Below are 52,076 nucleotides of genomic sequence, written 5' to 3'. Positions count from 1 at the left end.
CCTTCCGGGGGCCGTGCGGGCTCCGGGGGCTGGCGGGCGGCGGGAGGGTCACAGCTGCCCCCAGCGGCGGATCGCGGGGGCCACGCGCTGGACGGCCCGGGGACGCGCCGGCGAGGAACGCGGCGATGCCCCCTGGAGCGCGGTGCGCTCGGTGCGCGCGGAGCGGGGCAGCCGGGCACCGACGTCGGCCCGGTCCGGCTCCGGTTCGACGGCCTCCTCCATGACATCGAAGTCATTCTATTGACTACACTTGACCGTTCCAGTCAACTGGAGGTCCGATAGGTTGTCAACGACGACCTTTCAAGACCAAGCCAGGACAATGCTTCTGAGTTATGTTCAGTGACTCCGAAGTCGAGGATGAGTCAGACGGAGGAACCGCATGAGCGGTCTGCTGGACGGAAAGCAGCTGGTCGTCACCGGTGTGATCACCGAAAGCTCGATCGCCTACGCGGTGGCACGGCTCGCCCAGGAAGAGGGCGCCAAGATCGTCCTTACGGCCTACGGACGGCCGAGCCTGGTGGCCCGCCTCGCCCGGCGACTGCCGGAGGAGCCCCCCGTCGTGGAACTGGACGTCACGGACGAAGAGCAGCTCGCCACGCTCGCCGACCGGGTCGGCGAGCATCTGGACGGCCTCGACGGCGTACTGCACTCCGTGGCCAACGCCCCCGCCAACTGCCTGGACGGCGGCTTCCTGACCGCACCGTGGCGCGATGTGTCCGCCGCCCTGCACACCTCGACATACTCCCTGGTGGCGCTGACCATGGCCTGCCGCCCGCTGCTCCGCCCCGGATCCTCCGTCGTCGGCGTCGACTTCGACGCCTCCCGCGCCTGGCCCGGCTATGACTGGATGGGCGTCGCCAAGGCGGGACTTGAGGCCTGCTCCCGCTATCTTGCGCGCGACCTCGGCGGCCAGGGCATACGGGCCAACCTCGTCGCGGCCGGCCCCCTGCGCACCCTGGCCGCGCGCGGTATCGGCGGCGACGGCCCGTCCTTCGAGAAGAGCTGGGCGGCCCGCGCCCCCCTCGGCTGGGACCCGCAGGACGCCGAACCGGTCGCCCGCACATGTGTGGCGCTGCTGTCGGACTGGCTGCCCGCCACCACCGGCGAGATCGTGCACGCGGACGGCGGCCACCACATGATCGGCGACTGAGCCGCGATGACCGGGAGAGCGCCGGCGCCCACCACGCTGCGCTGCGGCCCGTACGCCATCGAGCGGCAGCGGATCGCCGCGTTCACCGCCGCGCTCGGCGACCTGCACCCCGCGTACACGGACCCGGCCGCCGCCCGCGCCCTCGGCCACCCGGACGTCATCGCCCCGCCCACCTACCTGGCCACCCTCGCCACCGAAGCCGAAGATCAACTTCTTCGTGTCCAGCCGGACTTCACCACCGCAGAGGGCACCGTGCACCGCGCACAGACGCTGTGCCACGCCCGCCCCGCACACGCCGGCGACACCCTGTACGCCACCGTCCGCCTCGCCGCGGCCACCACCCTTGCCGGCCGCCCTCTGTTCACGCTCGACTGCGAGTTCCGGGACGCGGACGGCGCCCGGGTGGCCACCACCACGTCCTCGCTGCTGTGCCCGGCCACCGCGCCGCCGGCCCGGCTGCCCGCTCGACCACACGGGATCGGAGCATCCATGACCGACACCATCGCCCCTCCGGTCGCCGCCGCCCGGCTCGTCGACGGCACCGCGCCCCCGCTCGGCGGCAGCGGCCGCCTCGACGGCCCGACACTCGGCCGCCGGATACGGACCACCGCACACGCCTTGCAACAGCTCGGCCTCCACGCAGGGGACCGGGTCCTGGTACAGGGTGACAACAGCGTCGACTACGTCGTCACACTGCTGGCCCTGATGCAGCTGGACACCTCACTCATCCCCCTCGACCACCGGCTCTCCGCCGCCGATGCCGCCGCGGCCGGCCACCAGGCCCACGCCCGCTGGCTGGTCACCGCCGCCGACCGGGCCACCGGTTTCCCCGGCATCCCCGACCGGCACGTCATCCACTACCCCCGGCCGGCCGCCGACGCCGCACCGCCACCGCCCGCCGACGTCGACCTGGCCCCCTGGTTCCGCCGCCCCGACGCCCTCGTCCTGTGGTCCTCGGGCACCACCGGGCGTCCGAAGGGGATCATCAAGCCCGGCCGGGCCGTGCTGGACAACTCGCTGCGCACCATCCAGGCCATGGGCTACCGCGAGGACGATGTGCTCGCGCCCCTGCTGCCCTTCTCGCACCAGTACGGGCTCTCCGTCATCCTGCTGTGGTGGCTGGCCCGTTGCACCCTGCTGGTCACTCCGTACCAGCGGCTCGACGCGGCCGCCGGCCAGGCCGCGGCCCATGGCGCCACCGCCGTGGACGCCGCCCCGTCCACCTATCACTCGCTCCTCGGCGTGGTGCGCCGCCGTCCGGAGGTGCGTGCCGGGCTCGCGGGCGTACGCCTGTGGGGCGTGGGCGGTGCACCGCTGCCCGCCCCGCTGGCCGAGTCCTTCCACACGACAATGGGCCGCCCACTCCTGGACGGCTACGGTCTGACGGAACTCGGCAATGTCGCACTGGCCACCCCCGACGCACCGCACGGCTGCGGGCGTCCGCTGCCCGGCGTACGGCTGCGCGTCATACGCCCCGACGGCACCGCGGCCGGCCCCGGTGAGCTCGGCGGCATCGAGGTGCGCTCCCCCGGGCTGATGGCCGGCTACCTCCAGGAGGACGGCTCGCTCACGCCGGTCGACCCGGACGCCTGGTATCCGACGGCCGACCTGGGCAGCATCGACGCCGAGGGCACCGTGCGGGTGGTGGGCCGCAATCAGGCCGTGCACCGGCTGGGCTTCACGCTCTACCCCGAGAGCCTGGAGCGCCGCGCCGAGGCCTGTGGCCGGCCGGTGAAGGTACTGGCGGTCGAGGACCAACGCCGTGGCAGTGCACTGCACTTCGTGGTCGCGGACCCCGAGGGCGCGGCCCCGCTCACCTGGCGCCGACGGCTCGCCGAGCACCTGGCGGAGTTTGAACAGCCCAACGCGGTCCATGTCGTCGACCACTTCCCGCTCACTGCCAACGGAAAGCCCGACATGCGTGCGCTGCGTGCGGAACTCGGGCTGGAGCTGGGAGGGGGTCCGGGGACCGGTGCCCCGTTCGGGGCCGGGCGGTAGAACTCCGGGTGTATCGGGGGTGGTTCAGGTCTGTGGATGGTGCGGCATCTCCGGGTGCTTCACGTCTGCGGATGTTTCACGTGGAACATGGCACCTTGTACGTCGTCCTCAACGTGCCTTCGCTACTCCGTGCTCGGCCTGCGCTTCTTCGCCGGCCTGTGCTTCGTCGTCGGCCTGCGCTCGGTCGTCGGCCTGCGCTTCTTCACCGGCCTGCGCTTCGTCATCTGTGGACCGGATCTCCCGGACTCCGGTGGATCTGATCCGCGTGCGTCCGGTGGATCGCGTCGCGTCGGCACGCTTCCGGTGGATCACCTGTGCGTGCTTCGTGCGGAGCGTCTCTGATGTTTCGTGCGGAGCATCTCTGCATGCTCCCGGTGGAATGCGTTGCGTCCGGCCTCGCGGGCGCGGAGCGGTCACCCGCCGTTTCGCCCTCTCTCCCGTCCGATGCCGGCTGGAACACAGCTGCCATCCGGTTCAGACGGCGGGAGCGGTCTGCGCATGACACCGGGCCGCCGGAATGGCCGCGGAGCCTGCGTCCGCCATGGCGCCGGTGTCCGCCGCGGTCCCGTCCGGCACAGTCCCGTCCGGCACGGTCCCGTCCTGGGCGGCGAGTTCGTCGGCCGCCAGCGGTTCGGTGCGGGAGCGAATGCGGCTGCGCAGGCCGGGCGAGGTGCCATGTGCCTCGGCGCTGATGCGCTGCTTGATCGTCGGCGGCAGCTCGGGCCGGGCGGACATCCGCCGGGCGGAGCCGGCTTGGCCGTACAGCGGTACGGCGCGCGGCGCGGGCACGGCCGGCGTACCCGTACCCGTACCCGTCCCTGGTCCGCGGTCCGGCGCGGCGCAACGCACCGTCTCCGGGGCCTCGGCGCCCGGGGCGTCGGTGCCCGCGTTCCCGTTGCCCAGGGTGCGCTCGTACAGTGCGGCGTCCCGGCGCGCGGCCGACGCCGCCGCGGAAACACCCAGTGATGCAAGCAGCTTGCCCAGCATCGCAAGGCACACCGCCCAGAACTTCATGACCTTGGTCGCAGCCATGGTCCCTCACTTTCGGTCGGGATCTCTCCCCGAGAGATCCGTTGCGTCCACTTCCGTTGTGCTTCCTCAGTTGCTTCGCTTCAGTTGCGCCGCTTTCGGTGCACCGCTCGGATGGCGTCGCTTCTGTTGCGTTTTCTTATGATGAGTACGCAATGGGAGGATTCATGGACCGACGCCCCCGGATCGGCGTTCTTCCGATGAACACCACCCGTACGCAGTAGCCACAGCCGTCAGGCACCGGGGCGCAGGAGGCCGTAGGCCCCGGTCAACCGATCGGTTGATGCGAAACGGCGGCCGACACGTGAAACACCTGCAACCGGCCGCAACCCGCCGCAATCGACTGTGGCTGTTTCACGTGAAACAGCCACAACCAGGCGCGCTCAACGGCCAGTTGATGTGCCCCTGGGCAATCGACTGTCCCGCTCAAGCCGGCGCCAGCTCCCCCGTGCGCGCCATCTCCGCCATCATGCGGACGGCCTCCGGCTCGGGGGTACCGGGCGGGATGATCAGCAGATCCCAGCGGCCATGGCCGGGGGAGACCAGACAGACGGTGTCCGGGCCGGGGCGGCCGGTGGTTCTGCGGAGGCGGACGACATGGCCCTCGACGAGGATCCGGGCGGGGAGGGCGCCCCACGCCGCGCCGTTCACGGTGGCGTGGCTGATCCGGGGCCAGTCGAAGGGCAATGCGGCCAGCAGCTCGGGGAGTTCGGCCAGCAGGTCGACCGTGTGGGGCCACCAGACTCCGTCTATGCACCGCACCGTATCCGTGTGCGGTGCGATGGCCAGGCGGGCGACGGGGGGCGGCGCGTGATGCCGGGAAGGGGCTGGGTGGGGAGGGTCCCCGGCGGTGGTCATGCGGCGCTCCCGAGGCGGCGGGCCGCCACCCGTGCAGGGTCGGGCCAGCGCACATCCCAGACCCAGCCGAGGCGTTCGAAGAGCCGGATGACGGCGGCGGACACATCGAGCTGACCGCGGTCGACGCCGTGCCGGGCGCAGGTCGGGTCGGCGTGGTGCAGGTTGTGCCAGCTCTCGCCGAACGACAGCACCGCCAGCGGCCACAGGTTGGTCGCCCGGTCGTGGCGCCGGGTGCGGAATGGCCGCTCACCGATGACATGGCAGAGCGAATTGACGCTCCAGGTGACATGGTGCAGCAGCGCGATCCGGATGAACCCCGCCCACAGCAAGGCGGTCAGCGCGGTGACCCAGGAGCCGCCGAGCGCCCAGCCCAGCGCGAACGGCAGGCCGAGCGTGAGCAGACACAGCACGGGGAATGCCCGGTCCACCGCGCGGATCCCGGGATCGGCAAGCAGATCGGGCGCAAAGCGGCGGTGCGAGGTGGGGTCGTTGCCGAACAGCCAGCCGATGTGCGAGTACATCAGTCCGCGCAGCTGACCGCGCAGGCTGGTGCCATAGCGATAGGGGGAGTGCGGATCGCCGGGGCGGTCGGTGTAGGCGTGGTGGCGACGATGGGTGGCGACCCAGTCGATGACATCGCCCTGGAAGCTGAGCGAGCCCGCGAGGGCGAGCGCGACGCGCAGTGCGGGGGTGGCGGTGTAGCTGCCGTGGGTGAGGCCGCGGTGGAAGCCGATGGTGACGCCGAGGCCACTGATGACATAGAAGACGGCCAGCAGGACGAGGTCGGTGAGGTGGACGACGCTGCCCCAGAGGAGGGGGATCGCGATGGCCAGGCCGACGAAAGGGGCGACGACGATGATGGCGGTCACCGTGACATACATCCGGCGGCCACTGCTCGGCGGGGGCTCGGGGCTGTCGGGGAAAGGCGAGGTGCCGTCGTAGTCCGGTGCCGGCGGAACGCCTCGGGCAGCGGACGTCACGGGTCGTCACCCGCCTTGCCCGGGGGCGGCGGTGGGGCGGCCACCGGCGGTTCGGGGTGGGCATCGTCGTGCGACTGCTTGCGCCTCCGCTGCCGCATCGACTGCTTCCAGTCCGCGTACCGGTGGGTGGCCATCCGTCCGGCTCCCTGGGCATTGACCCGGGCGATGAAGAGCGCCCCCAGCGCGACCAGCGCCAGCAGCACGACCACGGTCCACAGCGTCTGCATGGTGCTTCACCTCACCGAATACCTCGGTATCCCTCGGCATCCCTCGGTGTTCCGGTGTTTCCAAGGTACCCCGGGAGGCCCTGCTCATCCCGTTATGTTCCGTTATGAGCGAGGGGAGGCAAGGGCGGGGCCGAGAGCAGGAAAGAGGGCAAACTCTACAAAACTGTAGAGTTTGCCCCTCTTTCCTGCTGCCTCCTGCCCCGCCCCGCCGCAGCTTCCCGTCAGACGTTGACGCCGAAGTCTGCCGCGATGCCCGCCAGCCCGGATGCGTAGCCCTGGCCCACCGCGCGGAATTTCCACTCCGCACCGTGCCGGTACAGCTCGCCGAAGACCATCGCGGTCTCGGTCGAGGCGTCCTCGCTCAGGTCGTAGCGGGCCAGCTCCGCCCCGTCCGCCTGGTTGACGACGCGGATGAAGGCGTTGCGGACCTGGCCGAAGCTCTGCCCCCGGCTCTCCGCCTCATGGATGGAGACCGGGAAGACGATCTTTGCGATCTCGGCCGGCACTCCGGACAGCGTGACGTCGATGGACTCGTCGTCCCCCTCGCCCTCGCCGGTCAGGTTGTCGCCGGTGTGCTTCACCGAGCCGTCGGGGCTGGTGAGGTTGTTGTAGAAGACGAAGTGGGCGTCCGAGACGACCTTGCCCGACTCGGCGCACAGCAGCGCGCTCGCATCCAGGTCGTAGTCCGCGCCCGTCGTCGTCCGTACGTCCCAGCCGAGGCCGACCGTGACCGCGGTCAGTCCGGGTGCTTCCTTCGACAGCGAGACGTTGCCGCCCTTGGCCAGCGAGACTCCCATGGCTTCCCTCCAGGTGTTGCCTGCGTTTCCGGATGAGGCTAAAAATCTACAGGAGTGTAGAAATATGATGCGGGGATCTGCGGCATCCGGCTCCGGCCGAGCGGACCACCGGCCGGATCCGGCCACTCAGTAAGATGCCCCGACGTCCCGGCCGGCGGGACACCCGGCACGACGGGAGGCGACGGTATGGGCGGGACACCCTTCGGGAACTTCGGCGGCTCCGGACGGGAGCGCGCCCGCAGGCGGGGTCAGGGCCAGCTGGAGGCCCAGGTGCTGGCCGCGCTGCACCACTCCCCGGGCCCGGTCACCGCCGCCTGGGTGCAGCAACGGCTCGGCGGCGACCTCGCGTACACGACCGTGATGACGATCCTGTCCCGGCTGCACACCAAGCAGGCCGTCACCCGCGAGCGGTCCGGCCGTGCCTACGTCTGGACACCGGCCGCCGACGAGGCCGGGCTCGCCGCGCTGCGGATGCGCCGCGTCCTGGACGGCGAACCGGACCGGGACGCCGTGCTGACCAGCTTTGTCTCCGCGCTCTCCGCGCACGACGAGCAACTGCTGCGCACCCTCCTCGACCGCGCCGGGACCGACGGCCCCGGCACAACCGACGGCCCCGGCACAACCAACGGCCCCGGCACCGCCGGCGACCGCACCACCGCCGGCACCCCGGCCACCGCCCCGGAGCCCCACGCGGCCCCGGCCCCCGGCCGGCACCACCCCTCGGACAAAGCACACGGAGACTGACCGGTGGGCGTCTTCGTGTTCCTGCCGCTCGTCCTGCCGCTCACCGCACTGCCGATCGCCCGGCTCGCGGAGCAGCACCTCCATCCACGGGCCACCACCCGCCTGCTGACCCTGCTCGCCGCGGTCCTCGGCCTGTGCAGCACGCTCTGCCTGGGCCTGCTGGTGGTCGTCGGCACCGCCCAACTGCCCGGCAATCCGCTGCCCGACGGCTGGTCGGACCCGGAGGTACGGGCCGCGGTCCCGTTCGCCGAGGTCGCCGGCGTCGCCGCGATCCCGTTGCTGGCCGCCGCGCTCATCGTGTGCGGCGCCGCGCTGCGCCGGCACCGCCGCATCCGGGCCCGTGTCCACCGTGCGCTGGACGTGCTGCCGGCCGGCGCCGACCCCGCGGTGCTGCCGGACGACGATCCCTACGCCTACGCCGTGCCCGGCACCCCGGCCCGCCCCGGGCGCCCCGCCAGGCCCGGCCGGATCGTGGTCTCCCGCGGCATGCTGCGCAGCCTGGACCGCGACGAGCGGCGCGCGCTGTTCGCCCATGAGCGCGCGCATCTGCACTGCCGCCACCACCGCTACCTGCTCGCCGTACGCCTGGCCGGCTGCGTCAACCCGCTGCTGCTACCGCTGCGTTCCGCGGTCGCCTTCGCCACCGAGCGCTGGGCGGACGAGGAGGCGGCGCAGGTGGTCGGCGACCGGCGGCTGACCGCCCGTGCGGTGGGCAAGGCGGCGCTGCTCGCACGGCCCGTGCCGGAACCGGAGCTGTCGCACTTCGCGGCGCCCGAACCGGGGCCGGTGCCACGCCGGGTGGCGGCGCTGCTCGGGCCCGTGCCGCCGGCCGGTCACTGGCCGCCGGCGCTGACCCCGGCAGGCCTGGCGGCCCTGGTCGCCGCGGCGGGCACGGCCGCCTCCGCACTCTCCGCGCTCAACGCAGCGGTAGCGCTGTTCGTTGTTCTGAAGGCGGCAACGCCGCTCTAGGGGCACACTGACCCTTGACCCTCACCGGGCACACACGGCACACCGCACTGTGAGCCGCCCCATAGCCACCACCTTCTACAAGTCTGTAGAACTTCCCGCTAGAGTGGCGCGCACAGCGCAACACGCGCGGCCGGAGGGGGAGATGGCGACGAGGTGCGGACTCCTGTCCTGGGACTGCCCGCCTCCAGAGGCGGAGGTGCGATGGGTCTATCAGCCGGTGGAGGTCCAATACCCGGACGGCAGGTGGAAGTTGGGCCGGATCAACGCCTGGTGGACGGACGGTGCGGGCGAACTGTGGTGCCGGCTGCGCACCCTGCCCGGTGGCACGTGCCCGCAGTGGCTGCGCTACGACCCCGAGTCCATCCTGCTTCTGCCCAGCGCCGGCATCTGACCCGCCGCGTCCTGCCGGTGCCGCCGGCACGGCCGGCACGGCCGCCTGCCGCTGCCGCATCCTCCCCCGTAGAGCACCGCTCGCATCACCAGTCTCAGAAGGACCAGAAGGGCCATCGGCGTGCATGACAGGCAGACGCACCAGCAGACGGCCCGACGGGGCACCGACGACGCGCCCGGATCGTCCCGTACCGGCGGCGCCTCCCGCGCGTCCGGCACCCGGTCACGCCGCAAACCGTCCGGCGGCTCCCGCAGGTCCGGTGACGGCTCCCGTCAGGCGGGCGGTACGGGCAAGCTGCGGATGACCCGCCGTGGCCGCATCCTGGCCTGGACCGGCGGCACGCTCGGCGTGCTGCTGCTGGGCACGGCCGGCGTCGGGGCGTGGGTCTATCAGCACCTGGACAGCAATATCCACGGTGCGGACATCGGCGTGGACGGCGCCCGGCCGGTCAACCTCAGCCCCGGCTCCAAGAACATCCTGGTCGTCGGCTCCGACAGCCGCGCCGGCGCCAACGCCAAGTACGGCAAGGGCCTGACGACCATGCAGTCGGACACCCTGATGGTGGTGCACATCGCCGCCAACCGTAAGTGGGCCACCGCGCTGTCCTTCCCACGGGACTCCTGGGTGCAGATCCCCGCCTGCACCCGCGGCAACGGCTCACAGTCGTCCCCTCATCACTTCAAGATCAACGAGGCGTTCTCGATCGGCGGTGACACCGGCAACATCGCCAAGGCCGCGGCCTGCACCATCAAGACCGTCGAGAAGAACACCGGGCTGCGCATCGACCACTTCACCTCGGTCGACTTCCAGGGCTTCAAGGGCATGGTCAACGCGCTGGGCGGCATAGAGGTCTGCCCCAAGCACGCGATCCACGACAAGAAGTCCCACCTGGACATGGCCGCGGGCTGCCAGAACATCCAGGACGAGAAGGCGCTCGGCTACGTCCGCACCCGCTACAGCGTCGGCGACGGCTCCGACCTCGGCCGCATCGGCCGCCAGCAGGAGTTCATGAAGGCGCTGGCCGCCAAGGCACAGTCCAAGCTCACCAGCCCCGGCGAGCTCTACGACTTCCTCGACTCGGCCACCAAGTCCCTCACCACGGACAAGGACCTGGCGGGCCTCAAGCCGCTCTACGACCTGGCCGCGACCGTCAAGGACATCCCCGCCGACCGCCTCACCTTCCTCACCGTCCCCAACTACTACCGCGAGTCCGACGTCCCCACGGACAAGGCCAATGTGGTCTGGCAGTACCCGCAGGCCGGCCAGCTCTTCAGCGATCTCGCGCACGACCGTGAAACCGGCGCCGCCGGAAAGGCGAAACTCGCCGAGGCCGCGAAGCACCCGATGACCGCGCACTCCGTGCAGGTCCGTGTCCTCAACGGCACCGGCACCCCCGGCCGGGCCGCCTCCGCCGCCGAACAGCTGCGCAAGCTCGGCTTCACGGTCGTCGGCACCGGCAACGCCCCGGCGACGGACAAGACCACCGTCTCCTACCCGGCCGCGCTCAAGGCACAGAGCGAGGTACTCGCCGCCCGCCTCCCGGGCACCAAGGCCACGGAATCGGCCGGGGCGGCACCGGGCGCGGTGACGCTGACGATCGGGCCGGATTTCTCGGCGGACACGCCCTGAGCAGCAATGCCGGCGGGACCCGAGAGGCGTCGCTCCCATGGCTCCCGCCGGCATTTCCACGGCCCTCGTCCCCCACCGCCGGCGCGTCAGCGGAACGGGCCGCTAAGGCGTGCGGCCCGGGTGCCGGGAACGGTGTCGCATCACTGCTTCGGTGTTTCCGCAGCGTGCGGTGCAATACCGCCGTCTCCCGTTCCTGGACGTGTCCACATACGCCCGGGAGCAGGCGGCGCGCATGCATCGGCCGAGCCGTGCTCCCCCCTCCCAGCACAGCACGAAGGCAAGGCCACCGGCGGTGACCGCCTTGACCCGGGAGAGCACGTCCGCCGAGTCGGGTACGAAGTGGAGATGCGGCTGAAGGCCGTCATGGGTCGTCACCCATGGCCGGATCGTCGCCGCCACGAGCAGGTCGTTCACCGCTGCGCACTGCTCGGCGGAGTCCTGGGAGGAAAACACCCGGGCCAGTTGCTCCCGCCAGCATCGGAAGCCTTCCACATCGGCATCGGTGATCTCCGGGCGACGAATGCCGTGCGCCTTGAGAAGGTGGTGCAGGCTGGTCGCGCTCGTCTCCGGCAGATTGATCAAATCGGCCGACAGGACGGCCCCGAGACGCCCGTAATGACTTTGCTTCACATGACCTTCCCGGGTCTCACGGAACCCCACGGTCCGCAGTCTGGCGCTTTCCCCCCGGACTCACCTGGATCAGCTCGCAGTCGGAGCGGGCGACAAGCCATCCACGGGTGTGGCACCACAGGTACCGCACCATTCCCCCGGACGTGGCGTGTTCCGACACCGGCCGGCAAGAACCGGAGGAGAGGCCACATGCGGGACACCACCACGATGCACACTGCAGATCTGGGATTCGCGCCATGTCCGCCAGGGTGCGGTCATGGGTCACATACATTCAACCATTACTTCTGCGGCGTGCACCGGGTACCGCCGACGGGTATCGCCGACAGGTACCGCAGACCGCCGGCACGCTGACCGGTACGGCCGCCCGCCTCCAAGACCCCCCGCCGGCAGGACCCGGTGCGCCGAGGTCCCTCAGGCGCGCAGTCGTTCCACCGGCCGGGCCGTGTGCACCTCGATGTCGTGTGCGGCCCGCTGCAGCAGCTGATGGCTGAGGTCCGACATCGCCCGCGCCACCGCCAGCTCGTCCCCGATGGCCGGGACGTTCTCGTCGGCGGGGTTGCAGCGGGCCGCTCCCTGGCCCACCATCTGCCCGCCGTCCTTGCCCCGGAGCCTGGCCTCGGCCCGGACCTCGCTGTCGGTCTCGGTGATGCTGATCTCGGCGTTCCATGTCTTCGTGCCAGTCACCGGAAGCCTCCTCGTCCGCCCCATAAGCGGCACCTGAACCGCCCCCACAAAAATCCTCGCACCGGCATCCGCCGGCCGCACCTGGGGCCCACCGCACCTGGGTCCGGGGGTTTTCCCCATGGTGGGGCCGCGCCCGCCGCCCTAGCCTCGTCCGAGCGGGGAACGGCGCGGGGGCGCCCCCCGGCTCACCAACTGCCGAGCTGTACGGGGGAATTCATGCACCAGCGCGTCCGCTTTACCGGGGCCGTCGCACTGGCCGTCATCGGGGCATGCGGCATCAGCGCCTGCGGGCTGCTGCCGGGGAAGACCTTCAAGGACGATGCGGTGGTGACGAAGAAGATCACGGCCATCCGGCTGGAGGGCACCTCGGGCGGCCTCACGGTGCACGGCGGCAAGGGCGGCGGCGCGGTCTCGGTCCACCGCTCGGTGACGTACCACGGCAGCCGCCCGGAGGGGGCCACGCACCGGGTCGAGGACGGTGTGCTGGTGCTCACCGACTGTGGCGAGAAGTGCTCGGTGGACTACACGGTCGAGGTGCCGGCGGGCATCCCGGTGAGCGGCGAGACCTCGTCCGGGTCGGTGGCTCTGACCCGGGTGGGCCCGGTGAAGGTGACCACCAGCTCCGGGGACATCGACCTGGACGGCGTGGCCGGCACGGTCGACGCCCGGACCTCCGACGGCCGGATCACCGGACACGGCCTGTCGGGCCGGAGCGTCGCGGCGCAGACCTCCAACGGCGCGATCGATCTCACCCCGGCCCGCGCCCAGAACATCCGGGCGACGACGTCCAACGGCTCCATCACCCTGCAACTCCCGAAGGGCCCGTACCGGGTCTCCGCGGACACCGGCAACGGCGCCAAGCACATCGCCGTCCCCCAGGACCCGGCGGCACGCTTCCAGCTGGACCTGACCACCAGCAACGGGGACATCACCGCGAAACCCGCCTGATGCCGGGGCGTCGGGCGGGTTTCGGCAGGGCTGCGTGGGCGGCGCCCGCACGGGGCAGGGCGGAACGGCCTCAGCCGGGCGGTCTCAGCTCCCGGCCGGGCCCGGGAGCTGAGGCCGGGAGCTGAGGCCGGGCCGGCGGCGGCGCCGCCGCGTCAGTCCTCCCCCTCCAGCTCCCCTTCGGTCTCCAGGAACGCCTGCCGCAGCGCCGCCAGCGTCTCGGCGTCCGGCTTCTCCCACATGCCGCGGGATTCGGCCTCCAGGAGACGTTCGGCGATGCCGTGCAGGGCCCAGGGGTTGGCCTCCTGGAGGAAGTCGCGGTTCTCCGGGTCGAGCACGTAGGTCTGGGCGAGCTTGTCGTACATCCAGTCGGCGATCACGCCCGTGGTGGCGTCGTAGCCGAACAAGTAGTCCACGGTCGCGGCGAGTTCGAAGGCGCCCTTGTAGCCGTGGCGGCGCATCGCCTCGATCCAGCGGGGGTTGACCACCCGGGCACGGAAGACCCGGGAGGTCTCCTCGACGAGGGTGCGGGTGCGGACCGTCTCCGGGCGGGTCGAGTCGCCGATGTACGCCTCGGGTGCGTTGCCCCGGAGCGCCTTGACGGTGGCGACCATGCCGCCGTGGTACTGGAAGTAGTCGTCGGAGTCCGCGATGTCGTGCTCGCGGGTGTCGGTGTTCTTGGCGGCGACCGCGATGCGCCGGTAGGCGGTCTCCATCTCGTCCCGGGCCGGCCGGCCTTCGAGACCGCGGCCGTAGGCGTAGCCGCCCCAGACGGTGTAGACCTCGGCGAGGTCGGCATCGGTGCGCCAGTCGCGGGAGTCGATCAGCTGGAGCAGGCCCGCGCCGTACGTCCCCGGGCGGGAGCCGAAGATGCGGGTGGTGGCGCGGCGCTCGTCGCCGTGCTCGGCCAGGTCGGCCTGGGCGTGGGCACGGACGAAGTTGGACTCCGCGGGCTCGTCCAGCCCGGCGACCAGCCGTACGGCGTCGTCGAGCAGGCCGATGACGTGCGGGAAGGCGTCACGGAAGAAGCCGGAGATGCGCAGGGTCACATCGATACGGGGGCGGCCCAGCTCGGCGAGGGCGATCGGCTCCAGGCCGTTGACCCGGCGCGAGGCGTCATCCCATACGGGGCGGACACCCAGCAGGGCGAGGGCCTCGGCCACGTCGTCGCCGCTGGTGCGCATCGCGCTGGTGCCCCACAGGGACAGACCGACCGACTGCGGCCAGTCGCCGTTGTCGCCGCGGTAGCGCTCCAGGAGGGAGTCGGCGAGGGCCTGGCCGGTCTCCCAGGCGAGACGGGAGGGGACGGCCTTGGGGTCCACGGAGTAGAAGTTCCGGCCGGTCGGCAGGACGTTGACCAGGCCGCGCAGCGGGGAACCGGAGGGGCCGGCCGGGACGAAGCCGCCGTTCAGGGCGTGCACCGCGTGGTCGATCTCGTCGGTGGTGGCGGCCAGGCGCGGGACGACCTGGCGGGCGGCGAAGTCGAGGATGTCGGCGACCGCGGACGGGTGCCCCTCGGCGGCACCGGACACCGCCGCCGGGTCCCAGTCCGCGTCCTCCATCGCCTGGACCAGCGCGCGGGCGGTGGCCTCGGCCTCGTCGGCGGTCGTCCGGGTCGCGGCGGACTCGTCGAGGCCGAGCGCCTCGCGCAGTCCGGGCAGGGCGGACGTACCGCCCCAGATCTGGCGGGCGCGGAGGATGGACAGGACGAGGTTGACCCGGGCCGCACCGGCCGGGGCGCCGCCCAGGACGTGCAGTCCGTCGCGGATCTGGGCGTCCTTGACCTCGCACAGCCAGCCGTCGACGTGCAGCAGGAAGTCGTCGAAGCCCTCGTCGTCGGGGCGTTCGTCCATCCCCAGGTCGTGGTCGAGCTTGGCGGCCTGGATCAGCGTCCAGATCTGGGCGCGGATCGCGGGCAGCTTGGCCGGGTCCATGGCGGAGATGGCCGCGTACTCGTCAAGCAGCTGCTCCAGGCGCGCGATGTCGCCGTAGGACTCGGCGCGAGCCATCGGCGGGACGAGGTGGTCGACGAGGGTGGCGTGCACCCGGCGCTTGGCCTGGGTGCCCTCGCCGGGGTCGTTGACCAGGAAGGGGTAGACGAGCGGGAGGTCGCCGAGGGCGGCGTCCGGGCCGCAGGCCGCGGACAGGCCGGCGTTCTTGCCGGGCAGCCACTCCAGGTTGCCGTGCTTGCCGAGGTGGATCATGGCGTCGGCGCCGAAGCCGCCGTCGTCGGCCGGGGCCGCGATCCAGCGGTACGCCGCCAAGTAGTGGTGCGAGGGCGGCAGATCGGGGTCGTGGTAGATCGCGATCGGGTTCTCGCCGAAGCCGCGCGGCGGCTGGATGAGGATGAGCAGATTGCCGCGGCGCAGGGCGGCCAGCACGATGTCGCCCTCGGGGTTGCGGCTGCGGTCGACGAACATCTCGCCGGGCGGCGGCCCCCAGTGCTCCTCGACACCGTCGCGCAGCTCCTGCGGGAGGGTGGCGTACCAGCGCTTGTAGTCGGCGGCCGGGATACGGACCGGGTTGCGGGCGAGCTGCTCCTCGGTGAGCCACTCCTGGTCGTGGCCGCCGGCCTCGATGAGGGCGTAGATCAGCTCGTCGCCGTCGCCGGAGACGAGGCCGGGGACCTCTTCCGTACCGAAGTCGTAGCCGTCGGCCTGCAGGCGGCGCAGCAGGGCCACGGCGCTGGCCGGGGTGTCCAGGCCGACCGCGTTGCCGATCCGGGAGTGCTTGGTCGGGTACGCGGACAGCACCAGCGCCAGCTTCTTCCCGGCGGCCGGGATGTGGCGCAGCCGGGCGTGCCGGACGGCGATCCCGGCGACCCGGGCAGCCCGCTCGGGGTCGGCGACGTACACCGGAAGGCCGTCCTCGTCGACCTCCTTGAAGGAGAACGGAACGGTGATCAGCCGGCCGTCGAACTCGGGGACGGCGATCTGCGAGGCGGCGTCCAGCGGCGACAGGCCCTCGTCGTTCTCCTCCCAGGCGCTGCGCGGCCCGGTCAGGCACAGCGCCTGCAGGATCGGCACATCGAGGGCGGCCAGCGCGCCCGCGTCCCAGGACTCGTCGTCGCCGCCCGCGGAGGCCTCGGCGGGCTTGGTGCCGCCCGCGGCCAGGACCGTGGTGACCAGCGCGTCAGCGGCCCGCAGCTCCTCGATCAGCTCCGGCTCGGGGGCGCGGAGGGAGGCGACGAACAGGGGCCGGGCGCGGCCGCCCTGCGCCTCGATCTGCTCGCACAGGGTCCGTACGAAGCCGGTGTTGCCGCTCATGTGGTGGGCGCGGTAGTAGAGCACGGCGATCAGCGGGCCGGTCGCGTTGCGGCCTTCCCACTCCAGCGGGCCCCAGGACGGGGCGGGCGCCGGCGGCTCGAAGCCGTGGCCGGTCAGCAGCACGGTGTCACAGAGGAAGCGGGCGAGCTGGCCGAGGTTGGCGGGCCCGCCGTGCGCGAGGTAGGCGTGTGCCTCGGCCGCGATGCCGACCGGGACCGTGGACTGCTCCATGAGCTGGGCGTCGGGGGCCTGTTCACCGGTGAGCACCACGACCGGCCGGTGCTGGTCCTCGGCGAGCAGCACCTCCAGCCCGTCCTCCCAGGCGCGGATGCCGCCGAGGAGGCGTACGACGACGAGGTCGCAGCCCTCCAGCAGCGCGGGCAGCTCGGCGGCGTCGAGCCGGGCGGGGTTGGCGAGCCGGTACGGCACGGGACCCGTGGCCGCGCGGGCGCTGAGCAGGTCGGTGTCGGAGGTCGACAGCAGCAGAAGCATGCGAGCGCAGGCCTTCCTCGGGGTGTCCGCGCCCCGGGTGGTCGTATGGACGGCGGGAGTTCCTGGCTCGCCCGGCAGCTGCCGGGTTCACAGTGGCGGGACCGCGCCGGATTCTCACCGGGCTTCCTCCCCAGGGCCGTGCCGGCCCTGCGCCGTCGCTGGCGTCCGGCGGGTCAGCCGACCCACCGACCTGCATAGTAAGGGCTGTGGCCGGGCGAGGTAAGCGGGCCTGTGGACAGGCCGGAGCAGGGGCCGGGGCGCACCCCCGTGTACCCGGATCCGGGCCGGGGCGACGGCCGGATCCGCCCCTGATCGCCCGCCCACCGCCGTGGGTATGCTCGCGCCCATGCCGCCCTCCCCCCCGATACGGCCCCCAGGGGCCGAACCGCCCCTACGGGACCGCGGTGACGCCTGCCCGGGAGCGCTGCGGCTGCACCTCGCCGCCGACGGCCGCCTGGCCCGAGTGCGACTGCCCGCCGGAGATTTGACGGCCCGTCAGGCCGAGGTGCTGGCGGACGCCGCGGACCGGCTCGGCGACGGTCACCTCTCCCTCACCTCCCGCGGCAATGCGGAACTCCGCGGCCTTGCGGACGGCTGCGGCACAGCGCTCGCCGCGCTGCTGCGCGACGCCGGCCTGCTGCCCTCCGAACGCCATGAACGCATCCGCAACATCCTTGCCTCCCCGCTCGCCGGTCTGGACCGGCACACCCCCGCTGACGTGCGAGGGTGGGCCCGACACCTGGATGAGCTGCTCTGCGCGAGCGCCTCGGCGACGGCGCTCTCGGGCCGTTTTCTCTTCGTCCTGGACGACGGACGGGGCGATGTGGCGGGGCTCGGCGGAGATGTGACCTTGGTCGCAGAACGGGCCGGGTCCGGGGGCACGGCCGGGTCCGGGGGCGGCGCCCTGCTGCGGGTCGGCGACGACCCGGCGGCGCTGCGGATCGCCGGCCCGGACGTACCGCGCGCCGCGCTCGCCGCCGCCGAGGCCTTCCGCGCCGCCGCCGACGCGAGCGGCAGCGGCGCCTGGCGGGTCCGCGAACTCCCGGACGGCTACGGTCTGACGGCCCGGAAGGTGGCGGAGGAACTGCACAAGGCGGGCATCGGCGCCGCGTACGTGGCCGGGCGCGTGGCCGTGGCCGGGGCCGAGGCCGAGGCCGGCGGCGCGGACCGCCCCGAGGCACCGCCCCGGCAGGACTCCGTGCCGTACGCCGACTCCTCCGCCCCCGGCATCGTCGAGGCCCCCGACGGCCGCCGCGCGCTCTGCGTCCTGGCGCCGCTGGGGCGGCTGTCGGTCGCCCAGTGGCGGCTGCTGACCGCCATCGCCGCCGCGGACGGATCCGGCGCACTGCGGCTCACCCCCTGGCGCGGCATCGTCCTGCCCGGCCTGTCGCCCACCACGGCCGGCCCCCGGCTGACGGAGCTGGCCGCCGCCGGCCTGGTCACCGACCCGGCCTCCCCCTGGCGCCGCCTCGGCGCCTGCACCGGCCGCCCCGGCTGTGCCAAGTCCCGCACCGACGTACGCGCCGATGCCACGGCCGCGGTCGCGGCGGGCACCCTCCTCCCCGGCGACCCGGCCCGCCCCGACGCCCCGGCACCGCACCGCACCGTCCCCCGGCTCCCGGTCCACTGGTCCGGCTGTGAACGCCGCTGTGGCCACCCGCACGGCACCTGGGTCGACGTGCTGGCCACGGCGGACGGCTATCAGATATCGGTCGTACGGCCGGACGCACCACCAGCAACACAAGAAACGAGGCCACAGTGACCGCGTTCGACTACGAGAAGGACGGTGCGGCGATCTACCGCCAGTCCTTCGCCACCATCCGCGCCGAGGCGGACCTCACCGGGCTGCCCGCCGACGTCAGCCAGGTCGCGGTCCGGATGATCCACGCCTGCGGCATGGTCGACCTGGTACGCGATCTGGCCTTCACCCCCGACGTGGTGGCCGCCGCCCGCAAGGCACTGCACGCCGGTGCGCCGATCCTCTGCGACGCCAACATGGTCGCCAGCGGCGTCACCCGCAAGCGGCTGCCGGCCGGCAACGAGGTGCTCTGCACGCTCACCGACCCGTCGGTCGCGGACCTGGCCGCCCGGATGGGGACCACCCGCAGCGCCGCCGCCCTGGAACTGTGGCGGGACCGGATGGACGGCGCGGTGGTCGCGTTCGGCAACGCCCCCACCGCCCTCTTCCGGTTCCTCGAAATGATCGGGGAAGGCGCGCCCCGCCCGGCCGCCGTCATCGGCATACCCGTGGGCTTCATCGGCGCCGCGGAGTCCAAGGACGCGCTGATCGCCCACCCGTCGAAGCTGGACCACATCGTGGTGCGCGGACGCCGTGGCGGCAGCGCCATGGCCGCCGCCGCGATCAACGCCATGGCAAGCGAGGAAGAGTAAGCGTGAGCGAGCAGCAGGCAACCGGTGACGGCAGCGTCGCGACGACGGCCGGCCCCGGCCGTCTCTACGGGGTCGGCCTCGGCCCCGGCGATCCGTCCCTCATGACGGTCCGGGCGGTCGAGGTCATCGCCGGGGCCGACGTCATCGCGTACCACAGCGCCCGGCACGGCCGCTCGATCGCGCGCTCCATCGCCGCCCGCCACCTCCGCGCCGACCACATCGAAGAAGCGCTGGTCTACCCGGTCACCACCGAGTCGACCGACCACCCCGGCGGCTACCGGGGCGCCCTGGACGAGTTCTACGAGTCCGCGGCGGCCCGCCTCGCCGCCCACCTCGACGCCGGCCGCACGGTCGCCGTCATCTCCGAGGGCGACCCGCTCTTCTACGGCTCCTACCAGCACATGCACAAGCGGCTGGCCCACCGCTACCCGACCGAGGTCATCCCCGGCGTCACCTCCATCAGCGCCGCCGCGGCCCGCCTGGGCAAGCCCCTCGCCGAGGCCGACGAGGTCCTGACGATCCTCCCCGGCACGCTCCCGGAAGAGGAACTCACCGCCCGCCTGGCCTCGACCGACACCGCCGTCGTCATGAAGCTCGGCCGTACCTTCCCCACCGTCCGCCGCGCCATGGCACGCTCCGGCCGCCTGCCGGAGGCCCACTACGTCGAACGCGCCACGATGCCCGGCGAACGCACCCAGAAGCTCGCGGACATCGACGCGGAGTCGGTCCCGTACTTCTCCGTCACCGTCATCCCGAGCCGCATCGCCGACGTCCCGCCCACGGCGGTGGCAGCCCCCGGTCCCGGCACGGTGGCCGCATCGCTCGACGGCCTCGATGAGGTGACCGCGTCCCCGGACGGGCCCGACGAGGTAGCCGCATCACCCCACCGCACCGGCGAAGTGGTCGTCGTCGGCACCGGCCCGGCAGGCCCCCTCTGGCTGACCCCCGAGTCCCGTGGCGCGCTGGCCGCCGCCGAAGACCTCGTCGGCTACACCACCTACCTGGACCGCGTCCCCCTGCGCCCCGGCCAGCGCCGCCACGCCTCCGACAACAAGGTCGAGTCCGAACGCGCCGAACTCGCCCTCGACCTGGCCCGGCGCGGCCGCCGGGTGGCCGTGGTCTCCGGCGGCGACCCGGGCATCTTCGCCATGGCCACCGCCGTCCTGGAAGTCGCCTGCCAGTCCCCCTACCGCGCCATCCCCGTACGGGTCCTCCCGGGCGTCACCGCCGCCAACGCCGCCGCCGCCCGCGCCGGCGCCCCCCTCGGCCACGACTACGCGGTCATCTCCCTCTCCGACCGCCTCAAGCCCTGGGACGTCATCGCCGAACGCCTCCACGCGGCGGCCTCCGCCGATCTGGCCCTCGCCCTCTACAACCCCGGCTCCCGCAGCCGCACCTGGCAGGTCGGCAAGGCCCGCGAACTCCTCCTGGAACACCGCGCCCCCGACACCCCGGTCCTCCTCGCCCGCGACATCGGCGGCCCCGAGGAGTCCGTCCGCACGGTGCACCTGGCCGACCTCGACCCGCTCCAGGTCGACATGCGCACCCTCCTGATCATCGGCTCGTCCCAGACCCAGGCGGTACGGCGCGACGACGGCACCGAGGTCGTATGGACACCGCGGAGGTATCCGGAGAGGTGAGCCGGACGGCTGCCCAGGCCGTACACAGTCCATACGCCTACGAGAACTGCCCGAACCCTGTCGAGGGCTCGGGCAGTTCTCGTACCTGCCGTGCGGCGGAGCGGGGTCAACCCCTTCACATGCGTTACCGGGTCGGTTTCCTCTCCCGCGGCTGACGCTTCTGCTTGCCCGAACGCTCTTCGTGGCCGGCGCGGACTCGCCCGGCCTTGACTGCCTTGACCGCGGTCTTCGGCATCGGCACGCCCGGCCGGGCCCGCAGGAGTTGCGATACCCGTTGGAAGGAGACACCGAGGACACGACCGGCGTCCCGTTGGCTCAGTGACTCGGTCAGGGTGGCCGCGGCTTCCTGCATGGCCTTCTGCGCGGCTTTCCTGGCGTCCTCGGCGGCCTTTTCGGCCTTCTCCGCAGCCTTGAGAGCCTGCACTGCCTCCTTGGGCAACACCGGCTCGATCTCTACCTCGACGTCCTCGATTTCGACATCGAGCATGACGGCGATGGCTTCACGAGCCGCCTCATCGGCCTTGTCGAGGCGTTTTGCCTGGCTGAACACTCCCGGGAGGTCAGGGACCTCCAAGGCCCACCATTCACCCGCGCGGCGCGCTGTAACGCGGTAGGCGGTCATCGCCACCACCCTTCTCCGAGCTCCGGTTCGAGCGTCTTACAGATTCCCTGGCCGGTGAGTTCGTTGATTTCGGTGTGTTTGGGGATCACGACGCGAGTGTTGCCGCACACCCAGGTTTGATGGCTGCCTTTCTGGCGGACCAGGTCGAAGGCGACACCTCGGGCTTTGGCTGCGTCCCCGATCTTTTTGATCAGGTCCCTGTACTTCATCAGTGTAAGTCCAATGAAACTAGACACGTCAAGTCAAGCATGAGTAGACAGTCCTTCTCCTGCGGCGCCCATAGCGCGGGATTCATCTCACTGAAGCGGCCTGGCCAACAGGGACGGACCGCACGTATAGAGATCATTCAACCGGCCGACATCGCATGGCAGTTGTTGTCAGACTCTCGCCGTGAGCTCGGCCTGGCCTTCGACCGACCTGCCGACTACAGGACTCCTCTTGATCACGTTGCTCGGAGGAGCAACGTGATCAAGAGGAGGGCGCGGCCGGTCAGCCGAGCCAACCGCCCTGCACGCCGCCTATGAACCCCGACCAAGCAGCGGCCGGGAACAACAGCACACCGCCGGTGGGGTTCTTGCTGTCGCGGACCGGGACTGCACCGGGGAAACCATCGGAGACCTCAACACAGTTGTCGGCTCCGCCATCGCTGTAGCTGCTCTTACGCCACACGGCGTCGACCAGGTCGCTGGCTGTCTTCATGGTCTGCTGTCCTCCACCAACTGCTCGATGAACGCTGCTGAATCAGACGGCGAGAGGGCCTCGTCGCGGAGCCGATCGTAGGACAGGCGATATGGCTCAACCTCTTCTGGCTCTTCGATCAGTTCACCCGAGCTGTTGCCTTCCAGGTAGGCAACAGCACCACCGTCCGCCATCCACAAGAGCCAGAGCGAACCACCCACCAGGCTATGCACTCCGGCAGAGAACGGAAGGATCTGAATGGTCATGTGCGGGGACCTGGCAGCCTCCAAAATCCGCACCAGCTGGTCATGCCAGATGACAGGGTCGCGCACCGGCCGTCGAAGCGCCGACTCGTCGAGGATGACCCGAACATTCGGCGGTCGGTGACGCTGCAGCAACTCCTGTCTGCCCAGTCGGGCAGCGACGTTCTCTTCGATCTCGTCGGGGCTTATGGGCGTTGTCACCGACGACAGCACCACTCGTGCGAAGTCCTCGTTTTGAAGCAACCCAGGGATGGCGCTCGCATATGTATGCAGGATCGTCGCCTTCGCCTCAAGCTTCATGAACTCCCGGTACTTGTCCTTGAAGGCATCCAGCCGCGCCAGCCCCCACAAGCGCACCAGCAGCCCACCCGTGCCGTACGTCCGATCCAGCGCCTCCATGACCGGCAGTTTCGAGAGCCGTTCGCCAGTCTCCAGGCGGTGCAAGTAGGTGCGGTCGTACTTGATCTCATCGGCCAGCCGGGCCAGCGACCTGCCGGACGACTCCCGCAACCGGCGGAGTTCACACGCAAGGACCCAACGAGCCGAGCCCTCGTCCTCGGAATTCTTTTCGACCATTCGCCAATTCCCCCATCCTCCTGTTGTCCCGTTCCGACGGCAACGCCAACTCCCTGTCGGAAGCGGCTTGTTGTGACGACTCTAGGACCGTGAAAGGGCTTTTGCAGCCCAGTCAGGATTCGAACAGAGAAGAGGAATGGGAATGGCAGAGCGCAGCCCTGTGGCCGGGAAGATCAGGGACGTGGAGCAGGCGTGCAGCGAGCTGCGGACGGCGCTGAAGGGGGCGGGCATCACCCTGCCGTCGCTGGCCGTGGACGTGGTCTCGCTGGCGGAGCACTTTCCGCGGCCGCTCGTGGAGCTGGGGCGATGTACCCCCGAGGTCGCGCGCCGGCTCGCGGACGCGGTGCGGCAGTGCGCCCCGTGAGCGAGGAGGCGGGCGAATCCACGACTGCCCGCGATCCGGACGGCGGTGAGGACGGGCAAGAGGAATCCGTAAAGCGCCGCGAAGAATTAGCGGAAAGGGTCCGCGAGGCCAATCACCTCAGTGTGAATTGGCCACACTGAAAATACGGCGGACCCACTGCACAGCCTCGTCCGGACCGGCCACTACCGAAATACCCTCCGGCAAAGGAGGCCGCCGTACGACCACCACCGGCACCCCCGCCTCCCGCGCCGCCGTCAGCTTGGCGGCGGTGGCGGCGGCGCCGCTGTCCTTGGTCACCAGGACGTCGATGCGGTGGGCGCGGAGCAGGTCCCGTTCGCCGTCCAGGGTGAACGGGCCGCGGTCCAGGAGAGTGGTCATCCGCGGCGGGTACGGGGGCTCGGGGGCGTCGACGGAGCGGACGAGGAACCAGAGGTCGGTGAGGTGGGCGAAGTGGGCGAGGCCCATCCGGCCCGTGGTGAGGAAGATGCGGGTGCCGAGGGCGGGAAGGGCGGCCGCGGCCTCGTCCAGGGAGGTGACCTGGTGCCAGGTGTCGCCGGGTGACGGCACCCAGCCGGGCCTGCGGACGGCGAGCAGGGGAACATGGGCGGTGGCGGCGGCCTCGGCCGCATGGCAACTGATCGTGTCGGCGAAAGGATGGGTGGCGTCGATGAGCGCGTCCACCGCGTGCTCGCGCAGCCAGCGGGCCTGGCCCTCGGGGCCGCCGAATCCGCCGATGCGTACCTCCCCGGCGGGCAGCCGGGGCGCGGCGACCCGGCCGGCGAGCGAGGTCGTCACGCGCAGGGACGGCTCCGGCGCCAGGGCGGCGGCCAGGCGGCGGGCCTCCGTCGTGCCGCCGAGGATCAGTACGTGGCGTGGCGGGCGGGCTGCGTCGGGCATGGGATGTGGGTTCCTCCGTGGCTGAAGCGCAACCGCAGGGTACGGGGCCGCAGGGTACGGGCAAGGCCGCGGGAGGGCGTAGCGCACAGCTCGCGCACACCGGGCTGCGGCACGGCTGGACGACCGGTGCCTGTGCGACGGCGGCGAGCACGGCCGCGTACACGGCGCTGCTGAGCGGCGAGTTCCCGGATCCGGTGACGATCACGCTGCCGAAGGGGCAGACGCCGTCCTTCGCGCTGGCGGTGGAGGAGCTGGCGCCGGGGCGGACGTCCGCCATGGCGGGCGTGGTGAAGGACGCGGGCGACGATCCGGATGTGACGCACGGGGCGCTCGTGCGGGCCACCGTGCGCGCGCTGCCGGCCGGGTCGGGCGTCGTCTTCACGGCGGGGCCCGGGGTCGGGACCGTGACCCGGCCGGGGCTGCCGCTGGAGGTGGGGGAGGCGGCGGTCAATCCCGTACCGCGGCAGATGATGCGGGAGCATCTGGCGGAGGTCGCCCGGCAATACGGCGGCGGGGCGGGGGCGGCCGCCGATGTCGAGGTGGAGATTTCCGTCGATCACGGGGAGGAGATCGCCCGGAGTACCTGGAATCCGCGGCTGGGCATTCTGGGCGGACTGTCGATCCTGGGGACCACCGGGATCGTCGTGCCGTACTCCTGCTCGGCCTGGATCGACTCCATCCGGCGGGGGGTGGATGTGGCGCGGGCGGCGGGACGGCGGCATGTGGCCGGGTGTACGGGATCGACGTCGGAGAAGGCCGCCGTCGCCCTGCATCACCTGCCCGAGGATGCGCTGCTGGACATGGGGGATTTCGCGGGGGCGGTGCTGAAGTACATCCGGCGCCATCCCGTGGAGCGGCTCACCCTCTGCGGCGGGTTCGCCAAGCTGTCCAAGCTGGCGGCCGGGCATCTGGATCTGCACTCCGCGCGGTCCCAGGTCGACAAGGGATTCCTTGCGGAACTCGCCCGGCGGGGCGGGGCGGACGAGGCGCTGGCGGGGGCGGTGGCTCAGGCCAACACGGGCCTGGCGGCGCTGCAGTTGTGTGCCGCGGCGGGCGTCCCGCTGGGGGATCTGGTGGCGGCGAGGGCACGGGACGAGTCGCTGGCCGTGCTGCGGGGTGCGCCCGTCGCGGTCGATGTCATCTGTATCGACCGGGCGGGGCTGGTGGTGGGGCGGGCGGAGCCGCGGGGGCCGGGGGACACCGGCCGGGGAAGCCCTCGTGGGTGAAGGGCTTCCCCGCCTCAGCGGTCAGGTGCGGTACCCGTAACCGAACCGGTCGGCCACACAGTCGTGGTGGCTGCCGGTGAGCCTGCCCAGCGCCGACCCGAGGGCACAGGTGGTCAGCTGCAGCGGGTTGTCGCGGAACCGTCCCTGCCGGTCGTAGCGGCCTTCCTGCCGGTCGTTGCGGCCTTCCCGGCGGTCGTAGCGGCCTTCCCGGCGGTCGTTCAGCCGCCCCGGCCGGTCGTTCGGCCGCGGCGGGCTGTCGTGCATCCACGGGGAGCTGTCGTGCGTCTGTCCCGGGGTGTCCGTCGCCGTCCTGACGTGGTCCCTGCCGTCGGCGCCGGCGACACTGGCGCCGAACAGCGTCAGCAGGGCTGCGGCGCCGACCACACCGGCGGCCAGTCTGGTACGCATCGTGGCGTACTCCTTTGCTTCGGCCCCCCTTGGGTGTCGCAGCTTCCTTACCGGCCCCCGAGAGCCGGATAACAGACATTCACCCCGATGCGGTCGTACGGTCAGCCGGACGGTCCCGGCGGGGCCGGGCCGGCCCTACGGGGTGTCCGCGGACGCCGGAGCAGACGCCGGAGCAGACGCCGGAGCAGACGCCGACGCCCCGCACGGCGCGTGCGGCCGTGCGCGGTCCGCCGAGTAGAGATGGCTGTCGCGGAACTGTTTGGCGCCCAGGGTGCGGCCAACCATGATGACGGCGGTACGGACCACGCCCGCGGCCTTCACCTGGGCGGCGATGTCGGCGAGGGTGCCGCGCAGCACGAGTTCACCGGGACGGGAGGCCATGGCGACGACGGCGGCCGGGCAGTCGGCGCCGTAGTGCGGCAGGAGTTCGGCGACCACCCGGTCCACGTACAGGGCGGCCAGGTGAAGGACCAGCAGCGCGCCGCTGCGGCCGAGCGTGGCGAGGTCCTCGCCCTCGGGCATGGGGGTGGCGCGCTGGGCGACGCGGGTGAGGATGACGGTCTGGCCGACGGTGGGCACGGTCAGCTCACGCTTGAGGGCGGCGGCCGCCGCGGCGAACGCGGGGACGCCCGGCACCACCTCGTACGGCACCCCGGCCGCGTCCAGCCGGCGCATCTGCTCGGCGACCGCGCTGAAGACGGACGGGTCGCCGGAGTGCAGCCGGGCGACGTCGTGGCCCTCCTCGTGGGCACGGACCAGCTCGGCGGTGATCGTGTCGAGGTCCAGCTGAGCGGTGTCGACGAGCCGGGCGCCGGGCGGGCACTCCGCGAGCAGCTCACGCGGCACCAGGCTGCCCGCGTAGAGGCAGACCCCGCAGGAGGCGAGCGTACGGGCGCCGCGCACGGTGATCAGGTCGGCGGCGCCGGGACCCGCGCCGATGAAGTGGACGGTCATGGTTGCTCGGTCTCCTCGGGGAGGGAGGACGGGGACACGGACGGGGAGGCGGCCGCCGGCTTCACGGCCGACCACTGGGTGACCGGCATCGCCTGCCGCCAGCCCGTGAAGCCGCCGACCGGCACGGCGTGGGCGACCGCGAGCCGGACCAGTTCGCCGCCGTGCTGCCGGTATTGGCCGGCGAGCAGCGCCTCGGACTCCAGCGTCACGGTGTTCGCGACGATCCGGCCGCCCGCGGGCAGCGCCTCCCAGCACGCGGCCAGCAGGCCGGGCGCGGTCAGCCCGCCGCCGATGAACACCGCGTCCGGCGTCGGCAGACCGTCCAGCGCGGCGGGCGCGGACCCGTGGACGATGCGCAGCGCCGGGACGCCGAGTGCGCGCGCGTTACGGCCGATCCGCTCGGCCCGTACGGCGTCCCGCTCGACGCTCAGGGCGCGGCAGCCGCGGTGCGCCCGCAGCCATTCGATGGCGAGGGAACCGGAGCCGGAGCCGATGTCCCACAGGAGTTCGCCGGGGACGGGCGCCAGCGCGGCGAGGGTGGCCGCGCGGACATGGCGCTTGGTGAGCTGGCCGTCGTGTTCGTAGGCGGCGTCGGGGAGGCCGGGGACGGTGGACAGCGCCGGGGTGCCGGGCGCACGGCGGCAGTCGAGGGCGATGACATGGAGCGGGTCGGCGGGCGGGGCGTCCCAGCCGTCGGCGGTGCCCTCGGCGGTCCGCTCACGGGGGCCGCCGAGCTGCTCCAGTACGCGCATACGGGTGGGGCCGAAGCCGTGGGCGCGCAGCAGGGCGGCGACCTCGGCGGGGGCACCGGCGCCGGCGGACAGCACCAGCAGCCGGTGACCGTCGTACAGCCCGCGGGCCAGGTTCTCAAGAGGCCGTCCGACGAGCGTGACGACCTCGGTGTCCTCCAGCGGCCAGCCGAGGCGGGCACAGGCGTAGGAGACGGAGGAGGGGTGGGGGAGGATGCGCAGCCGCGGCGTCCCGGGAACGGCCGCCGCCTCGTCCGCCAGCACCTCGGTCAGCGTCCGCCCGATCCCGTGGAACATCGGATCGCCGCTGGCCAGCACGCACACCCGGCGCCCGGCGTGTGCGGCGAGCAGTCCGGGGACGGCGGGGCGCAGGGGGGAGGGCCAGGGGACGCGCGCACCGGCGCACTCCTCGGGCAGCAGCGCGAGCTGGCGGGGGCCGCCGATCAGCACCTCGGCGGTCCGCAGGGCCTGCCGGGAGGCGGCGGGCAGGCCGTCCCAGCCGTCGGCCCCGATGCCGACGACGCAGACGGGTTCAGGAGCGGCCGGGGCGGGTGGTGCGGGGCTCACTGCCGAGTACCTCAGAGGTCGGGAGGGGCCGGTCCCGGGGAGGGACACCGGTCCGGGGGACGGGAGCCGAACTTTACTGACCGGTCGGCTCACGCCGTCCCGCGGGGAGGCCGGCCCGCTCACGGCGTACGGCGGAACCCGGTGCCCTGCGGAACCCTTTGCCCCGCGAAACCCCCGGCCCGGCGAAGCCCCCTGCCCCGCGAAACCCCCGGCAAGGTTTCCGCAAGGGCGCGGCAAGCTTTCGTCCGGCCCTACGGGCATCCCCCTGGCAACGGGCCGTCGTACCCGGCGGTCCGGAGCAGCGTCGACATCGAGCACACATGGGGGATGCCATGACGGCATTGCGAATGTTCGAAGGCGAGCAGCACCAATTAAGGGAGTGGCTGACGCTCCCGGGCCGCAAGCGGATCCTGGTCATCGTGCACACCGTGACCTACGGGAAGCGGCTCCAGGAGGTCTTCTCCCTGTTGGAGTCGGATCTGCGGGTCCAGGTGGTGTTCACCGCGCCGCCGCACCCGTTCGGCGAGGGCGTGGCACGGCTTCTGGAACGGCTGGGCAGCGCCGTGCTGCCCTGGGACGAAGCGGTCCGGATGGAATTCGATCTCGCGCTGGCGGCCGGGCCACGCGGTGTGGAGCAGGTCCGTGCGCCGCTGGTCATGCTGCCGCACGGCGCCAACTTCCTGAAGCGCGTCACCGAGGGGACCGGCACCCGCGTGGCCGGCCTCGCGCGGCAGGACCTCGCCCCGGGGGGCCGGGAGCTGCCCGCCGCGGTGGTACTGCCGCACCGGGACGACCTCGACGGCCTGGCGCATGCCTGCCCGGAGGTACTGCCGAGGGCCTCGGTCGTCGGTGATCCCGTCCACGACCGGATGGTGGCCAGCCTGCCCCGGCGCACGGCCTACCGCCGCGCGCTCGGGCTCGGCGACGGGCAGAAACTCATCGCCGTCGTCTCCACCTGGGGGACGCGCTCGTCCTTCGGCGCGATCGAAGCACTGCTGCCCCGGCTGCTGGAGCTGGTGGGGCAGCACCGCAGGGTGGCGGTCCTGGTCCACCCCAATGTCTGGTCCGGTCACGGTGCCTGGCAGGTACGGGCCTGGCTGGCGCAGTGCGCACAGCGCGGCATCGCGGTCGTCCCGCCGGAGGCGGACTGGCGGTCCGTCCTGATCGCCGCGGACACGATCATCGGGGACCACGGTTCGGTGACCCTGTACGGGACGCTGACCGGGGCTCCGATCCTGCTGGCCGCCTCGCCGGAGGAGGAGATCAACCCCGCCTCGCCGGCCGCCGCGCTCGCCCGGACGGCTCCCGCGCTGTCGCCGGCCCACTCCCTCAGGAGCCAGCTGGCGTACACCGCGGCCGAGTACCACCGCCACCACCGGGAGGAGTACGGGGCCATCGCGGCACGGATCACCTCCGAGCCCGGCCGGTTCAGCCGGAACATGCGCCGTCTGCTCTACCGGCTGCTGGGCCTCGGCCAGCCCGCGCATCCGGCGCCCACCCGGCCGCTGCCGCTGCCTCCGCCGCTGGCGTCCTGGGCGGCGGCTCCGCACGGACCGTACGACACGGGGACGGGGGTGTCGGCATGACGGATCCGACGACTGCTGCCGCGCTCTGGGCCGTACGGGGGCGGCGCAGTGTGCGGGTGCTGCCGCGCCGGGCGGCCGGGCACGGTGCCTCGCTCGCGGTCTCGGTCTCCGTGGGGGTGTGCGGGGGGCTCGCCTCCTCGGTGCCGGCCGCGGCGTGGTTCAGCGGGGCGTGCGCCGGCGGCGGCGCGCTGCCCGCCGACACCGATGAACACTTCGCGGTGGACGCCGAGTCCTGCACCGAGGAGCGCTGGCTGGCCTGCGCGGACGTCCTGCACGGCGGCCGGCCGTGGCCGGCCGGGAGTGCGGTCGGCTGGGTGCGGGACACCCTCACCCGCTATACGGGCTGCCGGCTCGCCGGCCTCCCGCTCATCGGGGGCGGCTGGGCCGTCGCGGAACGCATCGGCAGCTGCCGGGTACTGCGGTCGGCGTTCATCCGTACGTCCCCGCCAGGGCCCGAACGCACTCGGGCGGCCTGGGAGTACTCCCTGATGGCTTCGTGTCTGTACGGGCTGGTGGTGACCGGGCATCGCCTGGAAGAGCTGCTGCCCCTCACCGTGCTGTCGCTCACCTGACCGTGCCGTACTGACACTCCATCAGGAGTGAGCACGGGTCACACCGACGCCACCGGTCACACCGACGCCTCCCCAGGCGTCCCGTCCACCGGATCTGCTGGTTCCGCCGGAAGGCCGGCCAGCAGATCCGCCACCCGTTCCGCGTCGGACGGACTCTGCCGGGCGTACAGCTCTTCGGCGCGCACGAAGCAGTCGCGGGCCACCCGGACATCCGCATGCTCCACGGCGCTGTGTCCGAGCATTTCAAGGATCCGCGCCTGCCAGGGCGTCGCGCCGGCCGCCTCGAACACCGCCAGGGCCTCCCTGAGCTCGGACACCCCCGTCTCGTAAGCGCCTTCGCGGACCCGGGCCCGGCCGTGGCAGGCGAGCGCACGGGCGGCGTCATAGGGGTCGTTCACGGCAAGGAGCGTGCTACGGGCCCGCTCGAAATACTCCGACGCGCGCACTCCGCCCCACTGCGCACCCTCGCTCTCCAGTGCCATCTCGCCCAGCACGATGCGCGACAGGGCCGCTCCGCGCGGATATCCGACCGCCTCCCAGGTGCCGATGGCCCGGTTCAGGAAGGCACCGGCCACCTGGAACCGGCCCGCCTGCCGGTGCGCGGAGCCGATCCCGTGCAGCGCCTGGCCCTCGTCCCGGGCGTCCCCGGCTTCCCGGGCGGCCTCCAGCGACCAGGAGAACCAGGTGATGGCGTCGTCGACGCGGCCGGCGACACCGAACCCGATGGCTCCGGAGTTGAGCATCTGGCGTTCCGCGGCCCGGTCCTTGCCGCGCCGGGCCGCGCGCAGACCGACCGCATGGGCCTCCAGCCACAGATCGTGATAGCGCAGCCGGTGGAACAACGGCCACAGGGCATCGACGAGTTGCCAGGCGGTGTCGTCCCAGCCCTCTTCGTACGCCGCCCGCACCGCCGCGAGCAGATCCAGACGGTGGCTCTCCAGCCAGGCCAGCGCGCCGGATGCCTCGGCGAACGGGCAGGGCAGTTCCGGGGGGAAGGCATAGGTCCGGCGCAGTGTCAGCTGGATCGGCGACAGGCACTGCTGGGCCCGGGTGGCCGTCGCCACGTACCAGTCACAGACGCGCCGGAGCGCCTCGGCGCGGTCTTCCGGCGGCTCCTCCGCCCGTCCCCGGGCCTCGGCATGCAGCCGGACCAGGTCGTGAAAGCGGTAGCTGTCCGGGCCGATGTCCTCCACGAGATTGGCCTCGACCAGCACATCGAGCACGCGCTCGGCCTCCTCCAGTGAGAGGGCGCAGGCCGCCGCGGCGACCCGGGCCTCCACCGACCGGGCCGGCAGCAGCGCCAGCCGGCGGTACAGCCGCGCCGCCTCAGGGGGCAGCACCTCATAGGACTCGTCCAGCGCATGGTGCACAGAGGGCTCCCCTTCTATCGCGAGTGCGGCCAGCCGCCTTTGGCCCTGGGTGAGCGCCTCCACCAGGGAGCGCATCGGCTGCCGGGGACGGGAGGCAAGACGGGCGGACGCCAGGCACAGCGCCAGCGGGAGCCCGCCGCAGAACGCGATCAGTTCGCGCGCCTCGTGGGCCTCGCTGCGCACCCGGTCCGCGCCGACGCCCCGGGAGAGCACCTCTTCCGCGGCGGCGGAGTCGAGCAGGCCGAGCTGGTGGTAGAGCGCGCCGTCCGCCCGTAATCCGGTGAGGCGGTGTCTGCTCGTCGCCACGATCAGCCCGCTTCGGCCGCCGGGCAGCAAGGGGCGGACCTGGGCGGCCGAGAACACGTTGTCCAGCATCACGGAAAGCCGGAGTCCGGCCGTGACCGAGCGCCAGAGCGCGGTCTGCTCCCCCAGACCCGCCGGTACCGACCCGACGCCCAGGGCGCGCAGGAATTGGCCGAGTACGTCGGACGGTGTGGCGGGACCGTCGAAGGAGTGGCCGCGCAAGTCCGCGTACAGCTGGCCGTCGGGAAAGTTCTCCGCGGTGGTCCGCAGCCACCGGGAGGCCAGGGAGGTCTTGCCGATTCCGGCCGGCCCGGAGACCACGATCAGCGGTGCCGATTCGTCGGGGCGGCGCGCGAGGAGCGCATTCAGCGCAGCGAGGTCGTGTTGTCGGTCCGTGAAGTGCGGTGACACCGGCAAAAGTTGTCTGGGAACAGGTGGTTGCGCCAGGGGTGCAGGGGTCCCGCGCGCATGGAAATGGATGCCCCCGTGGACCTCACCTGCCTGGACACTGGGTCCGTTGATCCGTGCCGAGCCTCCTATGGCGTTCCCGTCCCGATGCATCCGCAGCCCCCGTCCCGGTACGTCATGGACCGGTGCAGCATTCCCCGCTGTGGCCGGACGGAGTCCCGGCCCTCGGCCGACCGCTCCGATCCGGCCAGCCGGCTCCCCGAGGCTCTCTGGCCCCTGCCACTGGCGAGTGCCATGCTCGCTGCACCGGACAATGCGCCGATTCAGGGGGAGGCGCTGGTGGACATCTACGTACTCGGCCCCATTTGTCTTGGTGCGCGTGACCGCAGAGTCGGTCTCGGCTCCGACAAGGAACGCTGCATTCTGGCCTCGCTCGCCTTGTCGGCAGGCCGCCCCGTGTCCCTGGAAACCCTCGTCGACCGCCTGTGGGACGAGCGCCCGCCGGCCAAGGCCCGGGGGTCCGTCCACACCTACGTCTCGCGCGTGCGCAGGGCCATCCGTACGGCGGCGGCCGGTGCCACGGCAGCGCCCGGTTCCGAGGAGCCCGTACCGAGCCCCGCGGGGCCCCCGCCGGCGATCACCCAGCACGCACACACCTACACCCTGGCCATCACGCCGGAGCGGGTGGACTGGCACCACTTCCAGAAGCTGGCCGCCCAGGCGCGGTCACAGTCCGACGAGGGGAACGACAACGCCGCGGCCACTCTGCTCCACGAGGCGGAGGCGCTGTGGGAAGACGAGGCCCTGGCCGGCCTGCCCGGTATCTGGCCGGAGCGGACACGGGCCCGGCTGGCGGAGGAGCGCCTCGGCGCCGCCACGTCCCGGATCGCGGCGGAACTCCGGCTGCGCCGCTTTCAGGGCGCCCTCGGTCCCCTGTCGTCGCTCAGCGCCCACCATCCGCATGACGAAATGCTCCTGGAATACCTCATGCTGGCCTATTACGGATGTGGTCGGCATGCCGATGCCCTGCGCGTCTACCAGGACGCGCGCCGCCGGCTGAGGGAGGAGCTCGGTACCGACCCGAGCGACCAGCTGACCCGGGTCCATCAGCACATCCTGCGCCGGGCGCCGCTCCGTGAGCTGGTTCCGTACCCGGCAGACGCCCGGCGCGCACGGGCCCCTGAGCGGGCCGTGGACCTCACCGGCCCGCGCCGGAGCGGCGTATCGGCCCCCGCCACCCCGCGGAATCTGCCCCGCCACACCTCCCTCGTCGGCCGCGGTACGGAGCTGCACAGGCTCTGCGCCGCCGTCGTCGACACCACCGACGACCCGGCCGAGGCCGGCCCGGCACCCGCCGTCATCTCCCTGGAGGCGATCTCGGGCATGGCCGGAGTCGGCAAGACGGCGGTGGCGGTCACCGCCGCCGACCACCTCGGCGCGCGGTTCCCCGACGGACAGCTCTACCTCGATCTGCGGGCACACGCCCGCGTCCAGGCCCCGTTGAACGCCGGGGCGGCGCTGGCCACGCTCCTTCGTCTGCTGGGGGTGGCGCCGGACGCCGTCCCGCGCAAGGTCGAGGAACGTACCGCCCTCTGGCAGACCCTGCTCGCGCACAAGCGGGCGGTCGTCATCCTGGACGACGCGGCCGGGACCGACCAGGTGCGGCCGCTGCTCCCCGGCAGCGGCTCGGCCTCGCTCGTCATCATCACCAGCCGCCGCCATCTGGCGGGCCTGCCGGGCACCCGCAGGCTGGCCCTCGATGTCCTGCCCCCGGACGATGCGACGGCGCTGTTCCGGAAGTTCGCGGGGCAGGAGCGCACCCGCGACGCCACCGCGGTCGACCACATCGTCCAGCTGTGCGGCTATTTACCGCTGGCCATCGAAATCGCCGCCAACCGGTTCAACGCCCGCCCGTCCTGGACGCTGACCACGCTCTGGGAGCTGCTCTCCCGGGGGCCGGGAAGGCTGGGCGAATTGCGCGACGGCAATTCGGAGATAGCGCGCGTATTCGAGATGTCGTATCAGACCCTGACCGCCCTCCAGCAGACCGTGTTCCGGCAGCTCGCCCTGCATCTCGGCGCCGAGTTCGGCTCGCATGCGGCGGCAGCCCTGCTGAACCTCCCACTGGAGGAAACCGACCGCCTGCTGGAAACGCTGCTGCACTGCCACTTGATCCAGGAGCCCGCCCCGCACCGTTACCGGTTCCACGATCTGCTGGGGGAGTATGCGCGCGCGCTGACTTTCTCCGAGGACACGGAGGAGGAGCGCAAAGGCGCCCTGCACCGGCTGGTGGACTTCTATCTGCATGCCGCGGACGCGGCCGACCGTCTGCTCTACCCCCGTCGCCTACGGCTCCCACGGCGGAATCCCGGCGCCGCGACAGCTCTGCCCCCCTTGCGCCATGCGGTCCACGCCAAGGAATGGCTCACGGTGGAACGCTCGAACCTCCTCACCACGGAGCGCTACGCACGCGTCCACGGGCCGTCCGACCGCGCCGCCCTGCTGAGCCATGTCCTCGCCGGCTTCCTGGACGCCGAATGCCACTGGACGGACACCGACCGGATGCAACGCCACGCCGCCGAGCACTGGGAGCGGACGGGTGACCGGCATGCGCGGTGTCTGGCGCTGCTCGACCTCGGTGCGACCCACACCAACACCTCGCGCTACCCCCAGGCCGAGGAGGCCGCCCGGCGGGCACTCGCTCTGGCGCGGGCGGTGGACGCCCCGGAAGCGGAGGCCGATGCCCTGCGGGCGCTGGGGATTCTGCAGTGGCACCTGGGCCGGACCCACGAGGCACTCGGCCTGCACCGGGAGACGCTGCGGATACATCTCCGCTCGGGCGACATCTGGGCCCGAGCGCGCTGCGAAAACAACATCGCCATTGCCCTGCTCTTTCTCGGCGAGCCTCAGGATTCCCTGAAACATTTCACCAATGCCATCAAGAACTTCCGGCTCTCGGGCGACGACCGCAACGCCGCAAAGTGCATCAATAACCTCGGTGATTTGCATATGCGCACGGGAAATACAGACCTGGCCAAGCGTGCGTACGAAGAGGCCCTTGCGCTCGCCACGGAACTCGGCAGCCTCGCCGACCAGGTCACCGCCCAGGCGAATCTCGCCGGACTTCTCATCGCCTCACAGGACCCTCACGACATCACGTCCGGACTGGATATGTACCAGGAATGCCTCTGCGCTTTCCGTCGACTCGGAGACCGCCGGAACGAAGGGAATTCCCTGATCGGAATCGGTATCGCACACCACCGTCTCGGACATTACGCCGAGGCCGCCGGACAGCACGGCAAGGCACTGGCCCTCGCCCGTGGCATCGGCGCCGCGAACGAAGAGGCACATGCGCTGCACCGTCTCGGCGCGGCGGAGGCGGCGCTGGGGAACCCGGGTGACGCCGCCGGGCACCTGGAGATGTCCATCGCCCTCGCGGAGCGGATCCAGGCACGGGAGCAGAAGGCCCGGTCGATGGACACGCTTGCCGATGTCCATCTACAGGAAGGCCGCCGTGACGCGGCCCGCGAAATGTTGGAATGTGCTTATGGCATATTCCAAGACCTGGATGAGTCGGAGGCCGCCAGGATCGGCCGACGACTTGCCGCCATCGCCGAATCAGGAACGAGCGACGGAAGGAGCAGGCGAACCTCATGACGCGAAAGGCGCGGCGCCTCTGATTTGCAGGTGACCATCGTTCAAGTTGAGGAAATGCCCCCACCCGTGATCCAATCCCTCCCCTGATAAATGATCACAGTGGGGAATGAATTTGGGCATCCACGCAAGGGTCCTCCGGTCAGCCGGGGCAGCACTCACGGGCACGATTGCCGCGCTGAGCCTGCAGACCCTCACCGCACCGGCCGCAGCGGCGGCGCAGCACACGGCGGCCCCGCAGTACATAGCCGAGGCAGGCATCGCCAGAGCCGGCGCAGACACGATCTGCATCCCGACCCTCAGGCGCGGCCACTGACACCCGTAACGCCCGTAACACCCGTAACGCCCGTACCGCAGGAGCGGCCGCCGCACCCGAGCGGCCGCCCCTCATCCGCCCCGCGCCCTCACGCCGGCAGCGCGATCAGGAACTGCCCCGCGAACAGAAACGCCGCGCAGAAGCCCACACCCGCCGGCAGCCACTGCCAGATGCCGCGCGGGGAGTCGAAGCAGACCAGGTAACCGAGGACGGCGACCACGCCGGTCAGGGCGCCCAGCCAGAAGGGGAGCCCGTCGTGGTGGGTGGCCAGGATGGCGACGGCGGCCAGCAGGCCGAGCACCGCCAGGATCTGGCCCTTGCCGGGTGCGGGCCGCGCAGCCTCGCCCGTAGCGCTCATAGCGCCGGATGCTACCCGGGCGCCGGGGCCCCGGCGGCTTCCCACGCCAGCCGGAACGGAACATCCGCGCTCCGGTTCCCGCCACCGCTCCCCTCCCCTTTCGCAACGCTCTGACCAGGCACGATAGGCCGTTCGACGGTAATGACAACGGTCACCGATGCAGCCTTTGGATCTTTTGCCGAAGTGCGGTTTGCTTCGGAACGAGGAGCCAGGAAGGAGCGCGCCCATGACCGAGCACGCGCACAGCCACGGGCACAGCCACAGCCACAGCCACGGGCACAGCCACGGGGTCTCACCGGACGCCGACCGGCGCTGGCTGCGGACCGCGCTCATCCTGCTCACCGCGTACATGGCGGTCGAGGTCGTCATCGGTGTCCTGGCGCAGTCCCTGGCACTGATCTCGGACGCCGCCCATATGCTCACCGACGCGGTCTCGATCGTGCTGGCCCTGGTGGCGATGCGGCTGGCCGCGCGGCCGGCGCGGGGCGGATACACCTACGGACTCAAGCGCGCCGAGATCCTCTCCGCGCAGGCCAACGGCATCACCTTGCTGCTGCTGTCGGTCTGGCTGGCGTACGAGGCGGTCCAGCGGCTGATCTCGCCGCCCACGGTGACCGGCGGGCTGGTGCTGGTCACCGCGCTGTCCGGGATCGTGGTGAATCTGATCTGCACCTGGCTGCTGTCCCGGGCCAACCGTTCCAGCCTGAACGTCGAGGGCGCCTACCAGCACATCCTCACCGACCTGTTCGGGTTCGTCGCCACCGCCCTCGCCGGTCTGATCGTGCTGACGACGGGCTTCGAGCGGGCGGACGCCATCGCCTCGCTGGTGGTCGTCGCGCTGATGCTGCGGGCCGGTACGGGGCTGGTGCGCGAGTCCGGACGGATCTTCATGGAGGCCGCACCGGCCGGTGTCGACCCGGACGCGCTGGGCGAGCATCTGGTCACCACCGACGAGGTCGTCGAGGTACACGACCTGCACATCTGGCAGATCACCTCCGGGCAGCCGGCGCTGTCGGCACACATCCTGGTGGCGCCCGGCGGTGACTGCCACAAGGTCCGCCGCGGTCTGCAGGACCTGCTGAGCGGCGAGTACGGCATCAGCCACGCCACCCTCCAGGTCGACCACGTCGGCGAACAGGGCGCGCCCGACGACGTCCTGACGCTGAGTCCGCGGCCCGAGCCCGGTGCGGAGCAGCAGGCCGGCCATTGCGAGGACTCCCATGGTCCGGTGCACCGGTCGGGGCCGCACCGGCATTGACCGGGCGGCCACCGCCCCTCACTCGGGTGAACCCCGCCGGACAGGAGGCCGTCTGCCGCCGGTGACGGGGGCGGCGATGCTCGGATGACCGCATGAGAACCGCCGTTGTCTGCGCGCTGCTGTGCGCCGCCACGCTCCCCGGTCCGTCCGCCGCCGCGTACGCCCCGCAAGCACCGCCCGCCCTCTCGGTCACGGTGACCGTGACCGACGGCCGTGACGACGCCGAGGCGGGCAAACGGCTCGACTACCGCATCACCGTCCACAATCTGGGCCCCACCCGGGTCCACGGGGCCCGCATCGAACAGGAGATGCCGGCCACCACGACCTCCGCCACGGCGCCCGGCGGCACCGTCGAAGGGCGCGGCGTGGGAACGCAGAAGGTGATCTGGCGCGCCGATCTGCCGGCCCACGACATCCAGGTGTTCACCGCCACGGCCGTGCTCGGCGACCGCGCCGGCCGCACCGGCACCGGGGCCCCCGGCACCCTGCGCGCCGCCGCCACGGTCTGTGTCTACGTGGGCGAATCCTTCGCCCCCACGGCCTGCTCAGGCGATCTGGACGACATGCCGGAGACGCCGCTGGAGGGCGGTGGCGGCGACAACTGGGGGTGGTGGGCGATGGCCGCCGCGGCCGCCGCACTGCTGGGGCCGGGTGTGGCGCGGGCGGTCCGCCGGCGACGCGCCGCTCGGGCGCGCTGAGGGCGGGCGCCGCTCGCCCTCCCCCAGCCCCGGCCCCTCGCCGCCGGCCGCAACACCACCCCCGGTCACCCATTGGCACCCGCCCCGCTCGCGGCCGGCGCGGGTTCGCACTTGCCTGGGAGAGGGCCGTACGGCGCACGTCCTGCGGGTCTTCCCGGGCCCGGCCGACAGGGGACGCGCCGCGGCGCGGTCCGCCGCCGGGCAGGAAGGACCAGAGGCGATGTCAGTGAGCGCACCCGTACGCCTGGGCGGACGGGTGGCGGAGGGGGCGCGGTCACCGCGTCGGCGCGGGCGGGCGGTGGCCGGTGGGGTGCTGCTGCTGATGGGGGCGTTGCTGCTGCCGTTGAGCCTGGCCGCCACCTGGGCGCGGGCCGAGCTGACCGAGACCGACAGCTATGTGGCGGCGGTGGCACCGCTGGCCGGGAATGCCGCCGTCCAGGACGCGGTCGTCGACGAGGTGACGGACGGGGTGATGGCGCACGTCCGGCTCGACGGGCTGCTGGACGCCGTACCGCGCGCCGAGCGCCCCGCGCTGCGCAAGCACTTCACCCGCGGCCTGCGCGAGTTCGTGGACAAGCAGGTGCGGCAGGTCGTCACCGGCCGCACTTTCCCCGCGCTGTGGAACGGGGTGCACCGGACCGCCCACCGGACCCTCGACGGGAGCCTGACCGCGTCCGGCCGCTCCGCGGTCACCCTCGACCTCACACCGGTCGTGGAGCGGGTCACACACCAGCTGTCCCACAACGGCATGGGGCTCGACATCCTGCGCCGGGTGCCGCGGGCCGGGGTGGAGATCGTGCTGCTGAAGGCCCCGGACGTGCCGCGGATCCGGGCCGTCTACCAGGCCGTTCACACCGGGGCGCGGCTGCTGCCGCCCGCCGCGGCGCTGTGCCTGGCCGGCGGGCTGCTGCTGGCACGGCGCCGGCGGCGGGCGCTGATCTGTACGGGGCTGGGGTGCGCGGCCGCCGCCGCGCTGCTGGCCGCCGCGCTGGCGCTGGTCCGCGGCTGTGCCCTGGACGCGCTGCCCGCCGTGATCTCCCGGCCCGCCGCGGGCGCCTACGCCGATGCGCTCGCCGGTCCGCTGCTCTGCGGGGTCTGGCTGGTCGTCGGCGTGGGCACGCTGACCGCGGCGCTGGCCGCGGCGGGGCCGCCGGCGGCGCGGGCGCTGCTCGCGTGGCGCATCGCCCGTGCCGCCGGCGGTCCCTGACCGCCGGTCAGAGCGCCAGGACCGTCTTGCCCTGTGCCCGGCCGGTGCGGCTGGCCTCCAAGGCCTCCGGCGCCTCTTCCAGGGAGACCTCGCGTCCCACGAGGACCGTCAGACGGCCCGCGTCGACCTGCCCGGCGAGGATCTCCAGCAGCTGCGGGGAGGGGCGGTTGACGAAGTTGAAGCCGCGCAGATTGTGCTCGGTCAGCTCGTCGGCGTCGGCCGAGCCGATGAGCGAGACGGCCGTGCCCCCGTCGCGTACGGTCCGGGTCAGCTCGGCGAACTCGCGGGGACCGCCGGTCATGTCGATCAGCACATCGACCCCGTCCGGATGGGCCGCGAGGACCTGGTCGGCGAGCGGGCCGGCCGTGTGGTCGACGGTCTCCGCGGCACCCAGCGTGCGCATCAGTTCCGCCTTGGCCGGGCGCGCGGTGGCGATCACCTCGGCTCCACGGCCGGCTGCGAGCTGGGTGATGAAGGTGCCGACACCGCCGGTCGCGCCGACGATCAAGACCCGTGTGCCCTCGGTGACCCGGGTCTCCTCGACCAGGTTGTACGCGGTCATCCCGGCCGTCGGCAGCGCCGCTGAGGTGGCATAGGTGACGCTGCGGGCGGCGTGGGCGAGGCGGCTCTCGTCGGTGACAGCGAGTTCGGCGTACGAACCGCCGCCCTGCTCCGGCCGCTGGAACTGGCCGAACACCGCGTCGCCGACGGTGAACCGCCGTACGCCGCTTCCGATCGCGAGTACCTCGCCCGCCCCGTCCGACCCCAGGACGAGGGGGAAGGCGGCCGGCACGGCATCTCCGAACATGCCGTCGGCGATCTTCCAGTCGATGGGGTTGAGTCCGGCGGCGGACAGCCGCACCAAGACCTCACCGGGCCCTGGTTCGGGCTGTGGCAGATCCATGAGCTGCGGTTTTTCACCGAATGCGCTGACTGCTACGGCTCTCATCGTGGCGTTCCCTTCCACCCTTCCGACCGGTGGCCGAAGTGGATCGTAAGCACGCGGGTGGGGCCGGACGCGGCAGGAGGAGAGGCGGTGCGGCGGAAGCAACTCGTACGGCCCCCCGCACCGGGGCTGTCCGGCCCCCGTTCGACGGGGCGCGGCCGGACGGGCCCCCGGCCGGTCCGTACGGTCCACGCCGCCGGCACCTGCCGCCCCGTGTCTCCCGTCGCCGGGCGCCGCCCGGCTCAGCTCCAGCCTGGTGAATTCCCTGGTCCGCGGGTGGCGGCGCCGGGGGATGACGGCTCCGAACGGTCCGCCTCGGGTACATATGACGCCATGCGCGTACTGGTGGTGGAGGCCGAGGAGTTGCTCGCGGACATGATCGCCGCGGGGCTGCGCCGCGAGGCGGTCACGGTGGATGTCGTCCACGACGGCCGCACGGCAGCGGCCGCCCTGTCCGGCGCGTACGACGTGCTCGTCGTGGACCGCGAGCTGCCCGGCCTGCGCGGCGACGCGCTCTGCCGGCAGGTGGCGGAACAGGGGCTGCCGGCCCGGGTGTTGCTGCTCACCGCCCCCGGCACCGGCCATGAACGTGCCGAGGGACGTGGGCTGGGCGCCGACGACTATCTGACCAAGCCGTTCGCGTACGAGGAGTTGCTCACCCGGGTGCTGGCACTGGGCCGGCGGGCCCGCCCCGCTGCGCCGCGGGTCATCGAACGGGCCGGCATCACCGTCGACACCGCGCGCCGGCGGGCGGTACGCGAGGGCCGGCCGCTGGCGCTGTCCCGCACGGAATTCGGGGTGCTGGAGGTGCTGCTGCGCGCCCGGGGCGCGGTGGTCAGCGGCGATGAGCTGATCGAGGAGGTCTGGGAGGAGCACACCAGCTACCGCACCAACGCCGTACGCGTCGCGCTCGGCACGCTGCGCGCCAAGCTCGGCGACCCGCCGGTGATCGAGACCGTGCCGGGCGCCGGATACCGGATGGGCGACGGGGCGGGGACGGACAACGGGGCGGCGACGGAAAGCGGGACGGCGACGGAAAGCGGGACGCTGAGGGCCGGCGGGGCGGGGAGGGCGGCCGCTGCGGGGACGGGCGGCGGGCCGGAAGCAGGCCTGGGACCGGAAGCGGGTGCGGGACAGGGAACGGGCCTGGGGCCGGGAGCGGGCTGACCTGACGGCTCGTGACTCCGCCCGCCCACCCGATTGCCCGCATGACAGGTCCGGTCGCACGCTGCGGGATTCAATGGCGCAATGATCCGGTTCGAGTCCGTCACCAAGCGCTACCCCGACGGGACCACCGCCGTCGACGATCTCTCCTTCGAGGTCGGCGAGGGGGAGCTGGTGACCTTGGTGGGACCGTCCGGCTGCGGCAAGACGACGACCATGATGATGGTCAACCGGCTGATCGACCCCACACACGGGCAGATCTATGTCGACGGCTCGGACATCGCCGGTGTCGACCCGGTCGCACTGCGCCGCCGGATCGGCTATGTCATCCAGCAGACCGGCCTCTTCCCGCATCGCACCGTCCTCGACAACACCGCCACCGTGCCCTTTCTGACCGGGTGGAAGAAGGCCAAGGCACGCGAGCGGGCCGCCGAACTCCTGGACCTGGTCGGCCTGGACCCCGCGGTGTACGGCTCGCGCTACCCCGAGCAGCTCTCCGGCGGCCAGCGCCAGCGCGTCGGGGTGGCCCGCGCCCTCGCCGCCGACCCGCCGGTGCTGTTGATGGACGAGCCGTTCGGTGCGGTCGACCCGGTCGTCCGCGACCGGCTGCAGAAGGAGTTTCTGCGGCTGCAGGCCACCATGCACAAGACGGTGCTGCTGGTCACCCATGACATCGAGGAGGCCATCCGGCTCGGCGACCGGATCGCGGTCTACGGGGAAGGCCGGATCGAACAGTACGACACCCCCGCGAGCGTCCTCGGCGCCCCTGCCACCCCCTATGTCGCCGAATTCGTCGGCACCGACCGTGCGTTGAAGCAGCTCTCGGTCACCGGAATCGACCGCGGCGACCTCGAACGCCCTCCGCTCGTCCGGCTCGGCGAGCCCGCCGCAGAGGCCGCGACCCGGCTGCGGGCCGAGGGTGCCCGCTGGGCGGTGGTGCTCGACGAGGAGGGCGAACTGCACGGCTGGGTGGGCACCGGGGAACTGGCCGGCGTGGAAGGCACGGTCGCCGGCCACGCCCGCCGGATGGAGGCCTGGGTACCGGTGACCGGCACCCTCAAGGCGGCCTTCAGCGAGATGCTCAAACACGACGCCGGCTGGATCGCGGTCCTGGACGGCCACCGGTTCCTTGGCGTCCTCACCCCGACCAAGCTCCATGAGGCGCTGCGCCGCACCATCGACTCGGACGGGCGAGGGGTCCCGCGCGAGCGGGCCGAGGTGGATTCGGTACCGACGGAGTGAGCTCGCGGGAAGGGGCTGTTTCACGTGAAACGGCCCGCCCTGCTTATGTGCGTGCCTGTGTGCGTGCCTGCCTGCCCGCCTGCGTGGCGTTTCACGTGAAACACCACGCCGCCGCACCGACGGAGGTCAGCCCTTGGGCAACAGCCCTTTGGACTGGAGGTAGTTGCGCGCCACATCCGCCGGCAGCCGCCGCCAGCTGTCCACCTGCTCATTGAGGTACGCCAGATCGGCGGTGGTCAGGACCTTGTTGAGGCGGTTGAGCGCGCCGGCCGCCCGTTCACTGCCCGCACGGGCGCGGTTGACGACGGGCACGACGTAATCGGCGTTCTGGAGCTTTTTGTCGTCGGTCAGTAGCACCAGACCGAACTGGTCGAGGGTGGCATCGGTGCTGGTGGTCAGCACCATCTGGTCCTGCCCGGTCTGCACGGCCTGTTTGGCGGGCGTGGTGCCGACGCCCTTCGGGTCGATCGCGGTGATGGTGATCCCGTACCGCTTCTTGAGCCCCGGCGCGCAGAACGGCCGCTGCACACACTCGTCGCCCGCCGCAAGACGCACCGGCAGCTTGGCACGCCCCAGGTCGCTGAGGGTCTTGAGGTGGTACTTGCGGGCGTATGCGGCGCTCACCGCGAAGGCGTTCTGGTCGACGGCCCGGCCGGCCGGGAGAACGGTCAGACCGCGGGGGCCGGCGAGCCGGCGCAGCGCGGCCATGGTGACGCCGAGGTCCGGCGAGGCGACCGGGGGCGCCTCGGCCCCCTGGTTCTTGGCGTTGAGCCAGTCCGCGAAGGTCGCGGCGTACTCGGGGACGACATCGATCTGCCCGGCTTCCAGCGCGGGTTCGTACAGCTCGCGGTTGCCGACCGTCAGGACATGGGTCCGGTATCCGGCATGACTGAGCAGCGCCGCATACATCTGGGCGAGCAGCTCGCTCTCCGTGAAGCCCGCCGACCCGATGGCCAGATCGTGGCTGTCGCCGGGGGAGGTGGTGATCGCGGCACGGCTCTCCAGGGAGGGACCGGTGGTGCAGGCCGAGAGCCCCACCGCGGTGAGGACCACGAGGGCCGCCACGACCGCCCTCACCGGATCCGCCCCCGTACCCAGCCCGGTGCGAACCGCTGCGCCGTCTCGAAGGCGGCCTCCATCAGCAGCGCGAACACCGCGACCAGCACCGCACCGGCCACCACCTGGGGGGTGCTGGCCAGGTTGAACCCCGCGGTGATGATCCGGCCGAGCCCGCCGCCGCCCACCAGCGCGGCGAGCGTGGCGGTGGCCACCAGCTGCACCGCGGCGATCCGGATGCCCGTCAGGACGAGCGGAAAGGCGAGCGGCACCTCGACCCGCCACACCAGCTGCGTCCCGGTCATCCCCATGCCCCGCGCGGCCCGCACCACGTTCTGGTCGACCTCGCGCATCCCCACGTAGGCATTGGTCAGCAACGGCGGGATGGCGAACAGCACCAGCGCAATGATCGTCGGCCACTGGCCGTACCGCCCGATGGGGGTGAGCAGAAGCAGGACGAGTACGGCGAAGGTCGGCACCGCGCGGCCGATGTTGGCGAGGTTGACGGCCAGCGCGCCACCGCGGCCCAGGTGGCCGAGGGTCAGGGCGACCGGCAGTGCGATCAGGGAGCTGATCACCAGACAGGCGAAGGTGAGCACGAGGTGCTGTCCGAGGCGGTGCCAGACCCCGTTCTCACCCGACCAGTTGGCGGCGGTGGTCAGCCACGTCCAGACCGCGGAGAGGGTGTTCATGTCCGTCGCCCGGCGACCGTGGCCGGCGGCCTCGCCCCCGCGGTGGAGCGGGTCCGCACCCGTGCCTTACGGCCGGCCCGGCGCCAGGGAGTGAGCAGCCGTTCCGCGCCGAGCAGCAGCAGATCGAAGACGATCGCGATGATCACGCACAGCACGGACGCGGTGAGCACCTGCGCCTTGAAGAAGGAATTCATGCCGGCGTAGATGAGGTTGCCCAGCCCGCCGTACCCCACGATCGCGCCGACGGTGGTGAGCGCGACGGCCGAAACGGTGGCGATCCGCAGCCCGGCCATCGCGGCCGGTACGGCCAGCGGCAGCTCGATGGCCAGGAGTTGGCGCGTCGGACCGTACCCCATGCCGCGGGCGGCCTCCTTGGCCTCGGCGGGGACGCCGTCCAGCCCCGCCAGGATGTTGCGTACGAGCAGGGTGAGGGAGTACAGCGCGAGGCCCACCACGACGAGGGTGGCGGACAGCCCGTAGAACGGCAGCAGCAGCGAGAACATCGCCAGCGACGGGATGGTGTAGAGGACCGTGGTGATTCCCAGCACCGGTCCGACCGTCCAGCGCCTGCGGCGGGCCAGCAGTGCCAGCGGGACCGCGATCACCAGCCCGAGCGCCACCGAGATCACCGTCAGCTGGAGGTGCTGGCCGACCGCGTCGAGCAGGATCTGCCGACGGGTGCTCAGATAGTCGCCGCAGATCCAGTCGTTGCGGGCCAGACAGTCGTCCGGCGGCGGTGCGGTCACGGTACGAGTCCACCCCGGCGGGGGCGGGGTGTCGCGGCGGGCGCATCCGATCGGGGTGGCTACGGAGGACCGCCGCCGACGGCCGCCCGGCCCACTCGGCCCGCCCGCTCCCCCCACTCCGCATACCCGCCTCACATACACACCCCACGTATACATGCAGTGTGTACTGCCTATGTATAGTTCCTTCGAGTTCGTTCGCCGCGGAGACCGAGGCAGGGCGCGACGCGGCGATACCGCGTACGCGCCGGCCGCACCATGCGCAAAACCGCAGGTCACTGGCTCGTCCTCCACCGACCGCACCGACCGCATCCGAAGGGAGACCCGCATGCCGCAGCAGATTTCCGCGGCCCGCCGCACGTCCATAGCCGGGCTGCTGGCGGCCACGTCCCTGGGCCTCGCCCTCAGCGGCTGCGCGACCTACGACGTCACCGCGCCGACGGACGCCCGCGCCGACGCCCCGGCGGCCGCCGTCAAGGCGAAGGACGCCCAACTCGCCGCGGCCCGGGGAGCGGAGAACGGCGACGGCACGAACGGGACCGGGCAGGACGCCAGGAACGGGGGCAAGAAGGCCCCGCGGGGCGGCGGCCGGACCACGGCGCACGGCGCGGCCGGTGACGACGTCGACTGCCGCAAGGCCAAGTGCGTCGCGCTCACCTTCGACGCGGGCCCCAGCGAGAACACCGGCCGTCTGCTGGACATCCTCAAGAAGGAGCAGGTGCACGCCACCTTCTTCATGCTCGGCAAGAACCATGTCGACAAGCGCCCCGCCGAGGTCCGGCGGATCGACGCCGAGGGCCATGAACTGGCCAACCACACCTGGTCGCACCAGATCCTGACCGACATCAAGCCCGCCGAGGCCAAGCGCGAGCTGTCCCTCGTCCAGGACGCGGTCCGCAAGATCACCGGCAAGACGCCCCGGCTGATGCGCCCGCCGCAGGGCAGGACCGACGAGGAAGTCTCCGAGGTCAGCAAGGATCTCGGCCTGGCGCAGGTGCTGTGGAGCGTGACCGCCAAGGACTACGAGACCAACGACTCGGCCCTGATCACCAAGCGGGTGCTCGACCAGACCGAGCGCGACGGCATCATCCTGCTGCACGACATCTACAAGGGGACCGTGCCGGCCGTACCCGGCATCCTCAAGGAGCTGAAGAAGCGCGGCTACACGGTCGTCACGGTCTCCCAGCTGCTGTCCCCGGCGAAGCCGGAGCCGGGGATGGTCTACCGCCCGTAGCGTCCGGCACGGGGGACCGGGCGCCGGGTGAGTCGCAGCCGGACGGCCGGTGCCGGGCTGCTTCCCGTCATCCCGGCCGGACCTCCGTGGCCTGGGACTGCCCCACCGGCGCCGTCCCGCTGAACCGGTGCCACCAGTGCCGGCGCCGGGGATGCACGGCGCGGCCCAGCCGGCGTCCCAGCAGCAGATAACCGATCAGCGCGCCGGAGCAGTTGAGGATCACATCGTCGATGTCGAACGCCCGGCCGGTGATCAGAGCCCCCTGCACCAGCTCCACCAGCAGCATCACCAGCGCAGTCGCCACCCCGACCCGCAGCAGCCCACGCGCCTGCGGCAGCAGCACCGGCAGCAGCACCCCGAACGGCACCCCCAGCACGACATTGCCGCCGAGCTGCTTGACCGTATCGGCCAGGTGCGGTTGCGCCAGATAACTCCGGATCGAGTCGCCGGGGCGGAGATTGGGGTGGGTCAGCGGCACCGAGGCCGCCGACGGGGTCAGCGTGACCCGCGCCAGCGCCACCGCGAAAGCCACCATCGCGGCGAACGCCAGCACCAGCACAAGGACCCGGACGGCCAGCGGGGCCCGCGCGGCCACGGGGGACCACGCCGCCTCGTCGCCCTGTTGCGTACGCGCCATGAGGTCACTCCCCGGTGTGCGAGATGCGCAGTGCGCCGATGGGAAGTCCGGTTACCCGGGGTTCAGCGAATCATGTGGAAGGGCCGGACGGCCGCCCCTCAGGCGGCATGCCCCGGACGAGGAGGCATGCCCCGGACGAGGCGACACGCCCCGGACGAGGAGGCACGCCCCGGACGAGGCGACACGCCCCGGACGAGGCGACACGCCCCGGACGAGGCGACACGCCCCGGACGAGGCCGGACGGTCCACCGGCCCTACGGCACACGGCGCCCGCCTCGGCCCAGGGGCCGTGGCTCACAGCCCACGGCCCACGGCCCACCCACGGCCTGACGGCACCCACCACCACGCCACCGCCCCGCCGCCGCATCGCCCCACCGCACGCAACAGGGGCGCCGGACTGCTCCGACGCCCCTGCTCAGCTCCTGTGCGGCTCACCCCTGGGGGCGCTCCGCCTCCACCCGCCGGTGTCCCTTGTCGTCGGACGCCGCCGGCGCCTTGGAGGCCCCGGCGTGCTGCCCCGGGGCGCCGCCCTTCGCCACACCTGCGCCCGGCTTGCGCGGCGGGGCGACAGCCTGGGTGTCCTGCGGGAACGTCAGCTGCTGGCTCTGCCACTCCAGGGCCGGCACGACCTCGCGCCGCCAGGTCGAGAACTGGTGGCTGCCCTGCGGCAGGATGATCGAGTCGACCGTCATCGGCGACTTGGCGGCGTGGATGAACTTCATGGTCTCGCCGTAATCCGCCTCGCCCTTACGGCTGCTGGCCACCAGCGCGGAGATCTGCGGCGCGGGCATGTTCTTCAGCCGCCACAGCAGATCGTGCTCGTGCTCCCGCTTGGCACCCACCGGACCGGGACCGAAGAGGCTGCCGGTGGTCAGATCGTCCTTGATCGCATAGTCACCGGAGAGCGAGACCGCCGAGGTGTAGGCCTTCGGGTTGCGCATCGCGAGCTGCAGCGAGCACGTACCACCGGACGAGTACCCGAACGCGCCCCAAGCACTGGGGTCATGGCCCACCCGGTAGGCCGACTTCATGGCGTCCGGCAGATCCTTGGTGAAGAACGTCTCGGCCTGCGGCCCGCCCGGTACATCCACACACTCGGTGTCCCGCGGCGGCGCGATCGTCGGCCGGACCATCACGATCACCGTCGGCTGCATCTTGTTCTGCGCGATCAGCCGGCCCGCGCTCTGCGGCACCTGGAGATGCTGCGCAAGGTTCATGATCCCGCCGGGGTAACCGCTGATGACGACCATGACGGGGAACCGCTGCCGGCGGAACTGCTGCTGGAAGTACTGCGGCGGCAGATAGACGAAGCCCGGGTTGATGGCCCGCGTACGGCGGCCGACGATCCGTACGGACTCGACCTTGCCCACCTTGCTCGCGGGCCCCTTGGGCAGTCCGGTCACCCGGTCGAGGCCCTGCGGACCGGCCGGCTGGATCAGTCCGCCCTTGATGTTGCCGACGGAGGCGTACTGCCCGCCGCCCTGGCTCACGGACACCGGGGCCTTGTCATTGTTGCCCAGCAGCTCATCCCAGTTGCCGTAGAACTCGAAGTTCGTGTTCACGGCGAGGGCGAGTGCGCACACGATCGACACCTGGGTGGCCACGATGGCGCCCAGTCTGCCCAGAACGGGGCCCACCCCGCGCCGCGACAACCGGGGCCAGAGCCACACCGTGGCGGCGACACAGGCCACCGCCAGCACGATCACCGTGTATTCGAGCGACTGACTGGTCAGCCCCATGCGCCCACATCTCCCGTCACCCTCGAAAGGGTTCTTGCCTTCTTACCGGCCGCCAAAGGCACAACGGGCGGCTCCTGACAATGGTCACCGGAGAAGACGGGCACACCTGCGCATCGGATACCTGAACGACTCACTTCTTACCCAGCTCTTGCCACATCGTTTCCGCGGCGTGATGTGCGGCGCCGCCTCGGCGCCGTGAACGGGCAGCGATCCGGGCGGGAAGCGGAGGCCACCCCCGCCCCACGAGCCCCTGACGTCCCTCGGCTCACGATGTCCTGTCCGTCCTCACGCCATACACCCACCACGCAAGACCAGCCCAACTCACCTTCCCCGCATGGCCGTTACGACGCACCTTCCTCCACATTCGCCCCGCCCCCCTCGCCCACGTGCCGCACCACGGCCGCCACCCGCCGCTCCTGCACGCTCGGCTCGCAGACGGCGGCTCCGGCGGGAAAAAGGCAGGAACCGGCAGGAACTACGGGATCCCACCGCGCCGTTCCGCGCCGTTCCGCGCCGACCGCCCATCCGAACACCCCGTCAAGGCTGCCCGGCGCATTCCCGTCCGTGCGTATGTCCGGGGGCATGTGAGGGCCCCGCCGGGCAGCCGGCCCGTTCAGCCCGGTGCAGTGATACGTCCCGTCGGAGAACCCTTACGGGCTGCCGTGGAGGTTTTGCGGACGGCCGAGGAGGTTCTGCAGGCGCGAGAGGAACGGTGCGGACGCCCGAACCACCTCATACGCAGGCCGGACGCATCCTGGCCGCGGCGACTGAAACCATCCACCCCCACAACACCCCCGGATGGCCCACCACACAAGGCGCGGGGTCCCACGATGAGGCCGGTGTCGGCCGCTACCCTTACGTATCCGTCCTGGTCAGGGACATGTCTGTGCTTCACGGACATACGCCGCACCCACCACACACAAGAGAGGTTCGCCGATGGGCATTCGGAGTCTGCTGCGCAACGCTTTCGGTCGCTCCAAGGCGACCCGTGAAGAAACCGGCGCGGCCCCGAGCGGCGCCGACAAGCCGGAGTCCGCGACCATCCCGGAGGCCCGCGAAGAGTCCGTCCCGGCCGTCACCACAGCCACCCCGGAAGCCGAGGTCCCGGCCGCCCGGACGGCCCCCGCGGAGACTCCCGACCCGGCCCCGACGACCGCGACGCTGCCGGCCCAGGGCGGCCGGGCGGACCGCGGCGACCGGGCGGCGGAGACGTCCGCGGTGCGGGAGGACGAGGCGGCGGCCGAGCCCACCACGACGGCCGAGCCGTCCGCCGCCGGGACAGCCACCGCTGAAACGGCGGCCTCCGGGACGACCGAAGAGACCGAGAAGGCCGAGAAGGCCGAGAAGGCCGAGAAGGCCGAGACGACCGAGAAGGCCGAGGCGGACGCCGCCGAGAGCAAGACCGACGAGGCCAAGACCCACGAGGGCAGCGGCGACGACAAGGACGAGCCGGCCACGGTCGGCTCCGCGGCGGACGCCGTCACCGCGGACGCCGCCCCGGCCCCCTCCGACACCGTCTCCGACCTCGTCAGCCAGGCCTTCGACAACCCGGGCCAGGCTCCGGCGGCAGCCGCCGAACCGACGGCTGATGCCACCGAGCCGGAGCCGGAGCGTGAGGCGGAGGCGGAGCGTGAGGCGGCGCCGGCGAACGAGCCTGCGGCGGAGATCGTCGCCGAGCCCGTGGTCAAGACGGTTGCGGAACCGGCGGCCGAGCCCGAGGCGGAGCCGAAGGCCGAGGCCGAGCCGGCGAACGAGCCGGTCGCAACGGCGGACCCCGAGGCCGAGCCGGTGACCGAGCCCGGAGCCGGGGCGAAGGCCGAACCCGCAGCCGAACCCGCGGCCGAACCCGCAGCCGAACCCGTGGCGGAACTCGCCGCCGAGCCGGACGCCGAGGCGTTCGTCGAGCCGGTCGCCGAGCCGGACGCCGAGCCGGTCGCCGAGCCGGTCGCCGAGCCGGTCGCCGAGGCGAAGCCGAAGGAGGCAGGCCAGGACAAGGCCGCGGCCTTGCTCGCCACCGCGGCCCCCGCACTCGTCAGCCTCTACAAGTCCGCCGGCGCCACCCTGGACAAGCACGGCCTCGCCACCCAGCGCGCCGCCGTCTACCTGGTCCTCGACCGCTCCGGCTCGATGCGTCACTACTACAAGGACGGCACGGTCCAGAACCTCGCCGAGCAGGCCCTCGGCCTCTCCGCACACTTCGACGACGACGCCACCGTCCCCGTCGTCTTCTTCTCCACCGACATCGACGGCACCGCCGAGATCGACCTCACCCACTACGAGGGCCGCATCGCGGAACTGCACGCCGGCCTCGGCCACATGGGCCGTACGAACTACCACTGGGCCATCAACGCCGTCATCGAGCACTACAAGAAGTCCGGCTCCACCGCCCCGGCCTTCGTCATCTTCCAGACCGACGGCGCCCCGACCTCCAAGCCGGCCGCCGAAAAGGCGCTCTGCGAAGCGGCCGGACTCCCCATCTTCTGGCAGTTCATCGGCTTCGGAGACCCGGACGCCAAGGGCTTCGACTTCCTCCGCAAGCTCGACGACCTGACCGTCCCGGAGAAGCGCGCGGTCGACAACGCCGGCTTCTTCCACGCCGGCCGCGACCCGCGCAGCCTCTCCCACGACGAGCTCTACCAGCAGCTGATGGTCGAGTTCCCCGAGTGGCTCGCCGAGGCCCGCACCGCCGGCGTCCTCAAGGACAACTGACCTCACCCGCCAGTCCGCTCACGACACCCACCGGCCGCGGCCGGGCCTCTGCGGCCCGGC

At 72.1% G+C, this 52,076-nt stretch carries 47 protein-coding genes, 1 pseudogene and 1 riboswitch; of the genes and pseudogenes, 23 read left to right on the top strand and 25 right to left on the bottom strand.

The genetic code is table 11. The annotated features are described in order from the left end of the window. Window positions 1–48: 48 nt before the first annotated feature. Window positions 49–222 carry a hypothetical protein gene (locus ACWGJY_RS28165; RefSeq protein ID WP_453263663.1) on the bottom strand — a complete coding sequence of 58 codons (174 nt, stop codon included), beginning with the start codon at window positions 220–222 and terminating at the stop codon, window positions 49–51. A gap of 157 nt (window positions 223–379) precedes the next feature. On the opposite strand from ACWGJY_RS28165, the gene fabI reads away from it, so the two are divergent. The 3 genes from fabI to ACWGJY_RS28150 all read left to right on the top strand — a co-directional run bounded on the left by fabI (window position 380) and on the right by ACWGJY_RS28150 (window position 3,490). After that, on the top strand, window positions 380–1,150 hold the full coding sequence (gene fabI / locus ACWGJY_RS28160; RefSeq protein ID WP_453263662.1) for an enoyl-ACP reductase FabI: 771 nt from the start codon (window positions 380–382) through the stop codon (window positions 1,148–1,150). Window positions 1,151–1,156: 6 nt separating this feature from the next. Then, window positions 1,157–3,148: an AMP-binding protein gene (locus ACWGJY_RS28155; protein ID WP_453263661.1), complete on the top strand. Its 1,992-nt coding sequence runs from the start codon at window positions 1,157–1,159 to the stop codon at window positions 3,146–3,148. Window positions 3,149–3,277: 129 nt separating this feature from the next. Next, on the top strand, window positions 3,278–3,490 hold the full coding sequence (locus ACWGJY_RS28150; protein WP_453263660.1) for a hypothetical protein: 213 nt from the start codon (window positions 3,278–3,280) through the stop codon (window positions 3,488–3,490). A 132-nt stretch (window positions 3,491–3,622) separates the two neighbouring features. On the opposite strand, the gene ACWGJY_RS28145 is transcribed toward ACWGJY_RS28150, so the two are convergent. The 5 genes from ACWGJY_RS28145 to ACWGJY_RS28125 form a co-directional block, all read right to left on the bottom strand. Next, entirely contained in the window at window positions 3,623–4,180 is a 558-nt protein-coding gene (locus ACWGJY_RS28145; protein ID WP_453263659.1) for a DUF6344 domain-containing protein, read from the bottom strand. Between the two features lie 423 nt (window positions 4,181–4,603). Continuing rightward, window positions 4,604–5,035, bottom strand: coding sequence for a DUF5994 family protein (locus tag ACWGJY_RS28140; RefSeq protein ID WP_453263658.1), 432 nt, complete (start codon window positions 5,033–5,035; stop codon window positions 4,604–4,606). After that, complete coding sequence (locus ACWGJY_RS28135; protein ID WP_453263657.1) at window positions 5,032–6,015, bottom strand: acyl-CoA desaturase; 984 nt, start codon at window positions 6,013–6,015, stop codon at window positions 5,032–5,034. The genes ACWGJY_RS28140 and ACWGJY_RS28135 overlap by 4 nt, the downstream gene beginning before the upstream one ends. Then, window positions 6,012–6,242 (bottom strand): hypothetical protein, encoded by a 231-nt coding sequence (locus ACWGJY_RS28130; RefSeq protein WP_453263656.1) that lies wholly within the window; start codon window positions 6,240–6,242, stop codon window positions 6,012–6,014. The genes ACWGJY_RS28135 and ACWGJY_RS28130 overlap by 4 nt, the downstream gene beginning before the upstream one ends. 221 nt (window positions 6,243–6,463) lie before the next feature. Beyond that, window positions 6,464–7,039: a TerD family protein gene (locus ACWGJY_RS28125; RefSeq protein ID WP_453263655.1), complete on the bottom strand. Its 576-nt coding sequence runs from the start codon at window positions 7,037–7,039 to the stop codon at window positions 6,464–6,466. A gap of 186 nt (window positions 7,040–7,225) precedes the next feature. Between ACWGJY_RS28125 and ACWGJY_RS28120 the strand changes: the two genes are divergently transcribed. The 4 genes from ACWGJY_RS28120 to ACWGJY_RS28105 all read left to right on the top strand — a co-directional run bounded on the left by ACWGJY_RS28120 (window position 7,226) and on the right by ACWGJY_RS28105 (window position 10,772). Next, window positions 7,226–7,783: a BlaI/MecI/CopY family transcriptional regulator gene (locus tag ACWGJY_RS28120; protein WP_453263654.1), complete on the top strand. Its 558-nt coding sequence runs from the start codon at window positions 7,226–7,228 to the stop codon at window positions 7,781–7,783. A 3-nt stretch (window positions 7,784–7,786) separates the two neighbouring features. Next, window positions 7,787–8,752, top strand: coding sequence for a M56 family metallopeptidase (locus ACWGJY_RS28115; protein ID WP_453263653.1), 966 nt, complete (start codon window positions 7,787–7,789; stop codon window positions 8,750–8,752). Window positions 8,753–8,894: 142 nt separating this feature from the next. Continuing rightward, complete coding sequence (locus ACWGJY_RS28110; protein WP_453263652.1) at window positions 8,895–9,143, top strand: hypothetical protein; 249 nt, start codon at window positions 8,895–8,897, stop codon at window positions 9,141–9,143. A 300-nt stretch (window positions 9,144–9,443) separates the two neighbouring features. Further along, complete coding sequence (locus ACWGJY_RS28105; RefSeq protein ID WP_453263665.1) at window positions 9,444–10,772, top strand: LCP family protein; 1,329 nt, start codon at window positions 9,444–9,446, stop codon at window positions 10,770–10,772. A 102-nt stretch (window positions 10,773–10,874) separates the two neighbouring features. Here ACWGJY_RS28105 and ACWGJY_RS28100 read toward each other — a convergent pair whose 3' ends face one another. Both ACWGJY_RS28100 and ACWGJY_RS28095 read right to left on the bottom strand, forming a co-directional pair. Beyond that, window positions 10,875–11,402: a CGNR zinc finger domain-containing protein gene (locus ACWGJY_RS28100; RefSeq protein WP_453263651.1), complete on the bottom strand. Its 528-nt coding sequence runs from the start codon at window positions 11,400–11,402 to the stop codon at window positions 10,875–10,877. A 411-nt stretch (window positions 11,403–11,813) separates the two neighbouring features. Next, on the bottom strand, window positions 11,814–12,086 hold the full coding sequence (locus ACWGJY_RS28095; RefSeq protein ID WP_453263650.1) for a DUF1876 domain-containing protein: 273 nt from the start codon (window positions 12,084–12,086) through the stop codon (window positions 11,814–11,816). A gap of 216 nt (window positions 12,087–12,302) precedes the next feature. Between ACWGJY_RS28095 and ACWGJY_RS28090 the strand changes: the two genes are divergently transcribed. After that, entirely contained in the window at window positions 12,303–13,034 is a 732-nt protein-coding gene (locus ACWGJY_RS28090) for a DUF4097 family beta strand repeat-containing protein (RefSeq protein WP_453263649.1), read from the top strand. A 152-nt stretch (window positions 13,035–13,186) separates the two neighbouring features. Here the strand turns inward: ACWGJY_RS28090 and cobN are convergent, their stop codons facing one another. Further along, on the bottom strand, window positions 13,187–16,789 hold the full coding sequence (gene cobN / locus ACWGJY_RS28085; protein ID WP_453263648.1) for a cobaltochelatase subunit CobN: 3,603 nt from the start codon (window positions 16,787–16,789) through the stop codon (window positions 13,187–13,189). A gap of 56 nt (window positions 16,790–16,845) precedes the next feature. Continuing rightward, window positions 16,846–16,918: riboswitch (cobalamin riboswitch) on the bottom strand. Window positions 16,919–17,135: 217 nt separating this feature from the next. On the opposite strand from cobN, the gene cobG reads away from it, so the two are divergent. From cobG to cobJ, 3 genes are all read left to right on the top strand, one after another. Beyond that, window positions 17,136–18,551, top strand: a complete 1,416-nt coding sequence (gene cobG, locus ACWGJY_RS28080) for a precorrin-3B synthase (RefSeq protein WP_453263647.1) — start codon at window positions 17,136–17,138, stop codon at window positions 18,549–18,551. Beyond that, window positions 18,548–19,180: a precorrin-8X methylmutase gene (locus ACWGJY_RS28075; protein ID WP_453263646.1), complete on the top strand. Its 633-nt coding sequence runs from the start codon at window positions 18,548–18,550 to the stop codon at window positions 19,178–19,180. The genes cobG and ACWGJY_RS28075 overlap by 4 nt, the downstream gene beginning before the upstream one ends. A gap of 101 nt (window positions 19,181–19,281) precedes the next feature. Further along, complete coding sequence (cobJ, locus tag ACWGJY_RS28070) at window positions 19,282–20,820, top strand: precorrin-3B C(17)-methyltransferase (RefSeq protein WP_453263664.1); 1,539 nt, start codon at window positions 19,282–19,284, stop codon at window positions 20,818–20,820. 124 nt (window positions 20,821–20,944) lie between these two features. Here the strand turns inward: cobJ and ACWGJY_RS28065 are convergent, their stop codons facing one another. From ACWGJY_RS28065 to ACWGJY_RS28050, 4 genes are all read right to left on the bottom strand, one after another. Beyond that, on the bottom strand, window positions 20,945–21,442 hold the full coding sequence (locus ACWGJY_RS28065; protein ID WP_453263645.1) for a type II toxin-antitoxin system HicB family antitoxin: 498 nt from the start codon (window positions 21,440–21,442) through the stop codon (window positions 20,945–20,947). Next, a complete protein-coding gene (locus ACWGJY_RS28060; RefSeq protein ID WP_453263644.1) occupies window positions 21,439–21,651 on the bottom strand; it encodes a type II toxin-antitoxin system HicA family toxin in 213 nt (70 codons plus the stop codon). Before ACWGJY_RS28060 ends, ACWGJY_RS28065 begins: the two co-directional genes overlap by 4 nt. Before the next feature lie 280 nt (window positions 21,652–21,931). Beyond that, window positions 21,932–22,141 (bottom strand): DUF397 domain-containing protein, encoded by a 210-nt coding sequence (locus ACWGJY_RS28055; protein ID WP_453263643.1) that lies wholly within the window; start codon window positions 22,139–22,141, stop codon window positions 21,932–21,934. Then, on the bottom strand, window positions 22,138–22,959 hold the full coding sequence (locus ACWGJY_RS28050) for a helix-turn-helix domain-containing protein (RefSeq protein ID WP_453263642.1): 822 nt from the start codon (window positions 22,957–22,959) through the stop codon (window positions 22,138–22,140). Before ACWGJY_RS28050 ends, ACWGJY_RS28055 begins: the two co-directional genes overlap by 4 nt. A 136-nt stretch (window positions 22,960–23,095) precedes the next feature. On the opposite strand from ACWGJY_RS28050, the gene ACWGJY_RS28045 reads away from it, so the two are divergent. Then, window positions 23,096–23,323 carry a hypothetical protein gene (locus ACWGJY_RS28045; RefSeq protein WP_453263641.1) on the top strand — a complete coding sequence of 76 codons (228 nt, stop codon included), beginning with the start codon at window positions 23,096–23,098 and terminating at the stop codon, window positions 23,321–23,323. A 117-nt stretch (window positions 23,324–23,440) separates the two neighbouring features. Here ACWGJY_RS28045 and ACWGJY_RS28040 read toward each other — a convergent pair whose 3' ends face one another. After that, entirely contained in the window at window positions 23,441–24,220 is a 780-nt protein-coding gene (locus ACWGJY_RS28040; protein ID WP_453263640.1) for a cobalt-precorrin-6A reductase, read from the bottom strand. Between the two features lie 17 nt (window positions 24,221–24,237). On the opposite strand from ACWGJY_RS28040, the gene ACWGJY_RS28035 reads away from it, so the two are divergent. Next, the gene (locus ACWGJY_RS28035; RefSeq protein WP_453263639.1) at window positions 24,238–25,446 is read left to right on the top strand and encodes a cobalt-precorrin-5B (C(1))-methyltransferase; all 1,209 of its coding nucleotides are present in this window, start codon (window positions 24,238–24,240) and stop codon (window positions 25,444–25,446) included. 21 nt (window positions 25,447–25,467) lie between these two features. Here the strand turns inward: ACWGJY_RS28035 and ACWGJY_RS28030 are convergent, their stop codons facing one another. The 3 genes from ACWGJY_RS28030 to cbiE form a co-directional block, all read right to left on the bottom strand. After that, window positions 25,468–25,854 carry a hypothetical protein gene (locus ACWGJY_RS28030; protein WP_453263638.1) on the bottom strand — a complete coding sequence of 129 codons (387 nt, stop codon included), beginning with the start codon at window positions 25,852–25,854 and terminating at the stop codon, window positions 25,468–25,470. Window positions 25,855–25,989: 135 nt separating this feature from the next. Continuing rightward, window positions 25,990–26,808, bottom strand: a complete 819-nt coding sequence (gene cobM / locus ACWGJY_RS28025) for a precorrin-4 C(11)-methyltransferase (protein WP_453263637.1) — start codon at window positions 26,806–26,808, stop codon at window positions 25,990–25,992. Next, complete coding sequence (cbiE, locus tag ACWGJY_RS28020; RefSeq protein WP_453263636.1) at window positions 26,805–28,124, bottom strand: precorrin-6y C5,15-methyltransferase (decarboxylating) subunit CbiE; 1,320 nt, start codon at window positions 28,122–28,124, stop codon at window positions 26,805–26,807. The genes cobM and cbiE overlap by 4 nt, the downstream gene beginning before the upstream one ends. Before the next feature lie 332 nt (window positions 28,125–28,456). Here cbiE and ACWGJY_RS28015 point away from each other — a divergent pair, with 332 nt between their 5' ends. Continuing rightward, entirely contained in the window at window positions 28,457–29,710 is a 1,254-nt protein-coding gene (locus tag ACWGJY_RS28015) for a hypothetical protein (protein WP_453263635.1), read from the top strand. Then, window positions 29,707–30,282 carry a hypothetical protein gene (locus ACWGJY_RS28010; RefSeq protein WP_453263634.1) on the top strand — a complete coding sequence of 192 codons (576 nt, stop codon included), beginning with the start codon at window positions 29,707–29,709 and terminating at the stop codon, window positions 30,280–30,282. Before ACWGJY_RS28015 ends, ACWGJY_RS28010 begins: the two co-directional genes overlap by 4 nt. Before the next feature lie 56 nt (window positions 30,283–30,338). On the opposite strand, the gene ACWGJY_RS28005 is transcribed toward ACWGJY_RS28010, so the two are convergent. Next, window positions 30,339–32,366: an NB-ARC domain-containing protein gene (locus ACWGJY_RS28005; RefSeq protein WP_453263633.1), complete on the bottom strand. Its 2,028-nt coding sequence runs from the start codon at window positions 32,364–32,366 to the stop codon at window positions 30,339–30,341. 291 nt (window positions 32,367–32,657) lie between these two features. Between ACWGJY_RS28005 and ACWGJY_RS28000 the strand changes: the two genes are divergently transcribed. Then, on the top strand, window positions 32,658–36,020 hold the full coding sequence (locus tag ACWGJY_RS28000; RefSeq protein ID WP_453263632.1) for a BTAD domain-containing putative transcriptional regulator: 3,363 nt from the start codon (window positions 32,658–32,660) through the stop codon (window positions 36,018–36,020). Window positions 36,021–36,421: 401 nt separating this feature from the next. On the opposite strand, the gene ACWGJY_RS27995 is transcribed toward ACWGJY_RS28000, so the two are convergent. After that, entirely contained in the window at window positions 36,422–36,691 is a 270-nt protein-coding gene (locus ACWGJY_RS27995; protein WP_453263631.1) for a hypothetical protein, read from the bottom strand. Between the two features lie 226 nt (window positions 36,692–36,917). Between ACWGJY_RS27995 and ACWGJY_RS27990 the strand changes: the two genes are divergently transcribed. The 3 genes from ACWGJY_RS27990 to ACWGJY_RS27980 all read left to right on the top strand — a co-directional run bounded on the left by ACWGJY_RS27990 (window position 36,918) and on the right by ACWGJY_RS27980 (window position 39,854). After that, on the top strand, window positions 36,918–37,949 hold the full coding sequence (locus ACWGJY_RS27990) for a cation diffusion facilitator family transporter (RefSeq protein WP_453263630.1): 1,032 nt from the start codon (window positions 36,918–36,920) through the stop codon (window positions 37,947–37,949). 92 nt (window positions 37,950–38,041) lie between these two features. Continuing rightward, the gene (locus ACWGJY_RS27985; protein ID WP_453263629.1) at window positions 38,042–38,647 is read left to right on the top strand and encodes a hypothetical protein; all 606 of its coding nucleotides are present in this window, start codon (window positions 38,042–38,044) and stop codon (window positions 38,645–38,647) included. A gap of 220 nt (window positions 38,648–38,867) precedes the next feature. Beyond that, window positions 38,868–39,854 (top strand): hypothetical protein, encoded by a 987-nt coding sequence (locus ACWGJY_RS27980; RefSeq protein ID WP_453263628.1) that lies wholly within the window; start codon window positions 38,868–38,870, stop codon window positions 39,852–39,854. 7 nt (window positions 39,855–39,861) lie between these two features. On the opposite strand, the gene ACWGJY_RS27975 is transcribed toward ACWGJY_RS27980, so the two are convergent. Beyond that, window positions 39,862–40,803 (bottom strand): NADP-dependent oxidoreductase, encoded by a 942-nt coding sequence (locus tag ACWGJY_RS27975; protein ID WP_453263627.1) that lies wholly within the window; start codon window positions 40,801–40,803, stop codon window positions 39,862–39,864. Window positions 40,804–41,133: 330 nt separating this feature from the next. Between ACWGJY_RS27975 and ACWGJY_RS27970 the strand changes: the two are divergent. Both ACWGJY_RS27970 and ACWGJY_RS27965 read left to right on the top strand, forming a co-directional pair. Next, window positions 41,134–41,817, top strand: a pseudogene (locus tag ACWGJY_RS27970) (response regulator transcription factor); the annotation flags it as partial. Window positions 41,818–42,048: 231 nt separating this feature from the next. Further along, window positions 42,049–43,206 (top strand): ATP-binding cassette domain-containing protein, encoded by a 1,158-nt coding sequence (locus ACWGJY_RS27965; protein ID WP_453263626.1) that lies wholly within the window; start codon window positions 42,049–42,051, stop codon window positions 43,204–43,206. A gap of 126 nt (window positions 43,207–43,332) precedes the next feature. Here the strand turns inward: ACWGJY_RS27965 and ACWGJY_RS27960 are convergent, their stop codons facing one another. The 3 genes from ACWGJY_RS27960 to ACWGJY_RS27950 are packed head-to-tail and all read right to left on the bottom strand — an operon-like array spanning window position 43,333 to window position 45,700. After that, window positions 43,333–44,271 (bottom strand): ABC transporter substrate-binding protein, encoded by a 939-nt coding sequence (locus tag ACWGJY_RS27960; RefSeq protein WP_453263625.1) that lies wholly within the window; start codon window positions 44,269–44,271, stop codon window positions 43,333–43,335. 8 nt (window positions 44,272–44,279) lie between these two features. Further along, window positions 44,280–44,954: an ABC transporter permease gene (locus tag ACWGJY_RS27955; protein WP_453263624.1), complete on the bottom strand. Its 675-nt coding sequence runs from the start codon at window positions 44,952–44,954 to the stop codon at window positions 44,280–44,282. Continuing rightward, window positions 44,951–45,700: an ABC transporter permease gene (locus tag ACWGJY_RS27950; protein WP_453263623.1), complete on the bottom strand. Its 750-nt coding sequence runs from the start codon at window positions 45,698–45,700 to the stop codon at window positions 44,951–44,953. The genes ACWGJY_RS27955 and ACWGJY_RS27950 overlap by 4 nt, the downstream gene beginning before the upstream one ends. Before the next feature lie 325 nt (window positions 45,701–46,025). Between ACWGJY_RS27950 and ACWGJY_RS27945 the strand changes: the two genes are divergently transcribed. Further along, on the top strand, window positions 46,026–46,931 hold the full coding sequence (locus ACWGJY_RS27945) for a polysaccharide deacetylase family protein (RefSeq protein WP_453263622.1): 906 nt from the start codon (window positions 46,026–46,028) through the stop codon (window positions 46,929–46,931). Between the two features lie 67 nt (window positions 46,932–46,998). Here the strand turns inward: ACWGJY_RS27945 and ACWGJY_RS27940 are convergent, their stop codons facing one another. Then, entirely contained in the window at window positions 46,999–47,568 is a 570-nt protein-coding gene (locus tag ACWGJY_RS27940; protein WP_453263621.1) for a VanZ family protein, read from the bottom strand. Window positions 47,569–47,999: 431 nt separating this feature from the next. Next, window positions 48,000–49,307 (bottom strand): alpha/beta hydrolase, encoded by a 1,308-nt coding sequence (locus ACWGJY_RS27935; RefSeq protein WP_453263620.1) that lies wholly within the window; start codon window positions 49,305–49,307, stop codon window positions 48,000–48,002. 936 nt (window positions 49,308–50,243) lie between these two features. Here ACWGJY_RS27935 and ACWGJY_RS27930 point away from each other — a divergent pair. Beyond that, a complete protein-coding gene (locus tag ACWGJY_RS27930) occupies window positions 50,244–52,016 on the top strand; it encodes a VWA domain-containing protein (protein ID WP_453263619.1) in 1,773 nt (590 codons plus the stop codon). Window positions 52,017–52,076 lie beyond the last annotated feature (60 nt).

The sequence above is a fragment of the Streptomyces sp. NPDC054765 genome (genome assembly GCF_053612065.1).
The sequence above is the reverse complement of the archived record's forward strand: the minus strand, read 5'-3'. Positions and strand labels throughout refer to the sequence as shown.

Coding starts and splice junctions, on each gene's coding strand:
- ACWGJY_RS28165 (WP_453263663.1), bottom strand. CDS start 222: ATGGAGGAGGCCGTCGAACCGGAGCCGGACCGGGCCGACGTCGGTGCC.
- fabI (WP_453263662.1), top strand. CDS start 380: ATGAGCGGTCTGCTGGACGGAAAGCAGCTGGTCGTCACCGGTGTGATC.
- ACWGJY_RS28155 (WP_453263661.1), top strand. CDS start 1,157: ATGACCGGGAGAGCGCCGGCGCCCACCACGCTGCGCTGCGGCCCGTAC.
- ACWGJY_RS28145 (WP_453263659.1), bottom strand. CDS start 4,180: ATGGCTGCGACCAAGGTCATGAAGTTCTGGGCGGTGTGCCTTGCGATG.
- ACWGJY_RS28140 (WP_453263658.1), bottom strand. CDS start 5,035: ATGACCACCGCCGGGGACCCTCCCCACCCAGCCCCTTCCCGGCATCAC.
- ACWGJY_RS28130 (WP_453263656.1), bottom strand. CDS start 6,242: ATGCAGACGCTGTGGACCGTGGTCGTGCTGCTGGCGCTGGTCGCGCTG.
- ACWGJY_RS28125 (WP_453263655.1), bottom strand. CDS start 7,039: ATGGGAGTCTCGCTGGCCAAGGGCGGCAACGTCTCGCTGTCGAAGGAA.
- ACWGJY_RS28120 (WP_453263654.1), top strand. CDS start 7,226: ATGGGCGGGACACCCTTCGGGAACTTCGGCGGCTCCGGACGGGAGCGC.
- ACWGJY_RS28110 (WP_453263652.1), top strand. CDS start 8,895: ATGGCGACGAGGTGCGGACTCCTGTCCTGGGACTGCCCGCCTCCAGAG.
- ACWGJY_RS28105 (WP_453263665.1), top strand. CDS start 9,444: ATGACCCGCCGTGGCCGCATCCTGGCCTGGACCGGCGGCACGCTCGGC.
- ACWGJY_RS28090 (WP_453263649.1), top strand. CDS start 12,303: ATGCACCAGCGCGTCCGCTTTACCGGGGCCGTCGCACTGGCCGTCATC.
- cobN (WP_453263648.1), bottom strand. CDS start 16,789: ATGCTTCTGCTGCTGTCGACCTCCGACACCGACCTGCTCAGCGCCCGC.
- cobG (WP_453263647.1), top strand. CDS start 17,136: ATGCCGCCCTCCCCCCCGATACGGCCCCCAGGGGCCGAACCGCCCCTA.
- cobJ (WP_453263664.1), top strand. CDS start 19,282: ATGACGGTCCGGGCGGTCGAGGTCATCGCCGGGGCCGACGTCATCGCG.
- ACWGJY_RS28065 (WP_453263645.1), bottom strand. CDS start 21,442: ATGACCGCCTACCGCGTTACAGCGCGCCGCGCGGGTGAATGGTGGGCC.
- ACWGJY_RS28060 (WP_453263644.1), bottom strand. CDS start 21,651: ATGAAGTACAGGGACCTGATCAAAAAGATCGGGGACGCAGCCAAAGCC.
- ACWGJY_RS28055 (WP_453263643.1), bottom strand. CDS start 22,141: ATGAAGACAGCCAGCGACCTGGTCGACGCCGTGTGGCGTAAGAGCAGC.
- ACWGJY_RS28050 (WP_453263642.1), bottom strand. CDS start 22,959: ATGGTCGAAAAGAATTCCGAGGACGAGGGCTCGGCTCGTTGGGTCCTT.
- ACWGJY_RS28045 (WP_453263641.1), top strand. CDS start 23,096: ATGGGAATGGCAGAGCGCAGCCCTGTGGCCGGGAAGATCAGGGACGTG.
- ACWGJY_RS28040 (WP_453263640.1), bottom strand. CDS start 24,220: ATGCCCGACGCAGCCCGCCCGCCACGCCACGTACTGATCCTCGGCGGC.
- ACWGJY_RS28030 (WP_453263638.1), bottom strand. CDS start 25,854: ATGCGTACCAGACTGGCCGCCGGTGTGGTCGGCGCCGCAGCCCTGCTG.
- cobM (WP_453263637.1), bottom strand. CDS start 26,808: ATGACCGTCCACTTCATCGGCGCGGGTCCCGGCGCCGCCGACCTGATC.
- ACWGJY_RS28015 (WP_453263635.1), top strand. CDS start 28,457: ATGACGGCATTGCGAATGTTCGAAGGCGAGCAGCACCAATTAAGGGAG.
- ACWGJY_RS28010 (WP_453263634.1), top strand. CDS start 29,707: ATGACGGATCCGACGACTGCTGCCGCGCTCTGGGCCGTACGGGGGCGG.
- ACWGJY_RS28000 (WP_453263632.1), top strand. CDS start 32,658: ATGCTCGCTGCACCGGACAATGCGCCGATTCAGGGGGAGGCGCTGGTG.
- ACWGJY_RS27995 (WP_453263631.1), bottom strand. CDS start 36,691: ATGAGCGCTACGGGCGAGGCTGCGCGGCCCGCACCCGGCAAGGGCCAG.
- ACWGJY_RS27990 (WP_453263630.1), top strand. CDS start 36,918: ATGACCGAGCACGCGCACAGCCACGGGCACAGCCACAGCCACAGCCAC.
- ACWGJY_RS27985 (WP_453263629.1), top strand. CDS start 38,042: ATGAGAACCGCCGTTGTCTGCGCGCTGCTGTGCGCCGCCACGCTCCCC.
- ACWGJY_RS27980 (WP_453263628.1), top strand. CDS start 38,868: ATGTCAGTGAGCGCACCCGTACGCCTGGGCGGACGGGTGGCGGAGGGG.
- ACWGJY_RS27975 (WP_453263627.1), bottom strand. CDS start 40,803: ATGAGAGCCGTAGCAGTCAGCGCATTCGGTGAAAAACCGCAGCTCATG.
- ACWGJY_RS27965 (WP_453263626.1), top strand. CDS start 42,049: ATGATCCGGTTCGAGTCCGTCACCAAGCGCTACCCCGACGGGACCACC.
- ACWGJY_RS27955 (WP_453263624.1), bottom strand. CDS start 44,954: ATGAACACCCTCTCCGCGGTCTGGACGTGGCTGACCACCGCCGCCAAC.
- ACWGJY_RS27945 (WP_453263622.1), top strand. CDS start 46,026: ATGCCGCAGCAGATTTCCGCGGCCCGCCGCACGTCCATAGCCGGGCTG.
- ACWGJY_RS27940 (WP_453263621.1), bottom strand. CDS start 47,568: ATGGCGCGTACGCAACAGGGCGACGAGGCGGCGTGGTCCCCCGTGGCC.
- ACWGJY_RS27935 (WP_453263620.1), bottom strand. CDS start 49,307: ATGGGGCTGACCAGTCAGTCGCTCGAATACACGGTGATCGTGCTGGCG.
- ACWGJY_RS27930 (WP_453263619.1), top strand. CDS start 50,244: ATGGGCATTCGGAGTCTGCTGCGCAACGCTTTCGGTCGCTCCAAGGCG.